Raw genomic sequence first — 53,679 nt, 5'->3', positions numbered from 1 at the left:
GCCGGCACCCACCGAGGAGCACCGATGACCGACACCACCGAGACCGCCCGCCTTCACGACGAGATCCTCGGCCTGCGAGCCGAACTGGCGACAGCGCGCGATCTGCTCCGTTCGGAGAACCAGCGCGCGAACGCGGCGATTACCCGTGAGGAGACCGCCGAGGAGGCCGCGCTCGAAGCGCACGAGCAGGTACGGCGGTTGAGCCTGATGGTCGACGAGTACGGCGCCGGGGCCTCGGCGCTGACCGACAAGCTGCGGCGGGTGCGGGAGCTGCACCGCAAGGCGTGCTTGGTCGCTCAGTGCAAGGTGCCGCCGACTGCGTTCACGTGCGGGCTGTGTGACGTGCTGGACGCGCCCGCTTCGGCTGTTGTGCCTGCCGCAGACCGGGCCGCTCCCGAGCTGACCGCCGAGGAAGCCCGCGACCTTGCCGAAGACCTCGGCTACCAGCTGTACCGCGCCCAGGACGCGTTGGCGTTCGTCGGGGAGTGCTGCGACATCGCCGACCGGGAGCAGCGTCCGGTGACGACGGCGGATGTGCGGGAGTGGCTGAAGGGCGCGCGCTGCGGGCGGCAGCTGCTCGCCGAGTCTGCCGTCGTGGATCGGGTGGCCGCCGAGACGGAGGCGCACCCGGCCGAGCACACCTGGGCCGCCGAGCTGCACGACCCGCTCGCCGACGAGTGGGTGCCCGGCACCCGGTACCCCGTGCGTGACCGCGCCGTGAACGCCCTGAACCACGCCAAGCGCCTCGGTCCCACGTGGAAGGACGGCACGCTGACCGAGCGCCGTCTCGTCCGGGCGACCACCACGTACACCGTCGAGGAGCCCGGCCCGGTTGTTGAGGCGCAGCCCGGCAAGGACACCGAGACGCCCCAGCCGAAGGAGGCCTGACCGTGGCGACCTTCGTCATCCGCGCCGAGATCGAGATCGACGGGGTCCGGTACACGCACCACTACGGCATCCCCGCCCGCTCGTGGGAGGTCGCCGACGACGTGATGCGCGCCGCGTTCCGGGAGGGCGCCCGCGACGGTCTCGCCCAGCATCTCGCCGAGACGCTGCCCATCAAGATCACCGAGGTGGGTGTTCCCGACCGCCCGTCGTGACGCTCGTGTTCGTGGCCGCCGTGACCGTGCGGCGGCCCGTGCACCCACAACAGGCCCGCCCCGCGCCCACAGTCGTCGCTGTGGCGCCTCGGAAGTGCCCGATGGGGGAATTCCTCTGCCGGGCTCTCCCGTCGCCTCCTAGGCCCCTTCTAGCCCTTCGAGTTGACCGGAGACCCGCATGACCGCCCTCCCCGACGACGGCACCCCCAACGAGATCTGCATCTGGTGCCCCGGCCATCCCCGGATTCCCGCCGCCCAGTTCGACGAGCACCTCGACCGCGTACACCCATCCGTCTCCGACCCCCGCACGTCCACGTCCTGCTGGTCCCGCGCCGAGGTGTGCACCCCCGACGCCGTGATCCACGAGATCGCCTGCGGCCGAGGACGCCACCGCTGGGGCAAGCACCGCAACGACGACGTCCGATGGGCCTGCCCGCCCCGCTGCGGCTGCATCCGGCACACGAACCCGATCAAGGAGAACCAGTGAAGCCCACCGAATCCCTGCCCGACGGCATCGTCGGCGACATCACGATCTACTCCGTCGGCCTCCTCCACGACCTCACGCTGTTCATCCACAACCCCGACCGGCCCACCGCCCGCCGCACCCTGCGCGCATCCCTGCACCGCGAGTGGGACCGGATCAAGGCCCGCAAGTGGCGAGCAGCGAAGAACTACTTCAACGGCTACCTCGCCGAACACGCCACGCTCGGCACCCGCTGCGGCACCGGATGGACACGCGGCCGGGCCTACCGGGACCTCGCCCGCCACCTCCACCGCGATCCGCGCGACGGCGCCTGACGGCCCCGCAGCACCCCGACCCACCCCAACCCAACCACCCGGCCCGACAGGCGCCACACGGGCCTCACACGCCCACGAAGGAGCAACACATGACCGACCCGTACCGCGTCCTCGTCACCGGCAGCCGCGACTGGAACAACGACGTAGCCGTCCAGCGTGCGCTCCAAGACATCGCCGCCGAGCACCCCGAGGACGGTGAACTCGTCCTCGTTCACGGCGCCTGCCGCACCGGCGCCGACTTCATCGCCCACGAATGGGCCGTCAAGTACGGCTGCCTCATCGAGGCGCACCCTGCCGCCTGGTGGAAGTACGGCCGCGTCGCCGGGCCCCGCCGCAACAAGGAGATGATCGATGCAGGGGCGGACGTCTGCCTGGCGTTCATCCGCAACAGCAGCCGGGGCGCAACGCACTGCGCAGACCTCGCCGAGCGCGCGGGCATTCCCGTCAGGCGGTTCACCGCATGACCAGCCTTGTCCGGGCCGACTGCCCCGGCTGCGGTCAGCCCCGGCAAGTCACCGTCGCCGGGACCATCCGCCGCCACCGCCAAGGCGGCACCACCTGCCCCGGCGCCGGACAACACCCCGCCCAACCCGTCACCCCACCCAAATCCCGGCGAGGAGCATCCGGCCTCACCGGACCCCCACCACCCGACGAACCCGCCGACGGCCGATCCTGCGACGCCGGACACTGCGACCGCCCCTCGATCGGCTGGCGCCTGTTCCGAGGCCAGCGCGAATGGCTGCCCGTCTGCGGCCTCCACATGGACGGACCCGCCGGACGAACCCGCATCCACGACCCCGCCCCGCCCGTGCAGTGCCCGGCACCCGAGAAGCAGCCGTGACCGCGCCCGTCTGCCAGTGGTGCCACCACCCCACCCCTGACCCCGGCTGGTGGGACGGACAACCCCAATGCCGCGACCCGCACGCGTGTGCACGCCGCATCCCCAAGACCCGCCGTCAGGAGCAGCAGTGAGCATCTACGCCAGCATCGAAGGCATCGGCGGCGACGGCGACCCCGAACACCTCGGCCAACCCTGGACCTACCGCGGCAGCCACCTCACCCCCGCCGAAGACGACCCCCGCGACGGCGCCGTCGGCCTCGCGCTCATCCCGTCCCACATCACCGCCGACGCCCGCGACGACCAGCCCGCAGACGGCCCGCCGTGGCCGTGGCTACGCCTCGACCTCACCGTGGACGGCGACGACCCGTGCGTTCTGATCAACCCCGCGCAAGCCCGACACCTCGCCGAGCAGCAGCACGCGTGGGCCGACCAAGCCGACCCGCCCGAGTTCGCCGGCGGCCACCACTGGTGGATCCACGCCCGGTTCCCCGACGGCGGCAGTCTGTGCGGGCCCGGCAGCAGCGACCGCGACGCCGTCGTCACCCAGCTGGCCGAACTCCGGGCCGCGCACCCCGACACCGTGTACCGGCTCGTCTGCGAAACCACCCGCAGCACCGTGGAGGACGTGTGACCGACCAGCCCAAGGAGCGGGACGTCGTGCGCGCCGCACGCCTCGACAGCCTCAGCGTCCTCCTCACCCGCATCGCCAACGGCCGAACGCTCACCCCGGAAGAGGCCCGGCTCCTGGTCGAGCACGTGGGCACCGAAGTCAGCGAGTCCACGACCGCACGAGCCGCTGCCGCCGACCTCGCCCAGCGTCTCGACATCGACGACGCACAAGCCTGGTGCAAGTACTGCCGCCGCGCCTGGAACAGCCCCGCACACCGCTGCGAGTCGGACGCCGAGCAGCGGGTGCAGCGGATCGCTGAACTCCGCGACCAGTGGCTGATGGCATGGCCGCCGGTCGGGCAACCGATCAGCCGGTGGGTGGATGCCCGGCTCGCCGAACTCACCGCCGTCCTCAACGAGGAGCAGCCATGACCGTCCGACTCCAGCGGAAGATCCGCCGCATCACCAACACCCTCGACCTCACCGGCCGGCCCGTCACCGCCCTCGACCTGCAACGCGTCACCTGCTACGGGCCCGCCACGATCTACCCCGCGCTGCACCGGCTCCTCGCGGCCGGCTGGATCGACTGCGTGGGCGGGCCGCGCGGGGTGGCCGCCTACGAGCTGACGGCGCGCGGGCGCGCGGCGGCAGGGCTTGGCCGGGCGGGCGTCAGATCGACGAGTTGAACTCGCCGGCCCGCCGCTTCCTCGTCTGCGCGAGGAGTCGGGCGAGTGTCGGCGACGGGCGTCGTGCGGCGAGTTGGGCGAGCGGGATGCGGGGCGGTTGGCTGGTCATCGGAGTCTCGCTCTCGGTCGTACCGGTACTGCGCTGACGGTAGCGGGCGCGGCGTGGCATCCTGGCCCAACGGCATGACGCGAACGCCGGAGCCGCTTGACGGCCAAGGTCTCTTGGGACCCGCGTAGGAAGTTGCTGGCAACAGGGACGACCGAAGGCGGTGCGCGCCGCCCGTGCCGGAAGGCCAAGGGTCACAGACTCCGCGCCCTGGGCGTCCGTTCACCCCGAGCGGACGCCCACTGTCGTACACGCGCGCTACCCTGAGCGTGTTGGCCCGTCGTCCTCTGCTCCGGCAGGCCAGCCTGCTACACAACACGACGCCCCCTCCCGACAGGTGCGGAAGGGGGCGTTGCTGTTCGAGGGGTTCAGCCCCACGCGGTGTCGCTCACGGCCGCCACTCCTCTCGGTAGCCGGGCCGGTCAGCGTACGGGACCGCAAGCAGGCGGAGAACGCCATCCACGCCTGCGAACGGATCGTCTACCTGACCAAGTAGATGCTCGATCGCTCCGAGCACCCGCCTCTTGCTGTCGACCTCCCGCAGCACCCGCGCCGGATCCCACGCCGCAATGTGGGCGGCGTCCTCATCCGACTCAAACACGGACGCCTCACCGCCCCACCGGCCGCCCGCCACAACGTCCGTGCCGCTGGCCGAACGGATTGCCTCAGCGTGCGACTCGCTGTCCACCGTCCACGGGCCGGGCGTCGCCGCCCGCGCCTTCTCCGCGTCGGTGTCGAGCTGGGTGTTGAGCCAGCGCACAAGATCCTCCACCACTACCCCTCCTCAGGACGCTCGGCCGACTGCCGCAGTGCTGTGGCGATCGCCTTCACCGCCGCGTTCCACGTCTGGTCCTGGTCCGAGTCGGTGATCCCGTCGAGGAACTCCTGCTCGACTGCCTCGGCAGCCAGGCGTAGCACCTTGGCCCGGTAGGCGGCGAGCATCTTCACCGCGTCGTCCCACGGCACGCAGCGCGTCTCGGTCACCTCGTTGTACGGCGGATCGGACAGGTCGGACAGGATCGCGATACGCGGATCAACGGTGGTACTCACGCTGGCTCCTCAGGCTCAGGCTTCTTACGGGGCCGCTTCGGCGGCGGCGGGTTCTTCTGCGTCCTCGGGTTCGTCACTCCGGTCATGATCTGTCCGACGCGCGCGACGCTGATGCCGAACTCGGCAGCGATCTGCCGATAGGTCATCCCATCGTTATTGAGCTCCTCGAACGCGGTCTTCCGCATCGCCCTGATCCGGGCGTGCTGGTCGGGCCACTGGTCCAGAAGCTCCGACAGATCGTGAGCCCTCTGCTTCGGGTCCGGGATCTCTCCGAGTGCGTCGATGGCGTCGGTCACCCGCTCGACCTCCTCACTCGACACGGCAGCTCCCTCTCTGCGGAGCGCCTTTCCATCCTTGCGTGTTCAGAGTACTCTGAACAACGCGATGGAGGAAGCAGCTCCGCCGTCGCACCAACAGAAGTGCCCCGGTCGGAAGGTCAGAGCTCCGGCCGGGGCAAGCCATCCACCTGCTGCGAACAGGAAGGACAGCCGTGCAAGAGCGTAACGGCCAACCCCAAGACCGGCCCACCCCCGCGCTGGATGCCTACGCCCAAGCCGCCCAGAACTGCCGCGACATCGCGCAAGAGGTCGGCATCCGCAACTGCGACGACGACCTCAACTGGCGCGCCGCCGAACTCGTCGCCAACACCCGCTACGACGAAGCCATCGCCGCCGGACACAGCGCCGACGAGGCACTGAAGGCGGGGCGGAAGAAGTGACACAGCAGCCCAACCTCTCCAAGCTCGCCGACCAAGCACAGACCGCAGTCCGCCTCGGCGACGCCCTCGGCAAGACCGACGACGAAATCCGCGCCGACGTCAACGCCATCGTCGGCCACCTCCCCGAACCCCAACTCGAAGCCGTCAGCCGGATCGTCGCCGCTGACACCGAGGCCCCGCAATGAGCCGCCCGCCCAGCCGGGCCACCATGCGCACCCTCAGCGTCCTCGCACTCCTCGCCACCTGCACCGCACTCGCCGTCGCCCTCAACATCCGCTGAACCCACAGACCGCCGCCTCCGCGTACAACCCCCGGCGCGGAGGCGGCACCCCTGGCCGCACCACCCCAACCCCTCACAGGAAGGCACCCCCCCATGAAGTTCAAGGTCACCGCCACCGCCACCGAAGTCCGCGCCAACACCCGACACGAAATCACCGGAACCATCCACGCCGCATCGGCGAGGGCAGCCCGGATCGAAACCATGAACGAATGCGCCCGCCACGGCTACGAAATCAACGGCATACCCGAGGTCGAAGAACAGCACTGACCGGCTGACCGGTAGCCCACGGCCCACATCCCCACCGGATGCGGGCCCTGGAAATCCACCAGCCACCCACACCGCCCCGAAAGGAGCACCCGCCGTGGCCACCCCCACCCGCCAGCCCTGCCCCACCTGCAAACGCCGCCGCCAACGCCTCCGCGCCCGATCCCCCCTCGCCAACACCCTCTGCGCACCCATCTCCCGCTGGGGCTTCACGCTCCTCACCATCGCCGCCCTGTACGCCGAACTCACCACGCCCGCCCTCATCGCCGGCGGATTCGCCGCCCTCGCCTGGCGCTACCGCTAGCCACCCCCACGGAGCCGTCACCGTGAACAAGAAGCTGAGCTGGGGACAGAAGACCGTCCTCGTCCTCGCCACACTCCCGATGATCGCCGTCGGTGCCGTCGGCGGCTGGGGCACCTACACCAACATCGTCGCCGAGTTCGGCCGCGCCGCCACCGCAGCCGGAGCCGTCGCCGCCGGCGAAGGCGTCACCCTCGTCGCAGCCCTGGTGATGCTCGTCCTCACCATGCTCGGCCAGTCCTCGCCCGCCGTCGTACGCGTCTTCCTGTGGCTCGGCCCGCTCGCCGCCTCCACCATGGGCGTAGCGGTCGCCGACACCCCCACCGAGCGGATCCTGTACGCGCTCATGCCACTCGGTATGTGCGGGGCTGCGGAAGGCGTCGGTCTCCTCGCGCGCCGTGTCGTCGTGTTCCGCACCGATGTCGACGTGGAGGCGCAGCGCCGTAACGCCGCCACGCTACGGCGGATCGCTTTCCACCGGGCGCGCGCCGAGCGCCATCCGTGGCCGTGGGTTCAGAAGGTGTCGGAGCTCGTGGCGTGGCGGCTCATGGGCCAGCTCGGCCACGGCGACGCCACCCTCGGTAGCGCCCTCACCGACGTGCAGAACATTCGCGTCGTCGAAGGCGCCAACACCGCTCTGGCCGCCATGCTCCACACCGGCCACGAACTCCCGCCCGCCACCCCCCGCCACCCGGTAGCGGCCGCGACCGCCACCCCCAGGGCGCCGCGCGCCACCGTCACCGCGAAGACCGTCACGCCACCCGAGGCCGAAGCCACGCCCGCGCCGACCGCCGCCCCCGAGCAGCCAGTCGTCTGCTACGAGCCCGGCACCCCCCAGTACGTCGTCCGCGAACTCTGGCTCCGCCTCAACCACCAGCCCATCCAGTCCGACATCGTCACCGCCCTCGGCGCCGCCGGCCTTGCGAACAGCGAGCAGCAGGCCCGGAAGATCCGCTCCCAGGTCCGTAAGGAGAACCCCGGCCTGCCCGGCCCGCGTGCCGCCTGACCGTGACCGCGGCTGCAGCCGTACTGCAGTCACACCCCGAACCGCCCCCTGAACAGCACGAACCACCCCGCCCCGCCGCCGGAACGACTGCAGTCACAGTTCCAGTCACAGTGAGGAAGACCCCCGTGGCCCGCACCAAGACACCCGCCCCCGCACCAGCCCCGACCACCCCCGACGCGCCGCCCGATCCGCCGACACAGGAGCAGGCCCGCCCGTCCCCGGTCCTCGCCTGGCCCGCCGAGTGGCCCGTCCCCGAACCCCCCGCCGTGGAGAAGCAGCGCCGCACGCGAGGTCTCCCCATGGGCCCCGTGATCGCGGGCGCCGGAAACGTCACCACCCTCAGCGCGACCGCCGCCTACAGCGCGGGCGGGCCGGTCGCGCTGGCCGCCACAGGCGTGGTCGTGGCGGCGGGAGCTACGGCCGCGGTGCTCCGCCGACGGGCCGCCGTCCGTCGTGGCGTGGCAGCCCGTGCCGGTGGCGCCAGTACGCCCCGGGGGTCGCGTGGCGGTGGCGGTGGCGGCCTGCGTAGCGGCTCCCCGGGAGGGCTACGGAAGGGTGGTAGCGGCCTTCTCCGTAGCGCCAGTGGCGGCCGTAGCGCGGCCGGTAGCGGGTCCCGTAGCGGCCTCGCCCGTAGCGGCAGCAAGCCGCCCGTCGGCCCGTCGGGTAGCGGATCTGGCAGCCCGCTCGGTGGCGGGAAGCCCGGCTTGCGTGGCGGACTGTTCGGCCCGAGCACCGGACGCCACACTCCGCCGGGCCGCCACCGCCCCGGCTCCGACAAGGTCTCCCGGCGCCAGCAGAAGAAGGCGGCCGCCGCTACGGAGAAGGCCGCGAAGAAAGCCCTGAAGCGCGCGGCGAAAGACCTCGCCACCAAGACCAGCCAGGGCAGTGGCGGAAAGCCCGGCGGGAAGGCGCAGACCCTCAAGGCCGCCGCCGGCCGCCTGGCGCGCGCCGTACAGAAAGCCGCCCGCCCCTACACCGCCGCCGTCCGCCAGGCGGTAGCCCGCGAGGCGAAACGGGCTCGCGGCGCCCTCTGGGACGGGGTATGCGCGCTCGCCGCCGGGGCGTGGGCGCTCATGACCCGTGGCCGTCACGGTGCTCTCGACCGGCTGAAGAACGTGTGGAAGCGCCGCCGCAAGACCCGCACCGAGACCGACGACACGCCAGCCGCCCCGTCGGTCGCCGACACCGTGCGCCGCCCCACCAACACCAACCCGACCCGCCCCAACACAGGAGGACCCGCCATGCCCGGTGGAGGACACCACTTCATCGCCGCCGCAACCGAGATGGCCCGCGCCGCCGCCGCCTACCAGCCCACCGGCATGCTCCAAGTCGGCGCCGACTTCGCCGGGCTGGAGGAAGCGCTGCGCCTGCACGCCGAGGCGATGAAGACCACCGTCGAGAACGCCGACGCCAACCAGCCGCTGCACCCCAACATCATCGAGATCATGCGGCAGGTCCACATCCTGCAACTCAAGGCCGCTGAACTCGCCGCCGAACTGACGCCCGCGTTCCGTCAGCTCCACGACGTCGACATCGCCCGCCTGGAGAACCCCCGCACAGGCGAGCGCATGTGGGACGTCTCCACCAACCTCTGATCAGGAGCACGCTCGTGAAGCTCGACTGGGACGCCAAGCACGGCCCCGTCACCGGCCCCATCAACACCGGCATCGCCGCACTCGCCGTCGGCTACGCCGGCCACGCCTTCGGCATGCCGTGGGAATGGGCCGCCCTCACCGCCGGCGCCGGTCTGCTTGGCACGCACGTTGCCGGGCGCCGCCGTAAGGTCACCCCGGCCACCCTCGCGCTGAGGGCGGCCGGGTGGCTGGGTGCGGGCGGCTGGTGCTCGTGGGCCATCGCGACCGGGCCGTGGTCGCAGACCATGCTCGGCAGCCTCACTGCGGGAGCACTCGGTCTGGGCGCGGCGATGGCTGGCGCGCACCACGTCGAAGCGAAGGCCGAGGAGAAGCGGGCCGAGCAGGAAGCCGCAGCCCGGCGGGCGACCTTGGACGGGAAGCGGCAGAAGATCGCCGACGAATGGGAGGACCGCATCGTCCGCGTGTGCGCTGGCGCCGTCGTCCAGATCGTCGGCGTCGAAATGTGGGAGTCCGGCGGCGGGTTCAGCCTCGACGGGGAATGCGGGGCCGGCGGCACCCGCTGGAAAGACATCGGCGTCTACAAGGAGCAACTCGCCTCCGACGCCCGCCTCCCCGAAGGCTGCGGCGTCGAGGTCGGGCCCGGCGCGCACCGCGGCGCGGTTCTCCTCCACGTGTCCACCGTGAACCGGCTCGTCGACGACGTCGACTACCCCGAGGACTACTCGCCCCTCACCGTCAACGCGCCGGCCCCGATCGGTGTGCTCCCGGACGGGACGGCGGAGGGGCCGGTGAACCGGCAGACGTCGATGCTCCTCGTCGGCAGGCGTGGTTCCGGTAAGACGAACCTGATGAACGTCATGATCTGCAACCAGTGCCGCATGACTGACTCGATCACTTTCGTCATCGACCTCAACGGCGGTGGGCTCGCCCTGAAGTGGATGCGGGCCTGGCATGCGGCAGGCAGGCCCGGCCGTCCGCCGATCGACTGGGTTGCCGACACCCCGCAGAAGGCGCTTGCTATGGCGCTCGCACTGGTGCGGATTGCGAAGGCCCGCAAGGTCGGCTATCAGGACCGGGAGATCGCCGCGAACGACGACAAGCTGCCCGTCGACCATGAGGTGCCGGAGATCCGGGTGTTCAACGACGAGGGCGCGGAGATCTTCTCGACCCGCTCGCGGCGCGACGAGACTCTCCGGGGCATCGCCGACAATCTGGTGCAGACCCTGGAGATCGCCCGCGCGGCCGCAGTGAACGAGACCACGTCCGGGCTGCGGGCCACCCAGGATGTGATCTCCGATCCGCAGATCCTCAAGCAGTCGGTGTTCAAGGCTGCGATGAAGGTCGCCGACGATGCGGAGCTGAACTACTTCTTCGGCTACAACCACAACGCCTCCGCTGAGGACGCCCCTTACCCGGGGTGCGCGCTGGTGCGGGACGACGAAGGCCAGGTCCACCCGATCAAGGTGTATCGGGTGAAGCCTGCGCAGCTCATCGACATTGTCAAGGCGACCGCCGACCGGCGCCCGGAACTCGACGGGCTGTCGCGGCGTGCGGCCGGGGAGGCGTACGAGCAGCGGTGGATGAACACCGACCACCTCTTCGGCGGCCCGATGCCAGCGCCTGCGGAGGAGGAGCCGCCGTCCACCCCCGTGACGGAGAGGAAAGGCCGCGGGGTGACCGCAAACTGGGGCACGACCCCGGCCGGCGGGGACGCTCAGGCCGCGATTGACCAGGCGGAGGCGGCGCGGCGTCGGCTGCACGAGGCGATGAACGAGACCGGCCAGCGCGATGGTGATCTGGACGCGCAGTTCATGGACATCCTCGCGGGCGGCGGCGTCACTTGGAAGGCGCCGACCGCAGACGCCCCGCCCCCGGCGGGCCAGCAGGGCGAGGATGGTGACCCGCGGCGGGAGTTGGTGTTTGAGATCGTCGCCAAGTCCGGCCCGGATGGGATCGGCCCCGAGGCGATCCGTGACGCGATTGGCCGCCTGTACCCCGGTGTTGAGGTTCCCCATGCGGCGACGATCGGCCGCTGGCTCGGCGCCGACCCCCGTATTCACAAGCCCAAGTTCGGCCGCTACGCCGTTCGCCCTGACCAGCCCTGAGGAAGCCGCCATGTCCGTACCTGAGCGGTACCAGAGTTACGCCCAGACCGGGCGCTTTGTGCAGCCGTCCGAGGTCGAGTTGTACGACGAGGCCGATCCCGTCGTGTGGATCCCCGGCGCGTACAAGGAGATGGTGCCCGTCCGGAAGTCTCAACTGCCCGCGCCGGTCCCGGCCGCCTCCGCCCGCGATCTGTCCCCGCAGCCGTTGTTCGATCCGCTTGCGCAGCGCCTGGCCGGCGCGGGTATCGGGGCCGGCGTGGCGGGGGCCGGTATCGGCTGGGGTGTCGGTCAGGCCGCGGCCGGGATTGCGGCGGTCGGGGGGTCGACGGCGGTGGTGGTGATGCTGGCGTTGTGGCTGCTGGCCAGGGCGGGCCGGCCGTCTGTGCATGTCCGGCAGGAGGTTCACAATCACTCGTCCTGGTTCGGGAGGAACACGACGAACCTGTGAGCCGCCTGCCACACTGAGAGTTGAAGGCCCTGCCGCGTCCCCCCGTCGCGGCGGGGTCTTCACTCGTTCGGGTGACTGGCGCCGAGTCTGGTGTGGGTCTACGGTCGGAGGCCGGGTCGACTGCGGGGGCACAACTGCGTGTTCGCAGCACGCAGCGGGCTGGCCGAGCTGCGACGGCTTCCCCGCCGGCGGTCGATCCAGCGGCGGCGCCCCTGTCTTCGGATGGGGGCGCCGCGTTGCGTGGGCCCCGCCGTTTCCGGGCGGGGCCTTCGTCATGCGGTGGGCTTCCGGTCTTGCAGCATGAACACGATCGCCACCCCAGCGGCGGCGGCCGGGAGTTCGGCGACGATCAGCGCCCAGCCGACCCATGAGTCCGGACCGACGATGATCGCGGTGAGGGCGCAGATGAGGGCGGGGACGGTGAGCCCGATCAGGAATCTGTAGCGCATCTGGCGCTCGGTGGCTGCGTGTTCCTGCTGGCGGGCTTGGGCGCGGGCGCGCGGGCTGGGGTAGTGGTCGCTCATGGTGTGGGCTCCTCGTCCTGGCTCTGCCACTCGGGTGGGTTGTCCACGCAGTCCTTGGTGTGCTTCATCGCGACAGGCTTGCCGTCCGGGCCGGGGGCGATGATGCGGACGTCCAGGTTGTCGAACGTGGCGTGGCAGTGTGGGCAGTCGACGTCGCTCATTGGTTACGCTCCTCGTCCGGGCGCACCGGGCCCGCGTCCAGTGGCAGGCCGGGGAACGGGCGTCCAACGGGCAGTACCCGCGCCTTCGGTTCCAGTGACGGACCGGCTTCGACTGTGAGCGCGAAGTGCTCGGCGTCGAGGTAGAGGGTGTCGACGGTGCTGGGCTGCTGCTCGCTCATGTGGTGGTCTCCTCGCCGCCCACCGGGCGCTCCCGACGCTTCCGGTTGATGCGGTCGTGCATCAGCTCGATCAGCACGTCGGACCGCGAGCGCCCCTCCTCGATGGTGGCGTCGAACTCTTTGAGCAGTTGCTGCGGCGGTCGGAACGAGATCGGTGGTGTCTGGCCGGTCTTGGGCCGCGCCATGGGTCCTCCTTGGATTCCGTATTACAGGAACCACTATCTATCTGCGCAAGCCTGTTGACAACCCTGCCGGTCCGGGTGCATTCTTGTATTACAGAAACGGGCGGCGAGCAGGGAGCGGGCATGAACACCACCTCCGGAGCAGGCGAGGTCTACGAGCGCACCGAGGATGGATCCATCACCCACGTGAGCATCCGCGAGGGCCTGGACGAGATCAACCACGCGCAGATGACCGGCAAGCGTGACGTGAAGACCATGTCCTCCATCACCCGCACGGACTTTGCCATCGAGTACAAGGACGGCCGCAAGGTCCGCCTGGTCCGGGTCGACGCGCCGGCTCCGGAGGGATACGCGCAGGGTCAGGCGGTCGTCGTTCGTCGCCCTGGCCAGGCCCCGGTCATGGGCACCGTGGCCCACATCCACACCGCACCGGGGTACGTGGCCGTGATGGACGACCGGCACCGGGCCGTGTCCAGCTACCCCGCGCGTTTCGTGTCCGCAGTCGAGACGGCCGAGGAAGCGCGCGCCGAGCGCACTGCACTGATCCAGCGTCACGCCGACGGTAACCACTCCAGGGGCCGTGTGATCACTGTCCGGGGCAAGGACTACGTGGTGACCCCGGTTGTTCCCGCCGAGTCGCAGAGCACCAAGCACGCGCCGAAGGGCTGGGTCCCGAAGGCCTACGTCACGTACTGGTCGGTGCGCAACGGGGAGCGCTTCGGCTCCACCCGGACCGCCGGACCTGACGACAAGCCGGGCACCGTCGGCTGCGCTGTCTGGGATGCGGTGAACGCCCCCTCCGTCTGACGCCGCTCACCCTGCCGGCCCCACCTGTCACAGGTGGGGCCCTCTCTGTGCGCGCGAGACGTATTACAGAAACCCGGACTGAAGTGGGCGAGAGTCTTGACAGGCGTGCATCGCTGGGCCATTCTTGTAATACAGAAACCGCGCAAGACCAGGGGGACCCCGAGATGACCGCCGCCACCCGCACCCGCCGCAACACCCTCCGCACCGCCACCACCACCAGCCGCGCCCTCGCCTACCGCACCCTCTCCGGCCACATCGCCGCAGCCGTCGAAGCCGGCCGACTCATCCGCACCGGAGACTTCCTCCAGCGGGTCGGCGGCAGCAACCTCCCCGACGGCCAGCAGTCCTGGTACGGCCGCCACGTCGCCAAGGCCTACCGCAAGGCCACCGGCACCGAGCCCCTGCGGGTATGGGCGCAGCACCGCACGACGGGCCGCTGGATCCACGTGTTCGTCTACGGGCCCATCGACGACGCCCTGTACGAGGGTCTCCACAGCTACAAGGCCACACGCAACCTGCTCGCCGCCAACTTCACGGAGGCCGCCTGAGACCAGCTCCACGACGCAGCAGACGACCCCGACCACCCCGCCCCGACAGGAGCCCCGCGCATGCTCGGCATCATCCCCACCGCGACCGTCCTCGACATGCTCACCGTCGACGACGACGACACCCCCGACGCTCTGTACGTGCGGGACGTCCTCGACCACAAGCGCCGCTCCGAGCACTACCCGCACTTGCTGGAGGAGATCCGCCAGGACGGCCTCGCCCTCCCCATCATGATCCGCACCTACAACGGTCGCCCCTGGCTCGTCGACGGACACCACCGTGTCGCCGCCGCCATCGACCTCGGCATCACCAGCCTGGTCTGGTCCGACCTGCCGGTCGAACTGGAAGACCGCCCGCACAACCCGATGATGCGGGGAGGCTGGGGGCCATACCGGCCCGCCGCCTGACCGCCCGACCCACGCTCAACCCATCACCACCGAAAGGAACCCGCCGTGGCGAACCGCACCCACTTCGGCATCGTGATCGCCCGCTCCACAGAGTTCACCTACATGGCCGCCCTCGCCGCCTCAAGAGACTGCCGATTCCGCTGCACCGCATGCCAGGCAAAACTCTGGGCCATCCAACGCCCCCACGGCCACACCGCGTGGCTCTGCTCGCGCTGCACCGACCTGAAACAGAGCGGCCAGGAGCCCGGACCCAGGCCCTTCAACACGCAACCGCCTCGGCAACTTGCGATCGGTGAACGTCTCCGCGGCCCGAACGGCATGTGGACCGTCACCACCTCGCAGCGCATCGACCGCTTCGAGAACGGCGTCCGGGAGCAGGGGGCCGAGTACGTCCTCACGCGGGACGACGGTCATGAGGAGAAGTTGCGGGGCCGCGACATGCTCGACTTTCATCTCATCCCGCCTGCCGAGCAGACCACGATCGCCTGACCCAGCCGACCAGGGAGACACCACATGCCCTTTCATATCGGACAGCGAGTACGAACGACCGTCGACGCCCCTGCCGCGTGGGAAGGCGCCCTCGGGGCGCCCGCCGGAACGCTTGGCACCATCACCGGCGCGCCCGGCCGGTACGGCGGGTATGGCGTCCTCCTCGACGGCGACCCGGACCGGCTCCCCGCCGACTTTGGCGAGGCTGAACTCGCCCCCGCCTGACCGCCCGACCCGACAGGAGCAACCACATGCGCTTGCGTCAAGCCCACGCCATCCTCGAAGCCGCCACCGCCCTCGAAGCCACCGGGCTCGGCTTCGAACTGTGGCCCCTCCACCACGACTTCCCCGGCAACACGGTCCGCAGCGCCCGTGACCGGATGAGCGGCGGCACCGAATTCTCCGACCCGGACATGAACGGACGCGAAGCCCGCGTCTACAACATCGACATCCTGCCCGGCCCCGACGACGACCACATCGAAGCCCACCTCACCCTTGGCGTCGGACCCGACCCGGAGCCGCTCCTGTACTCCAAGTACAGCGTCGCCATGGACGCCAGCGAGGCCGAACGCTTCCGGGGGCTGGTCGGCGCGACCCTCGCGGAGAAGATCGCCGACAAGGTCCGCGAGCACGAGCAGCCATACCGCGCCGCCTACGAGCGCCGCCGCAACGCCTGACCCCGCCCGCGTGTCTGAGGCTCTCCTCCCCGCCACCAGGGGAAGAGAGCCTCACCCGTTTCCACCCAGATCGGTAACAGAACGGAACAACACCTTCACACCCCGCCCACATTCGCTAACGTCCCCCATCTCACGAAACACCATCCCAGGGGGGACCATGCGCCACACCCGCACGACCACACTCGCCGCACTCACCGCCGCCACCCTGCTCGCCCTCGCCGCCTGCACCCCAGAAGAGAGCGTCAACACCACGCCCAAGGCCGGCACCTCCAAGTCCGCGAAGAAGACCACCGAGGACAAGACCGAGGAACCGCCCGCCAAGAAGACAGCGGCCGTCGGCGACACCCTCACCCTGAAGGGCATCGAGGACGGTCAGCAGCTCGACGTCACGCTGAAGAAGTGGCTGCCGACCGCCGAGGGCGCCTCCGAGTTCGACACCCCGCAGGACGGGAAGCGGTGGGCGGCCGCGCAGTTCGAGCTGGTGAACACCGGGTCGAAGGTGTACGCGGACAGCCCGCAGAACGGGGCGAAGGCCGCCGACTCGCAGGGGCAGCGGTTCGACTCCTGGTTCGGGGAGATCAAAGCCGGGCCCGGGATGTCGTCGGACGTGAGCTTGCCGAAGGGTGAGAAGGCGCTGGGCTGGATCGTGTTCGAGGTCCCGAAGGACTCGAAGATCGTCAGCGTTCAGTTCGCGATGAACTCCGGGTTCTCCGACCAGACCGGGCAGTGGTCCGTGAAGTAGCTGACTGGCGTGACATCCTGATTGCGCGGGACCGTGTCTGCTGCTCTGGCGCGGCGCCTGGTGGGGAGCCCTCGCGGCGTAAGTCCCATCGCGCGGCGTTGAGACTCCGGCGGTCCCGCGCTCAGTGCCCCGGAAGATCATCGAGCGGTGGCGCGCCACACTAGCCCTCATGAGCAGCTACCCGGCGCGCTGCCCCGCCCGCAACCTCAACGGCCGCCCCTGCGCCAACCCCGCCGGACACGGCACCCGCCACCCAGGCCTAGGCACCTGCATCTGGCATCGGGGCGGACAACAACACGCCGAGGAGGCATGGGCCATGGCACAAGAACTCGCCGCCGAACGCGACATCACCCCACACGAAGCACTCCTCAGCCTCGTCCGCACCGCCGCCACCCGCGCAGCCTGGACCGACAGCGTCATCGTCAACGCCATGCGCGAACACGTCGACAACGGCGGCGACCCACTCAAGCCGCCAACCGAACTCGCGCCATGGCTGAAGCAGTCCCGCGAAGAACGCAAACTCGCCGCCGCCACCGCGAAGCAAGCCGTCGACGCCGGCGTCATGGCAGCGTTGGAACGCCGCCTCGACCTCGAAGGTGAACTCGTCGCGACCGTCCTCGGCGGAGTCCTCGACTCCCTCAACCTGGACCAGGAGCAGCGCATCGCCGCGCTCGGCACGGCGCAGCAGCTCCTGCTGGAAGCAGGCGCTCCAGCTGCGGGCTGACCGCCCCGGAATGATCATCAGGGAGGCGCTGGCACCCTCCCGCGCATGCGCATCCTCCTCACCGGGGCAGCAGGGTTCGTGGGCTCCCACGTCCTCGCTCACCTCCTCGCCCACACCGACGCCCACATCGTGGCCCCGTGGACGCTCCGCCACCACGGCAACAGCCAACGCCTCGCCGCAGCCATCGACCAGGCGCCCGAGCCCGGAGCCTGGAACGACCGCGTCACCACCGTCATGCACGACCTCGCCACCCCGATGCCAGCCACGCTCATCGACGAGATCGGGCCCGTCGACTACATCCTCAACATCGCCTCCGAGTCCGGGGTCGAGGAATCCATCGCCGACCCCACCCGCTTCACCCGCAACAACGTCGAACTGATGCTCAACATCCTCGACGTCACCCAGCAGATGAAGCCGAAGATGCTCCTCCACATGGGCACCGACGAGGAATACGGGCCAGCCCCCGCAGGCCACGCCCACCGAGAGTGGGAGACCGTCCTCCCCTCCAACCCCTACAGCGCATCGAAAGCGGCACAGTCCGCGCTCGCGACCGCATGGTGGCGCACCTACAGCCTGCCCGTCGTCCTCACCCGGACCATGAACCTGATCGGCCCAGGACAGACCGGCATCAAGCTCGTGCCCACCGTCATCCGCAAGGTGCTCGCCGGGGAAACCGTCCCCATCTACGCCAGCGCCGACGGCGAGCCCGGCTCCCGGCACTGGATCGACGCCCGTGAGTTCGGCGCAGCGTGGCTGCACCTGATGCACACCCACGCACCCGCGATGTACCCGGACGCCGACCGGCCCAGCATGTTCCACATCGTCGGCGAGGAACGCTCCAACCTCGAAGTCGCCCACATCATCGCCGACCTCATCGGCAAGCCACTCAAATACGAGCTGGTCAACTTCCACGCCTCCCGGCCCGGCCACGACCTGAGGTACGCCCTCGACGGCACGAAGCTCGCCGAAGCCGGGTGGCGCCCGGCGCGGAAGCTGGAGGAAACCCTCGCCGACATCGTCGCCTGGTACCTCGACCACCCGGCGTGGCTGGAACCCAAGCAGGACACGGCATGAGGGGCGTCATCCTCGCCGGCGGCCGCGGCACCCGGCTCGGCGACAGCACGCGGGTGGTGAACAAGCATCTGCTGCCGGTGTACGACGAGCCGATGATCTACCGGCCCATCGCGACGCTGCGCGGCATGGGAGTGACGGACATCCTTGTCGTCACCGGTGGCGAGAACGTGGGCGGCTTCGCGCAGCTGCTGGGTTCCGGTTTCACGTACCGGGTGCAGGAGCAGCCGGACGGTATCGCCGGGGCGCTGGCTCTGGCCGAGGGCTATGTCGATGGGCTGTTCCCGGTGGTTCTCGGGGACAACTACTTCTCGGCGACGATCACCATGCCTCACCGGCCTTCGATCTTTACGGCGCGCACCGAGCGGCCGGAAGCGTTCGGGATCTACGACCCGAGTGCGGGCCGGATCGTGGAGAAGCCGAAGGACCCGGTGTCGGATCTCGCGGTGACGGGGCTGTACGTGTTCGACGATCGGGTCTTCGACTGCGTTCGCGGGCTGGTCCCGTCGGCGCGCGGCGAGCTGGAGGTCACGGACGTCAACAACTGGTATCTGCAGCACGGCCTCATGGACGTGCACAAGGTGCCGGGGGTGTGGTCCGACATGGGGACACCGGATTCGCTGCTGCGCGCGGCCATGCACGCGCAGGCCGCAGCGTGAGCGCGGGAACGCCCAGCCGCGGCGTGTACGGACAGCACGCCAAACGGGCCCTCGATGCGGCTGAGACGGAGATCCGATCGATCCCCGTCGGGGAGATCCGTGCCGATGTACTGGCGGCGCACTCAGCCAAGGCTCAGGTCTTCACGAATGCAGCCATTGCGCACGCGCTTCTGGAGATCGGTGACGTTCTACGCGGCGCCCTTACTGGCATCAACCCAGAGGAAGGCGGGCAGCCGTGACCGTCAAACCGACGCCGTTCATCAGCGCCGCATTGATCGTCGCGGTTTCCTTCGCGCAGGTCGCGGCCATGCGTCTCGTCATTGGGGCGTGGCCGCCGCTGTGGGCCATGCTCGCCGCAGCTGGCTTTACTGTCACTGCTGCGGCTGGCGGCACGGCAGTAGCGCAGCACCGGGCGGGCCGATGAGCGCCCCGTTCCGCACAGTCGTGATCCCGGCCCGGGACCGGCACGACCTCCTCGCCGACTGCATCAACTCCGTCGTGGACCAAGTCGACAGCGTCCTCGTCGTCGACAACCTCTCCACCCCGCCGATCGATCCCGGGCCGTGGCACGGAAAGGTCGGCGTCGTATCGGTGCCCATCGACCCGCCGAACATCAGCACCCTGTGGAACGTCGGCATCTCCCTTGCCGACGCGCAGGCCCATCGAGCCGACGCCGGGCAGTGGGACATTGCCGTGCTCAACTCCGACACCGTCATCCCCACCGGATGGATGGGCCACCTGTCGACGGCGATGCGATCGACCCCTGCGGTCCTCGCCTACCCCGACCAGAACGGCGGACAGCAGCAGATCCTCCACACCCGCGCCGAGCCGATCGACCTCCGGCAGCGGATCACCGGCTACGCGTACATGCTCCGCGGCGAAACGGGGCTGCGCCTCGACGAGTCCCTCGCGTGGTGGTACGGCGACGACGACCTCGACTGGACTGCCCGCGAACGCGGCGGCGCGCTCCTCGTGCCCGGTATCCCGGTTGAGCACCGTTGTCCGAACGTGTCCACGAACGAACGCCCCGAACTGGCCGAACAAACCGGCCGCGACCGGGAGACCTTCCGCAAGAAGTGGGGGCGGACCCCATGGTGAGGAGCCACATGAAGATCGCAATCACCGGGGGCAACGGCTTCCTCGGCCAAGCCGCCCTCGCCGCCGCAGAGAAAGCCGGGCACGCCGCATGGTCCTTCGACCGCGCGCACGGCGACGACATCCTCGGATCCCTCGACGGCCTCCACGAAGCCGACGTGGTCATCCACCTCGCCGGAATGCTCGGCACATCCGAGCTGTTCGACGCGCCCGAAGGCGCCGTCCACGCCAACGTCATCGGCACCCTCCGCATCCTGCGCTGGTGCCACGACAACAACGCCGGATACGTCGGCATCGGCATGCCCGACGTCTTCCCGTCCGTGTACACGGCGACGAAGATGTGCGCCGCACGCCTCGCCACCGCCTGGCACCAGGCCTACGGACTCCGCGTCGCCCACGTCCGGGCGTTCAACGCCTACGGCGCCGGCCAGAAGTACGGCCCCGGGCACCCGCAGAAGATCCTCCCGACGTTCGCGCGCGCCGCGTGGGCCGGTCAACCGTTGCCGGTGTGGGGTGACGGCGAGCAGACGATGGACCTGGTGCACGCCGACGACGTGGGCCGCATGCTCGTCGACGCCGCCCAGCACGGGGACGACGTCACGTTCGACGCCGGCACCGGTGTGGCCGTGACGGTGAACGAGTTCGCGCAGATGGTGCTGGACATCACCGGGTCTCGGGCGGGTGTGGAGCATCTGCCGATGCGGACGGGTGAGACGCCGACGCGGATTGTCGCGGAGGGCGATGGCTGGGATCGGCTGGATTGGAAGCCGGAACACGATTGGGCGCGCGTGGCGCAGGCGGTGGAGTGGTATCGGTCCACGGTATGAGCGATGTTGCGCTGATCACGGCGATCTACGACTCCTACGATGAGCTGAAGCCAGCCATGCCGCAACGCGGCGTGAGCGTGGACTGGGTTCTCGTCACCGACGACGAGACCCTCAAGGACGAGGGCAGCGTGCGGGGCTGGCGGGTGGTGTTCGGGCCGCGTCCGGGGGTGCATCCGAATCGGGCGGCGAAGCATCCGAAGTACGAGCCGTGGAAGTACACCGAGGCTGAGGCTTCGGTGTGGGTGGATGCGTCGTTCCGCATCGTGTCCGAGAAGCTCGCCGTGGAGGCTCTGGCGTTCGCGGATCCGATCGCGCAGTTCGCGCACCCGTGGCGGGACTGCATCTACGCGGAGGCCAAGGAGTCGGCTGGGCTGCCGAAGTACGCGGGCGAGCCGGTGCTGGAGCAGGCCGACCACTACAGCGAGCTGGGCCACCCCGAGAACTGGGGGCTGTGGGCAACCGGGGTTATCGCACGCCGTCACACGGACGCGGTTCGGGAGCTGGGTGCGCGCTGGCTGGCGGAGACGTACGAGTGGTCGTTCCAGGATCAGATCTCGCAGCCGTTCGCGCTGCGGGAGACAGGGCTGCGCCCGATGGCGTTGCCGGGGAACCATCTGGCCACGCCGTGGCTGGCTTATGAGGGGAGTGCGAGGCACGGATGAGTGAGCAGATACCGAGCGTGGGCAGGATCGTCCACTACGTGGGCCACGACGACAAGGAGTGTCGGGCAGCGATCGTCACGGAGCTGACCGGCGATCCCGAACACCCGGAGCAGGTGGGACTTGCCGTGCTCAATCCGACCGGCGCCGACTTCCACCGCACGGTCCCGCATCACGGCGGTGCCGAAACTGCGGGCGCGCCTGACTGTCCGGACGCCGAGGCGCACGGTGCCCCCTTCCGTTACTGCGCCTGCGGGTGGGTCGAGGCGTCGCCCGTCGTCGGCACCTGGCACTGGCCGGAGCGTGTGTGATGACGAGCATCGAGATAGGCGGCGGCCACCTGGTCCAGGCCGGGTGGACCAACCTCGACCCGACCCACGGCGTCGGCGACTGGAAGCGGCCCGCGCAGGTCGTGCCGTGGCCTGCCGCTGATGGCAGCGTGCACGCGATCCGCGCGTCGCACGTGATGGAGCACATTCCGGCCGGGCAGCCCCGCATCGACGTGATGAACGAAGCGCACCGCGTCCTCAAGCCGGGCGGCGTGTTCGAGATCCGGGTGCCGAACGCCCTGTCGGGGACGTGGCACGCCTTCGCCGACCCGACGCACGTCAGCTTCTGGTGCATCCCGTCGTTCCACTACTTCGACGGCAGCTTCGCGGCGAACGCCGACTACGGGATCAAGTACTGGACCACGCACGAGCTGCTGATCCAGGGCGACAACGAGATCCTCTGGAAGGGCACACCGCGATGAGCGCCCGCAACAGGCTGTTCGACGACATCTGGGACATGCGCTCGGCGAAGGAGAAGAACGCCCTCATCGACGCCCACCGTGATGAGGTCACGCTGGAGATCGGCCGCGACGCGTTGAGGGACGGCTTGGTCCCAACTCTTGTCCGGCTGGTCGGAGAGGCGAACGCCGCAAAGCTGCTGGCCGACTACCGCGACACCATCGCGGGCGACCCCAAGACGACGGACGACGCGTGACACCGGGCGTCACTGTCGTCACCCCGTTCCACGAGCAGCGGCGCGCGAACGGGATGCTGGAGCGCGCCGCCCGCTCAGTCCGCGCCCAGACCGTCCCCGTTGAGCACATCCTCGCCGAGGACATCCACCACCTCGGCGCCGCCATCACCCGCGCCCACGGCCTCGCGCTCGTCGAGACGGAGTGGACCGCATTCCTCGACTCAGACGACGAGATGGACCCCGACCACATCGAGCAGCTGCTCGCCTGCGCCGAGGACACGAAGGCCGACTACGTGTACCCGTGGTTCCGCGTCGTCGGCGGCACCGACCCCTTCCCCATGTTCTTCGGCCGCCCCTTCGACCCGACGTGCCCGAACTCCACCACCATCACGATCCTCGTACGCACCGAACTCGCGAAGCAGGTCGGATTCGCCGCCGACCCCACAGTCCAAGTCGCGGGCGAAGACTTCCTCTTCACAAAGGGCTGCATCGCCGCCGGAGCAAAGATCGTGCACCTACCCCGCCGCTCCTGGACCTGGCACCACGGCCCGCAAAACACCTCCGGACTCCCAACCCGCGGCGACGCCCGCCGCTGACCACCGGAACCCGACAGCCGTCCAACAGCCGACAATCCGGCCATGGGAACCGACGACCGGGCAACAGTGGCAGCACGCGCTGCCGCCCTCCTCGGCGCCCAGTTGGAGCCCCGCTGGCAGCCCCAGCCCCACCAGATCCCACCCGACGGGAACTGGACCGGATGGCTCCTCATGGCCGGACGAGGCGCCGGAAAATCCAAAGCCTGCGCCGAATACGTACGGCAGCACGTCAACGGACCGCCCTGCCTCCCCGGGCCGGTGCCGCACTGGATTGCGATCATCGCTCCAACCCTCGGTGACGGCGTCACCTCCATGTACGAAGGCCCCGGCGGCATCCGCAACGCCGACCCCGGTGCCCGCCTCGTCCAAGCGCCCGGCGGTACGGTCATCCGCTGGCCCAACGGCTCACAGGCCAAACTGTTCGGATCGCACACGCCTGAAGATGTCGAGCGGCTCCGGGCCGGTGGCAACTCGTGCGTCCGGGAAGGCACGCTCGTCCGCACCGAGCACGGGCCGCGCCCCATCGAGGACATCCTTCCCGGCGACCGAGTCTGGACGCGCAACGGGCTACGGCGTGTGCTGCACGTCTGGGACAACGGCGTGAAGCCAGTGCAGAGATTCGACCACTCAGCAGGGCACGTATGGCTGACACCGGACCATGAGGTGTGGACCACAAGGGGATGGACGGAAGCACGTCTCGTTAAGTACAGCGATACAATCGCTACATGGGATCACCAGCAAAGTTCGTCATCTATGACGGCGTCAGATGGCACGAGCGCAAGAGCGGCTACTACTCGAACGGCCAGAGAGGCCTGCTGCACCGATGGGTGTGGAGACTGGAACGGGGAGACATCCCGGACGGGATGCAGGTCCACCACATCAACCATGATCGTGGAGACAACCGGGTCGAAAACCTGGAGCTCGTCACCCAGGCCAATCACCTACGCATCCACTCGCGAGACGCCGAGTGGCATCGCAAGGGAGCTGAAGCCGCTTGGAAGAACGCAAAGTGGCGCGACATCACATGCGAGCTCTGCGGAGGAACGGGAAGAACGAGGGTCCCTTGGAAGGTCAAGTACTGCTCTGACCAATGCCGTAACGCTGCGCCACGAACGAAGGAGCGGCGGCTGTGCTGCGTGTGCGGCTCTGAGTTCGAGTGCGTCCCCTCAGCCGCTACCCGCACCTGTTCGCGCCGGTGCACTGCAACCTACGCCTACACGCGACGTGGCAAGGGTGTACGACCTGACGGTGGAGCATGACCACGAGTTCTTCGCTGGCGATCTCCTTGTAGCGAACTGCCTCGCCGTCTTGGAGGAGTTCGCGACGTGGCGGTACATGGAGCAGACCTACGACCAGCTACGGTTCGGTCTTCGCTCCGGGCCGCGCCCGCACTGGATCGCCGCCACCACCCCCAAGCCGCGGCCTCTCCTGAAGCGCATGCTGGCCGGTGAGATCGCTGGCATCGTGCACACGCACGCCACGATGTACGACAACCCGCACTTGGAGCAGTCCGTCAAGGACGCCCTGGAGGACACGTACGCGGGCACCGACATCGGCGCGCAGGAACTCCACGGGCGCCTGATCGATGAGGTTTCCGAGGCGCTGTGGAAGCGCGCCACGCTGGAGGAGACCCGCGTACGCCCCGACGAGGTTCCGGAACTGAAACGGATTTCGGTCGGTGTTGACCCGTCCGGTGGTGCGGGCGAGCAGGGCATCGTCGTCGTCGGGAAGTCCGGCCTTGTACTGCCCGGAGACGGCGGCCGGCCGCAGCATCACGGCTACGTCCTCGACGACCGGTCGTGCAAGCTGTCGCCGGACGAGTGGGGGCGCCGTGCGGTGCAGGCCGCGATCGACTGGGACGCCGACGAGATCGTGGCCGAGACGAACTACGGCGGGGCCATGTGTGTGGCGACGCTGCGCACGGCGGCCGAAGCGCTCGGCGTGGACATCCCGATCCGCACGGTCACGGCGACGCGCGGCAAGGTGGTTCGGGCCCAGCCGGTTGCGGCGCTCGCAGCACAGAACCGGTGGCACATGGCTGGGGTGTTCGAGGAGTTGGAGGATCAGCTGGCCACCTGGTATCCGGAGTTGGGTTGGTCGCCGGACCGGTTGGACGCGATGGTGTGGCCGGCCTGGCAGATGAAGCTGGTGGGGACGGCTCCCCGTGGGCAGGGCTCGTTGGGCGGCGGGTTGGCCAGAAAGCAGATCGTTGGCGGGCGGCTACGGTGACGGGCATGGACCTGTGGCTGCTGCTGATCGTGATGTCGCTGGCGACCTACCGTGTGACTCGGCTCGTCGTGGCCGACACCTTTCCGCCAGTGCTGTGGCTGAGGGACAGGCTCGTCGGCGGGTGGCGTGAGCCGACGATGAAGGAGCAGCACCATGAGCTGTTTCCGACCGGCGAGGTTGAGGAGCACACGCTCAAGTCGGTGCCGGGCCTGGGGATGTTCCAGTTGGTCGATGATGAGTTGTTCATCTATGCCCGTCGGTGGAAGCGGTCGCCGTTCTGGTTGGCGGAGTTGCTGTCGTGCCCGTGGTGTGCGTCCGGCTGGATTGCGCTCGCGGTGACGGCTGGGGTGTGGGCGGTGGCGGGTTTGGCGATGCCGGCGCTGGTGTGGTTGGCGGTTTGGGCGGCCGGGGCGTTGCTGGCCGGACAGGAGTGGGCGTGAGAGCCCGTAGCATCGGCGGGTGGTGAGCGGAGCCTTCGGGCTCCGGGGTGGCAGAGGGCCGTTCGCAGTGGGCGCCGCGGACGGCCCTTCCCCTTGCCCGGAATGATCTTCGTGAGGCTGCTCCTACCGTCACCCGCACACCCACCCCACGGGAGCAGCGGGAGACACGATGGCCTGGTGGAGCGCCTTCACCCGACGCGGCATGCCCACACCCAAGCCGCTCCCGACGCAACCCGAACCCAACGCCCTCACCGCCGCAGCCGCCCCCGTCACCAGCCCTCGCACCGAACTACTCCGCACCCCCGACACCTGGCAAAACGAAGCCTGGGAGTACTACGACACCCTCGGCGAATTCCGGTACGCCGCCGACTGGGAAGCCAACATGCTCTCCCGCATCCGCTTCTACGCCGCCAAACTCGAACCCGGCACCGACGAACCCGTACGCCAAGACGCCGGAACCGCCGTCGAGCTGATGACCACCTTCGCCGGAGGCGTCGCCGGACAAGCCCAAATCATGTCCGGCCTCGGCACCCAGCTAGCCGTCCCCGGCGAGGGCTACGTCATCGTCGAGAACGTGGACGGCATCGAGAAGTGGGCCGTCCGGTCCATCGACGAAGTCCGCGCCGCACGCGGCCACTACGAAGTCATCGACGAGAACAATCCCCGCGACGGCAACCAGTGGCGGCCCCTCGCCTCCGACTCCATGGCGCCGATCCGGGTGTGGCGGCCGAACAAGCGCTACCACCATGTTGCCGACAGCCCCGCCCGCGCGGCGCGTTCGACGATGCGCGAGTTGGAGTTGGTGAACCGGCACATCCAAGCCCAGTACCTGTCCCGGCTCGCGTCTGCGGGTGTGGTCATCTTCCCCGACGAGGTCACCTTCCCCGTACGCGAGGAGTTCGCCGATGCGGCCGATCCGTTCGTGGAGGAGTGGATCGAGAACGCCCGGACCGCGATCGGCACGCCGGGTACGGCGGCTGCGGTGGTGCCGATGCCGATCAAGGTTCCTGCCGAGTACGTCGACAAAATCGCGCACATCGACTTCACGTTGAAGATCGACGACAAGATCATTGAGAAGCGCGACTCGGCGATCAAACGCCTCGCCTCCCAACTCAACGTCCCGCCGGAAGTCCTCCTCGGCATGGGCGACCTCAACCACTGGAACGCCTGGGCCGTCGACGAAACCAGCCTCAAAGTCAACGTCGCTCCGGACGCCGAACTCATCGCCGCCGCCCTCACCACCGGCTACCTCCAGCCCCGCCTGAAAGCCTCCCGCGTCGAAGACTGGGCACAGTGGGTCGTCTGGTACGACATGTCCGAACTCACGCTGCGCCCCGACCGCAGCGACGACGCCGTCCTCCTCTACGACCGGCTAGAGATCAACGGTGCCGCGCTCCGCCGCGAAACCGGCTTCAACGAAGACGACAAGCCCACCGACGAGGAACTCAAGGAGCAGGCCCTCAAGGTCATCATCAAGACACTCCCCTCCGGCGCCGGATCGGCCCTGTCCGAACTCACCGGCGACCAAGTCACCATCACCCCCGTCGCCGCCGCACCGCCAGGCGAGACCCCGCAGACCGACACGACCCTGGAACCGCCACCCGAGGACAGGTCCCCACCGGACGAGGCCGCCGCGCGCGAAGCCGCCACCGCAGCCCGCTCGGCACGCCTCATTCAGCAGTCCCAGGCCATGCACGCCGTCCGCTGGGGCGCCGGCAGGGAGCCCGAGCTGCTGCACCCGGCGCTGTGCTCGCAGCACGCCTACTCCTGCCCGTTCACCCATGCCGCGATGAAGCTGGCGACGTTGCCTCGGCCGGGGATGTCCGGGACGTACGAGGCGCGGCTGAGCCCGTTCGGGCAACTGGTGATCGGCCAGCGGTCGCCCCACCTGGATACGACCAGCTTCCTGACCACCGCCTCTCCTCGGAGTTCGAATGGCTACGCTCACGGCCGCCGCTGACGGCTCGCACATGCAGGGCGCGATGATTGCGTTGATGCCGACCGTGGAGGATGCGGAGCGGCTGGCGATCGAGGGCGGGGAGGACGCGGAGCAGCTGCACCTGACGCTGTACTACCTCGGCAAAGGCGCGGACTTCAGCGAGGAGCAGCGCACCGCGCTGATCGACGCCCTGCGCCAGTCCTTCGCCGACGACGGAGTGGCGCCGATGCGCGGCCGGGTGTTCGGCGCGAACCACTGGAACGGCAACAGCGACGAACCGTGCTGGGTGTACGCCGTTGGTGATCTGCCGATCGAGGAGCGCGAGGATGGCGAGTGGCCGCTGGACTACGTCCGTGCCTCGGTGACCACGGCTCTCCATGACAGCGGGTTCCTCGCCACGATCCCGGCGCCGCATTCGCCATGGGTGCCCCACGTATGTGCTGCATATTCGAGTGAGCTAGACCTGGTCATCGCGTTGGAGGAACGCCTCGGCAAGGTGACCTTCGACCGGATCAGGGTGGCGTTCGCCGGGGACCACACCGACATCCCCCTCAGCGAGACCGTCACTGCGGCGGCCGGGCGGCTGCGCCGCAAGCCCACCGAGCTGGAGATCCGTAGCCGCGTCGACTTCGCGGAGATGGACAAGGCCTGGCACGACGCCGTCGACGCCACCGTCGAAGCGTGGGCCGACATCCAGACCGCCCAACGCGAGAAGATCACCGCCGCCGTGCAGGCCGCAGCCGAAGCCGACGATCTCGACCGCCTGAACACTCTTGCCGTCGACAGCAGCGACGGCGCCCGGCTCCTCATCGCCCGCATGATCGCCTACGCGCGGGAGGCAGGCGAGCAGCAGCAGGCCGAAGCCGAGGCGCAGGGCGTCAGCGTTCCTGAGTGGTCGCTGGACGACGAGGCGCTCACCGCCGCAGCGATCCGCGACCGGCTACGCCAGATCGGCAGGACAGCCGCTCGGGTCCTCGGTGTCGGGCTGGTGCAGTCCGCGGTCCGGCAGGCGATGCGGGTGTGGGGCTCCGGCTCGGCGGCACAGGTGGCCGCACAGGTTGACGAGCACCTCGCCTCCCTGTCGGGTGCGGCGGTGGAGGAGCAGGTGGGGGCGGCGATGACGGCCGCTCAGAATGAGGGCCGCATGGCTGTCCTGGCGGTCGCTCCGCCAGCCGAGTATGTGGCGAGCGAGGCGCTCGACAAGAACAGCTGCAAGCCGTGCCGGGACATCGATGGCACCCGCTACACCACGCTGCCCGACGCCCGCCAGGCATACCCGACCGGCGGCTACACCGGATGCCTCGGCGGCGCGCGCTGCAGGGGCACGCTCGTGACGGTGTGGCCGCAGGCAGACGAGCAGGCAGCAGCCGCCGGAATGATCTTGGCTGCGAGCGCGGACACAATGCCGCCGCAGACCACCGAACTGGAGGACCCGATGCCGTATCGCGTCGAGCAGGATCACCCGGACTGCGGCGCCGATACGCCGTGGGCCGTAGTGAAGGAAGGCACCAACGAACTCATGGGCTGCCACGAGTCCGAAGCCGCCGCCCTTGAGCAGCAAGCCGCCCTGTACGCCGAGGAGAACGACGAAGCCGCCGACGACGGCGACGAGAGCATGGACTACGCAGGGGCGACCGCTCCCTGGCGCGGCCCCCTCGCCATCGAAGGCCAGGTCACTGGCGACGGCCGCGAGTTCGCCCCCGATGCGCTCACGTGGGCCGAACTGCCCGTGCCGCTACGGTGGAACAAGGAAGACTCCCACGGCGGCGAACCGAAGACCGTCGCTGTCAACGTCGGCCGCATCGACAAGATCTGGCGCGACGGCAGCCTCATCATGGGCGAAGGCGTCCTCGACCTCTCCGACGACGACGGCCAGCGCGTTCACGCGAAGATCGAAGGGAAGTTCCTCCGCGGCGTGTCCATCGACGCCGACTCCATCAGCGACGCCGACGTCGAGTTCGTGTGGCCCGAAGACGCCAACGCCGGCACCGAAGACGGCGGCGAGGACGACCTGTTCGAGATGCTGTTCGCGCAGCCGGAGAAGGTCATCTTCCACGGCGGCCGCATCCGCGCCGCGACGTTGGTCGACATCCCCGCGTTCGCTGAGGCCTACATCGCACTCCTCGACGAAGCCGGCGCGGTCGTGGCCGGCGGGCAGCCGGTCGGCGCCGAGGTGATCGAGGCAGCGGTGGTACGGGAGCCGGCCCGGCCGCGGGCGGTCACCGCGTCCGTGACGGAGCTGTGGCGGCCGCCCGCACAGTGGTTCTCGGACCCGAAGCTCAGCCTGCCGACCCCGATCACCATCACCGACGAGGGCCGCATCTACGGGCACGCCGCACAGTGGGGCACCTGCCACATCGGGCAGGAAGGCACGTGCATCCAGCCGCCGCGCGAGGACGAGCACCCGTACTACCGCACCGGCGAGCTCGTCTGTGAGGGAGGCGAGCGGATGGCGGTCGGTCAGATCACCGTCGGCACCGGGCACGCGCCGCTCAACCTGGGTGCGTCTCCGGCGGCCGAGCACTACGACAACACCGGGGCTGCGGTCGCGGATGTCGCGGTCGGCAACGACCAGCACGGCATCTGGATCGCGGGCAGTGTCCGGCCCGGCGCGGATCCGCTGAAGGTGTACGAGTTGCAGGCGGCCGGGCAGGTGTCGGGTGACTGGCGTCGGATCGGTGGCCAGTTGCGGCTGGTGGGTCTGCTGGCGGTGAATGTGCCTGGTTTCCCGGTGCCGAAGATGCGCGCGAGGGTGGCGTCGGGGCAGCCTCAGGCGCTGGTGGCGGCGGGTCGTCCGCAGGTGGCGTGGAGTCGGCCGCAGGCGGATGTGGAGCAGGAAGCGGTTCGGGTCGTGATGCGGATGCTGTCGCGTCGTGTCCACCCCGGAGGGAGGTGACAGGGAATGTGCAGTTGCAATAAGCGGCGCCGTCCGCCGCCCCCTCCTCCGCCGCCTTCGGGTGCTTGACCTTTAGGTTTACCGCACCAGTCAACCAAATTGACACATTGTCGGACCGTGTGCTATGCGCTAACCTCCGTGATCAAAGGGCGTTGAAGAGCCCGAACCCAACCCTTCGATCACGGAGGAAATCGTGGCCGACGAGCTGTTCAACGCCCCGTCCGACCTCACCCTCTCCAGCGACACTGAACTCGCCGACCTCGAAGCACGAGGCGTCGCCGAGTTCGAACGCGTCCGCGCCCTCGACGGCGTCGACCCCGAGAACCTCCAGTACGCGATGCGCCTCGCCGACGACCTCGACCGCATCCGCGCCGAACTCAAGGTGCGCGAGGTCCGAGCCCAGGCCAACGCCGACCTCCAGCGCACCCGCGTCGGCGAGCAACTCGCCGCCCTGGAAGAGCGCGTCAACGGCACGACCGCCGACCCGACCGCCACCGCCACCGCCGTTGTCGACACCGGCGCGATCGCCGAGGCCACCGCGCAGGGCGTCACCGCCGCGCTCGCCACCTTCATGCTCGACCGCAAGGGCAACGGAGCAGCCCGCCCCGCCGAGATCGCCCGCCGCGCCACCGCCTCCCTCGCCGAGACCGCCCGCCACGCACCCGCGCCGAAGGTCCCCGAGAAGCGCCTCGCCGTCACCGCCTCCGTCGACATCCCCGGCGTCGCCCACGGCAGCAACCTCACCGGCCTCGACGCCCTCACCGACGTGGTCACCCGCAAGGCCAAGAGCATGCCGGTCACCCGCGGCAACCCCAACAACCAGCTCGTCGCGAGCGTCCGCAACGACTTCGAGCACACCCTCGACGAGCGCTCCAGCCCGGCGCAGGTCAAGGAGTTGTTCGACTACCTCACCGGCCCGGACAAGCAGGCCGCGCTCGTGGCCGGCGGTGGCTGGTGCGCGCCGTCCGAGATCCGCTACGACTTCTTCAACATCGCCTGCTCGTCCGGGCTGATCGACCTGCCGACCGTCGGTGTTACCCGCGGTGGGATCCAGTTCCCTGTGTCGCCGTCGCTGGCGGACACGGTCAACTCGATCGCGTTCGGCGGGTTCGCCGTCACGTTCAACGGCGATTCGGTGCCGTGGCTGTGGACCGAGGACGACGACATCGCCGCCGCCACCGGCTCCCCCACCAAGCCGTGCGTCCGCGTGCCGTGCCCGACGTTCGACGAGGAAAGGCTGGAGCTGTACGGCATCTGCCTCACCGCGGGCAACCTCGCCGACTCCGCGTACCCCGAGGCGACGCAGCACATGATCCGGCTGCTCATGGCCGCGCACGACCACGCCATGAACGCCCGCCTCATCCAGCTCATGGTCGCCGCATCCTCGGCGGTCACCTCCATCACCGGAGGCGCGTCCACCGACGCCGCAGCCCCGCGCATCTACAACGCCGTCGGCCTGGCAGCCACGGACTACCGCGAGCGGTTCGGGATGTGCCTCGACGACGTCCTCGAAGTCGTCCTCCCCGCCTGGGTCCGCGAGGTCATCCGCGCCGACCTCGCCTGGAAGGCCGGCGTCGAACTGCAGGCCGTGCCCAACTCGGAGATCGACTCCTACTTCACCGCCCGGAACGTGCGCGTGCAGTGGGTCGACGACTGGCAGGTCCGCGGCTCCAGCCAGTTCGGCAACGCCACCGCGATGACCGCCTGGCCGACCACCGTGGACTTCCTCATCTATGCGGCGGGGACGTTCGTCCACGGCAACGGCATGAGCCTCGACCTCGGCGTGGTCCGCGACTCGGTCCTGAACGAGACCAACGACCACACCGCCCTGTGGTCCGAGGAGGCGCACCTCATCGCCCGCGTCGGCCACGAGTCCCGCCAGTATCGCGTCGGCTTCAACGTCAACGGCTCCACGTCGGCGCTGCTGTCCGGCACCGTCCGCGCCTGACCCCGACCAGCAAGCGAGTGAGAAAGGGGTGAGCGCCGGTGGCCGGAGCACGCCAGATCGTCGACCCGCCGGCGTTCAGCCTGTTGCCCTACGGGCTCTGGGACGCCACCCAGACCCGGGGCGCGGACAGCCCGCACTGGCAGAACGGCGTCACCTGGCAGGAACGCTGCCCGGACGGCGGCACCACCTACGACGAATGCCTTTCCGTCACCGGCACCGGCGGGCCCCCGCCCGAACCCCCGGCCAAGTCGGACAACGTCGACCAGACGTTTCGGGGTGCCACCCCGTTCACGGTGGTCGCCGAGTTCGACTGTTCGCCGGTCGGCCTACGCGACGCCGAGACGGTCGCCTCGGATGCGCTGGCCCGGATCGAGCAGCAGCAGGTCGAGGCAGCGTTCTGGACGGGCGTCTCCGGCGGCCAGGAAGTAGTGTTCCCGCATCTTGCCGCTGACGCGGAGGTAGTGGACGCGCAGGACATTGTTCTGCAGACCACCGCCACCCCTTGCGTCACTGGCGCTGACGCGGCCCAGGCTTTGGGTGAGCTGGAGGACTGCCTGGCGGACTGCTACGCCGGGCAGGGCCTCATCCACATCCCCCGCAGTGTGCTGCCCACGCTGGCCGCCTGGAACCTCGTCACCGAACGGGACGGCCGCCTGTACACCACGGCCGGAAACCTGGTCGTTGTCGGCGGCGGCTACACCGGCAGCGGCCCCGACGGCACGGACCCCGCCGACGGCACCGCTTGGATCTATGCGACCGGGGCCGTGTTCGGCTACCGCGGCGACGTGCAGGTCCGATCCCCGCGGGAGTCCATCGACCGGTCGGCGAACACGATGCGAATGATCGCCGAACGCACCTATGTGATCGGTTTCGAGTGCTGCCTGCTGGCTGCGCACATCGTCCTGGGCGTGCCCACCGAATAGGAGTATCACCATGGCAGCTACGTCGACGTGCGCGACTCCCATCAAGGGCACGCACATGCGGATCATCGCTCTCGACGCGTGCGGCGTGCCGGTCACCGGCGCGTCCGGTCTCGTCGCCGTCTCGTCCGGGTTCGTGCAGGTCGAGATGGAGCCCGACTATGAGGACGGCGAGGAGTTCTTCGAGCGCACTGCCAGCGGGCAGCCGTGCGTGAACCAGAAGGACGACCCCACCCTGAAGCGCCTGGGCCTCACGGTCCAGATGTGCGAGGTGAACGTCAGCATGCTCGCGTTCATTCTCAGCGCCCGCGAGCTGACCACCGGCACACCGACGACCGGCACCGGCTTCGCGGTCGCGGAGGGCAACCCTACGAACCGGTTCAGCCTGGAGGTGTGGCAGGAGGTCGCCGGTTCGGGTGCGTGTGACGCGTCCGGTAACCAGCGGTACATCTACAACGCGTGGCCCAACGTCGGTGCGACGCAGCTCGGCTCCTACACGATCGAGAACGCGCGCTCCACGCTGGAGTTCACGTCCGAGACACGCGGCGCTGGGCCTACGTGGGACACGCTCGTCGGCGACGACTTCCTGCCGTCCGGTGAGTCGGTGGAGACGGATGAGCACTGGGTGTGGAACGTGACCACGACCGCGCCGCCGACGGTAGCGTGCGACCCGACCACACTCGCCGTCTAGGCCCGTAGGTGGTCGCGCAGTTCGGTCCCTGCTCGGATTGGCCGGTTCAGTGGACGTGCGACGTGGACACCCTCAACCCCGCAGTCACGGGGCTGGCGGTGTCCATGGCCACGGAGACGCTATGGGCATTGACCGGCCAGCGGTTCGGGCTGTGCGAGGTGACGCTGCGCCCGTGCCGCCGTGACTGCGGGACCGGCTCCTTCTTCGACGACTTCGGTCCGCCGTGGAGCGGTGGCCGGTCGTATCCGCAGCCTGCTTTGATCGGCGGGCAGTGGTTCAACCTGACGTGCGGCGGCTGCGCCGGGGACTGCTCCTGCTCGTCGGTGGCGGAGGTACTGCTGCCGGCGCCGGTACTGCGGGTCGTGGAGGTGAAAGTCGACGGGACGCCGCTGGTGACGGGCGCGTACCGGGTCGACAACAACCGGCTGCTGGTGCGGACGGACGGCGGGGACTGGCCACGCTGCAACGACCTCTCTCTGGCAGACAGCGAGGTCGGCACGTGGTCGGTGACGGCTGTCTACGGGGAGGAACTTCCCGACGGAGCCGAGCTGGCCATGGGGCAACTCGCCTGCGAGATCGCGAAGGCCGCTGCGGGCGGGGACTGCAAGCTGCCAGCCGGTCTTCAGCAGTTGGTGCGGCAGGGTGTGACCATCAGCTATCCGGACGTCGGGGAGTTGTTCCGGCAGGGGCGTACGGGGCTGTATCTGGTGGACATGTTCGTCAGCACGTGGAATCCGTACGGGCTGCGGCAACGCTCGCGGGTGTACAACGTGGACCGGCCGTCGGTGCGTAGAGCGGGGACCTGACATGCCGATGATCACGGGCCCGCTGAAGTGGCACACCGTCGCCTCCACGATCGAGCAGGCGGTGTACGCCGAGCTGACCACGAAGCCCGACCGGCACTCCGTGGTGCCGGGTGCGATCGCGTGGGATGAGTGCGACTGCGGGCTGTTGGCCGTCAGCGTCGCCCGGATCTTCCTGACCGAGACGTTCCCCGACGAACTGTCCCGCCGTATCGGCAACGCCTGCGACGCCCCGTACGAGGTGGGCGAGGTCGTCATTCAAGTCGTGCGGTGCGCGCCGAACCCGGACGACCCGCTGACCGCGCCCACGACCGCCGAACTGGACGCGTCCGCGCGCGAAGTGCTGCGGGACGCGTACGAGATACTGAAGGGCACCTCGGTGAAGCTGTGCGAGATGAACCGGGACCGAGAGATCGCCGATTTCATGCTGCGCCCGCTGACTGCGCAGGGCCCGACGGGTGGCTGCGTCGGCAACGAGTTGCGGGCGTACGTCGCCCTCGGCCGGAACTGACCGGGAGCGCCGATGTTCACGGTGTCCACCAGCTTCTCCCTCGACCGGGGCCGCATCGAACGGATGCTGCGCCTGCCCGGAGGTCTCGTCTACCGCAACATGGAACGCCGCGCACGGCGGGTAGAGGCCGAGGCAATCAACCGCGCTCCGGGCAGCGTGGGGCAGGGCATCCGCGTGTCGATCCTGCGCGGACCCGGCGGCGAGTTCCGTGGGGTCATCCGCTCCACCCACCCAGCGAGCATCTACCTCGTGAACGGCACACGCCCGCACATGATCTTCCCTCGCAGGCCGGGCGGGGTGCTCCGGTTCACGGTGGGTGGACGCGTCGTGTTCGCGCGGTACGTCAGCCATCCCGGCACGCAGCCGAACAACTGGCTCAGGGATGCGCTCCGCGCTGCTCTCTAACCCGCCGGAATGATCTTCGCGTGGCGGTACCTACCGTCCACACCATGACCCAGCCCATCCCCACCGAAGCCGCACCGGTCAAGGACTTCAGCCGCAAACGCGAACGGCTCCTCTTCCGCATCGACGACGACGTCTTCGAAGCCGCCACCGCGCTGCCCGGTAAGACCCTCGCCCGGTTCGCCACACGTTTCACCGACATCGAGAAGACCCCCATCGGCGAGCAGCTGAACGTCTTCGCCGACGCCCTCGGGATGGTCCTGCTGCCCGAGTCGAACAGCCTCTTCCAGAAGCGCCTGGACGACCTCGCCAAGCCCATCGAGCTGGAGCAGGCGTCCGACGTCATCCAGTGGCTGCTGGAGGCCTACGGGCTCCGCCCTACCGAGCCGTCCTCGGACTCGTCCACTGGGCCTTCCAGCCCGGCATCTGGCACGAACTCGACGGACGCGCAGCCGCAACCGGCATCGATCCCGGCGACCTTCCAGCCGACCGGTTCCTGAACTGGATCTACGCCGAGATGCTCACCCGGCTCCCCGTCCGGGACAACGAGAACCCCGACCGGGCCCGACAGCGGTTCGACGGGCAACTCGGCGTGCGCAACTGGCCCCTCCCCGGAAGCGAACCCAAACCGGCGGACACCAACCGTGACCCCAAAGCGCCCTGGTGGTGGGACAACGCCGAAGACGCCAGCCAGTCCTTCCTCCAGTCCATGGGGGTGAACCTCACATGAGCACCCCCGCAGGCGACGACCTCGTCGGCAATGCAACCATCCGCGTCGACGGCGACACCGACCCGGCAACGCGTGCCCTCGCCCGCTTCTCGCGCGACGCCCAAGGACGCCTGCGTGACGTGCGCGGCCGGTTCGTCTCCGAATCCGCTCTCATCAACCGGACCGTCACCAACAACACGCCCACCCTCACCATCAACACCGGGCCCGCCACCAACGCCCTCAACCAGTTCACCCGGGACGTCAACGGCCGACTCCGCGACGTCAACGGCCGCTTCGTCGCCAGCGGCAACACCATCAACCAGACCCTCACCCGCACAGCCGTCAACGGCAACCGCTTCACCCTCAGCCTGAGAGGAATTGCCAACGCAGCAGGCACCGCCGCCGGAATTCTCGGGAAAGTAGGCATCGGCGTCGGCGCCATCGGCGCGGCAGCCGGAACCGCCGCGCCGCTCCTGGCGGGAATCGTCACCACGCTGGAGAACGTCGCGCCGGCCGGGGCTGTGGCCGTCACCAGCATGCTCGCGATCACGCAGGCGCAAGCCGCGATCCGGCTCGGCATGGTCGGCGTGGAGGACGCTGTCACGGCCGCGTTCGACAGCAGTGCGGCCGGGGCGAAGAAGTTCGACGAGGCTCTGAAGAAGCTGTCGCCGTCGGCGCGCGCGTTCGCTACCGAAGTCCGGTCGATGGCTCCGGGCCTGCGGGAGTTCCAGCAGTCCATTCAGGAGCGGCTCTTCACCGGCCTAGACGACGTCCTGAAGCAGCTCGCTGCCTCCGCCGGGCCGACGCTGCAGAAGAACCTGAAGACCACCGCGACGACGCTGCGGACGATGGCGGTAGAGGCCGCCGGGTCGGCTGGCGCACTGGCAGAGGACGGCACTCTCGGCAAGGCCATGAAGGGCGCCAACAAGGGCCTGCTCAACCTGGCGACCGCACCCGCCCGTATCGTCACCTCGCTCGGCCAGTTGGCCGCAGCCGGAGCGCCTGCCTTCGACCGCTTCACCTCTGCGATCACCCGCACGGTCGACCGGATCAGCGAGAAAATCTCGACGTCGTTCCAGAGCGGGAAACTGACCGGCGAGGTCAACGCGGCGGCCGATGTGCTGGCCGATCTGGGCCAGGTCGCCGAGAACGTGTTCGGGATCCTCGGCAACGTCATGCGCCCGGTGCAGGCGGCCGGCGGTGGCCTGGTCGGCACGCTGAAGGAGATCACGGGGACGCTTCGGGCCGCGACGGCGACGGAGGGTTTCCAGTCTGCGATCAGCGCCGTCTCCCAGGTGATGGCCACCTTGGCGCGGACTGCGGGGCCGCTACTCAGTCAGGCGCTGGCCGCGATCGGCCCGATTTTCACGACTTTGCAGGGGCCGGCCACGACCTTGATCAAGTCTTTGGGTGCTGGGCTTTCACCGATCATCGTCGGGCTCGGTCCTGTGCTTCAGTCGGCGGCTGCCGCCGTCGGGGTACTTGTCAAGGCTGCGTCACCTTTGCTGCCCGTCGTTGGGAAACTAGCGGCGAGTCTCCTGCCTGCCTTGATCCCGATCCTGGACGCCGCGCAGACCGTTTTCGCTGCACTTGCCCCAGTTGTCCAGACTTTGAGCAAGACCCTTCAGGCGACGCTCGCCCCGATCCTCGCTCAACTGCCCGCGATCATCGGCCCGTTGGCAGACATGCTGGCCGGGCAGCTCGTCATGGGGATCCAGCTCCTCGGCGGCATGCTTGTCAAACTTGCCCCAACTTTTGTCAGTTTGGGCACTTCTGTCGGTCAACTCATGGCGCAAGCCGCCCCGTTGATCAGCATGGTCGCCGGGCTCAGCACCCAACTCATGGGCGCCTTGCTTCCCGCCATACAGCCCGTGATCAACGTCGTCGTCGCACTGGCGTCCGCACTCGCCGGGCAACTCGCCTCCACCCTGACCAACCTGGTCATGCCCACGCTGCGGCTCGTGACGGACCTGCTGCGCGGCGACTTCTCCGCAGCCTGGACCTCGCTGAAAGCGCTGGTCAGCGGCGTCGTCGCCCACTTCACCGGCACCCTGTCGCGGATCGGCAGCGTCGTCTGGTCCATCGTCCAAGGCGTCGTCGACCGCTTCACCTGGCTCTACAACATCCTCATCGGCAACAGCATCATCCCCGACATGATCAACGGGATCGTCAGCTGGTTCACCCGCCTGCCCAGCATGGCCTTCTCCGCCCTCGCCTCCCTCGCCGGAGGCATCGCCCGTATCGCCACCACCGCCCTCTCCCGCTTCCGCGCCGCGATCGTCTCCGGCGCCAGCACCGCCATCGGATTCGTACGCGGCATCCCCGGACGGGCCCGTGCCGCCCTGTCCGCACTCGGCGGGATGATCGCCTCCGTCGCCACCGCAGCTTTCAACCGCTTCCGCTCCGCGGTCACCTCCGGAGCGAGCCGCGTCGTGAGCACGGCCCGCACCATCCCCGGCCGGATCAAGGGCGCCCTCGGCAACGCGGGCAGCATCCTCTACAGCGTCGGCCGCAACGTCATCCAAGGCATGATCAACGGCGTCAAGTCCATGGCCGGATCCCTCGTCTCCGCAGCCAAGGGAGTCGTCGACGGAGCCGTCGAAGGAGCCAAGTCCCTCCTCGGCATCTCCTCCCCATCGAAGGTGTTCGCGGAGATCGGACGTGACACCGGCCGCGGTTTCATCAAGGGCCTCACCGGCACCGAAGCACAGATCAAATCCACAGCCGAAAAGATGGCCGCCTCCATCACCAAGGCTTTCCGAGGGCGGCGCACCCGCGTCGACGACCGGCTCGTCACCCTGGTGCAGTCAGGCAACCGGCGCCTACAGTCCCTGGCCGGGCAGCGGGACTCGATCGCCAAGCGGATCGCCGACGCGCAGAAGTTCGCAACGGACCTCACGTCGAAAGCCCGCGCCACCGGCAGCCTCTCGTCGATCATCTCGGAGGACTTCTTCGCACCGCGCTCGGTCGAGAAGCAGATGAAAGCGTCTCTCGCTCAGATCAAAGCCTTCACCACAAACATCACCAAGCTGCAGAAGAAGGGCCTGTCGAAGGATCTGCTGCGGCAGATCCTGGAGATGGGACCGGAGGCCGGATCCCAGTTCGCGGCGTCGCTGGCCGGGGCGGACCAGGCCACCATCAAGCGGTTCAACAAGCTGCAGTCCCAGATCGGCTCCGCTTCCAGCAAGCTGGGCAAGCAGGGCGCCGACCTGCTGTACGACTCCGGAAAGAAGGCCGGGCAAGGCTTCCTCACCGGCCTGAAAGCCCAGCAGAAGAACATCGAGAAGCTCATGCTGTCCATAGCGAAGGGCATGCAGAAAGCGATCCGCAAAGCGCTCGGCATCAAGTCCCCGAGCCGAGTGATGGCATCCGTCGGCCGCATGACCGTCCTCGGACTCGAAGGCGGCATCACCCGCATGGTGCCCGCCGTCGACCAGGCCATGGCCCGTGTCGCCCAGGCCGTCACCGCAGGCGCGCCCACCATGCTGCCGACCGGACTCGGCGGCACCGGCATGCCGGCCCTGGGAGTTGGGGCGGTCCGCACTGCAGGCGTGCCGGCTGCAGGCGCCACGCTGAACGTCACGGTGAACCTGACCAACCACGGGGTGATCGGCTCCCGGATGGAGGCGGAGAACTTCCTCGCCCGCGCCCTCGTCAACCTCGACCGAACCGGCCGCCTCCCCAAGTCACTGAGGGCGGCCTGAGATGCCGCTGACCGGGGAACTCCGCGACTCCTTCAACGACAACACCGTCGACACCGTCAAGTGGCCCAACAACTACAACACCGGCGCCTCCGGGCTGCCCACCGAAACCGGGGGCCGCGCCCGCGTCCCCTGCGACACCGGCTTCGCCGCCTACTCCTCCGACACCATCTACACCCTTCAAGACAGCACGGCCCGCGTCCGTATCTTCCCGCCCGCCGACGGCGGCGCAGCCTCCGAGGCATGGGCGCAACTCCTGGTCGCCTCCAGCACCTCCGGCACCGACGCCGTCATCGAAGTGAACGCCGCCACCGGCACCATCACCTTCGCCAGCCGCACCGGCTTCGCCGACGCAGGCGCCGTCACCCTCATCTACAGCACCACCAACCACGCCTGGGTGCGCATCCGCGAGGGCGGCGGAACGCTGTTCTTCGACACGTCCGCCGACGGCATCAACTGGACCAACCAGCGCACCACCGCAGCCCCCGCCTGGGTGTCGGACACCGATATCCAAATCCAGTTGCTCGCTCACCGCGACGCAGGCGTGGTGGACTTCGCCGAGTTCGAGAGCTTCAACATCACCCCGTCCACGGCCGTGTTCGCGGACCTGACGGACGACTTCGACGACAACATCGTCGACTCGGTGAAGTGGCCCGACAACTACAACACCGGGCCCGGCGGACTGCCCACGGAGACCGGCGGCCGCGCGCGCGTACCCGCCGACACCGGGCTCGCCGCGTACGCGTCTGAGCCCATCTACCGCCTCGAAGCCTCCTACGCGTTCGTGCAGGCGTTCCCACCCCCGGGCACCGGCATGATCGAGGCGTACTGCCAGCTCCTCATCGTGTCCAACGTCGACGGCACACAGATCGTGTTCCAGATCGACGCCGTCACCAGCCTCGTCCTCATGACCGTCCACGTCGACTTCGTCGACGAAGGCGGCGCCACCATCCCCTACGACCCCACCCAGCACGCCTGGATCCGCATCCGCGAGGACGCCGGCACCCTGCACTGGGAGACCGCGCCAGACGGCCGCACGTGGACAAGCCGGCACTCCGATTCTGCTCCGTCGTGGGTGTCGGACAACGACCTTCAGGTGCAGCTCCTGGCGCACGCCAGCCCTGTCGTGACCGGCTCACCGACGGGCGCGTACGCCGAGTTCGACAACTTCAACATCGCACCCACGCTGCCCGACGGGTACACCGTCGCCGTCGACTGGAACAACGACGGCGACTACGACGACACCGCCGAGAACGTCACCGAAGACGTCCTCGCCTCCGGGCCCGTCACCTTCCAGTACGGCCGCGACCAAGCCCGCGCCCTGTCCCCGCCCGCCGTCGGAACGCTGGGCTTCACTCTGTGCAACGCAGACCGGATCTACTCACCCGAAAACCCCGACAGCCCCATCGCCGACGACATCGCACCCGCCGCACCCATTAAGGTCGAAGAGGTCATCGACAACGTCCTCTACCCGCTGATGACAGGCCGCGTCGATCTCTTCGACATCCGCACCGACCGCGGCGATCGCTCTGCCGTCATCACCGGCCTCGACGGACTCGCCCTCCTACGGGGCGCGAAAATCAGCACCGAACTGTACGAAGCGCAGCGCACCGGCACCCTCGTCGGCGTCATCCTCGACGCGATCGGCTGGACCGCGCCCCGAGACCTCGACCTCGGCGCCACGCACGTGCCGTGGTGGTGGGCCAGCCAGCAGGACGCCTTCGACCTCCTCGCCGAACTCCTCGCCTCCGAAGGACCGCCATCGATCGCGTACGTCGCCCCCGACGGCACCTTCGTCTACCGCGACCGCCACCACCGGCTGCTCCGCGCAGCCTCCCTGACCTCACAAGCCATGTTCAGTCAGACCCGCACCCCTGAAGAGTGCTGCGACACCGACGGCTTCGGCCAAGGCGGCTACGGCGACTGCGGATACGGAGGATAGACCGTGACGTTCACCCCCATCACTGCCGGAACCCGCGACTGGGACGTGCCACTGAACGCCGCCCTGCAAGACCTACAGGACCAGATCGAGTCCTACGCCCTGTTCCGCCCGGCCGATCACAACCTGCTCACCTGGACGATGGACCCGGCCCTCACCCAAGGCGGCACCATCCTCACCGCCGGGGTGCTGTACCTCTCGCGGATCAAACTCCCCGAGGACAGCACCGTCACCAACCTCATCACCAGCGTCACCACCGGCGGCGCCACCCTCACCGCAGGCCAGAACTTCGGCGCCCTCTACACCTCCACCGGCACCAGGATCGCAATCACCGCAGACCAGTCAGCCTCATGGACCGGCGCCGGAGCCAAGACGATGGCTCTCGCCTCAGGGCCGTACGCGCTGACCGCCGGAACCTATTACGCCGCCCTGCTGGCCAACGGCACCACGCCCCCGCAGTTCCTGCGCGGCCACGGCGTATCCACCTCCACCCTCAACATCGGCGTCACCGCCGCCGCGGGCGGACGCTCCCTCACGTCCGGCACCAGCCAGACCACACCACCGGCATCGGTCACCCTCTCCTCCGCCAGCCTGGACTTCAAGGCCTGGTGGTTCGCCCTCTCCTAGGAGACCCCTGTGGCCTTCGACTTCATCGAGCCGTTCGAGTACAGCCACGGCTGGCGCGACATCGTCAACGACGTCGTCTTCCCCGTCGAGGAACGCCACCCCGACGCCGCCCTGTCCGCCGTCTGGGAATCAACCGCCACGATCTCCCTGGCCATCGGCCAGTCCATCACCGTCGACGTCCAAGCCAGCGACCCCTTCCTCGACGCCCAAGACATTGCTGACGGCACCGACATCATCTACAGCGGCGCCGGCATCCCCTCCGTGCTGCTGTCCCGCCGCTCAGGCCAGTCCACCGCGATCACGATCACCGCCGCGGGCGGTTCCCTCACCATCACCTACCTGCGGCTGCGTGCCCGCTCCGTGCCCGTCGTCCGTACCGTGCAGGTCGGTGCCACGGATTCCACGTCGATCGCCCGGCACGGCCAGCGCACCTACCCCGAGGAAGCGCCGTGGGCGGGGACGAACGACGCCTTGGCCGTAGCGCAGCTGCTGCTCGCCGCCTACTCAGAGCGCAGACCGACGGTGTCGCTGCGGATCGTGTCCTCGGACCTGGCACATCATCTGCAGATCGTGGAACGGCAGATCTCCGACCTGATCACGATCCGCCACGGCGAGCTCGGCCTGTACAGCGACTTCTACATCGAGAACATCAGCCACACGCTGGCCCGGATGGCGCCCGAGGACGACTGTCCGGGCCCGGTGCACTATGCGACGTTCGGCTGCGAGCGGTCCGGTGTGGTCGTGCCCGACAACCCGTTCACGTTCGACGTGGCGGGCGCCGGGTTCGATGACGGCGTGTTCGACCCGACAGCAGCCGACAACCCCGAGAACGTGTTCATCTTCGACCACGCCACCCAGGGCCAGTTCGACTTCGGACGGTTCGGCACCTGACCCCGGAATGATCTTCGGGCGTGGGTGCCTACCGTCCCCCTCATGGCCCCACTCCTCGCCGCCCGCGCCCGCGCCCGGGTCAACCACGGCCGCTGGATCGCCGACTGCCCCCGCCGCTACTGCGCCAACGCCGTACGCCTCACCCCCCGGCAGGGCACCTTCCACTGCGCCGGCGAAGGCGGCTGCCAGATGGTCGCCCCCATCGACTGGCCGACGGACGCGGACGAGATCTGGGCCGTGCTCCTGGAGCGGCCGGTTCCGGGCACGCGGAACTGGTATCCCGACGGGCATATGGAGGCCGTCCGCTTGGGTCTGCCGCACGGGCAGACACCGGCCGACCTGCTGGAAGAGGCGCGCCGCTACGAGGCCGAGGAGGCGATGTAGGTGGCCTGGTCAGCGCCGATGACAGCGGTCGCCAACTCCACCTTCACGGCCGCCCAGTTCAACCAGTACGTCCGCGACAACCTCAACGAAACCGCGCCCGCGAAAGCCACCTCGGCCGGCTCCTACTTCGTGGCCGACGGCGTCAACAGCATCGCTGAACGCACCCCGAACGGTGTCGGTGTCCTCACCTCGGAGACGACCACGTCAACGTCATTCACCGATCTGGCCACCATCGGACCGTCTGTCACCGTTGACACCGGCCCGTACGCCCTCGTCCTCACCCACTGCCAGGTAGGAAACTCCGGCGCCGGATCCGCCTACGCGGGGGTGGAAGTCACCGGCGCCTCCAGCATTGCCCCCGCCTTGAACCGGTCGATCAACGTGATCGGTGCCGCGGGCGCCACTGTCGGCGCGGGCACCTCCGTGCTGCATGTGGGAGGTCTGGCCCTCACCCCCGGCTCCAACACGTTCACGATGAAGTACCGGGTGTCCTCGGGGACCGGCACGTTCGCAGACCGCCGCATCAGCGTGATGCCGCTCTAAAGGGGGAACGACATGGCCTGGACGGCACCCATGACCGCGGTCTCCGGATCGGTGTTCACCGCAGCCCAGTTCAACCAGTTCGTGCGGGACAACCTGAACGAGACCGGACCGGCGAAGGCCGCAACGGCGGGCGGCTACTTCGCTGTGGACGGCGCCAACAGCATCATCGAACGCAACCCCATCGGCCTGCTCGACACGGGATCCGGAACCACCACCTCCACCAGCTTCACAGACCTCGACGCCCCCGCACTCGTCGGCCCGTCGGTGACCGTGACTACCGGGGTGGCCGCTGTCGTCGTCGTGCACGCCACCCTCTCCAACTCCGGTACGGGCTCATCCCGGATGGCCTACGACATCTCCGGGGCCGGGGCTGTCGCTGCGGCGGACAACCGGGGCATCGGCATCTTCGGTGTCGCGGGCACTGGGCTGGTGGCGGGCACAACGGTGCTGCACATGTCGGGTTCTCTGACGCCGGGTGTCAACACGTTCACGGCGAAGTACCGGGTGAGCTCGGGCACGGGCACGTTCTCCTCCCGACGCATCGCCGTCTTCCCCCTCTGACTAGGAGATCTACATGGGTGTGCGCATCTGCTCGCTGATCTGCCCCGAGTCTCAGACCATCCCGGCCGGGAACGATTACCACCTGCTGAAGTTCCCGTTCGGCGGTGGCGAGTCGTACGACGCGTGGGGCATGCACCAGATGGCGCAGCCCGACGGCTACCAGATCACCGACTGGCGCACCGATGACCGGGCCGGGTTGATCTGGCCCTCGAAGAACGGATGGGGCACCGTGCATGGCCTCGTCTACTGGGGGGCTGGCGGCTACACCGAGGTCCGGTCGCGAGTCGTACGCGATCCGCTGGGGGTAGCCACGGGCTACGACTCCACGTGCACCGAGGACCACGTCGCCAACCCAGGCGGCCAGTACCGGGCGAAGACGTGGGGGCTCTTTGTGAAGCCCACCACCCCGCTCGGCTTGATGGTGCGCCACAACGCCTCGTCTGCGCAGACGGTCACGCTCGCCGAGTTCAAGGTCATCATCGCTGACGTCGAACACCCCGTAGAAGGGACATGACCATGGCCGTTCCCCCAAGACCGTCCGTGTTCGCCCAGATCCTCCGCGACGAGGGTGTGACCGTCGTCGAGGTCGGCGACTGGGAGGACCACAACCGCAACCACATCGGCCCGTGGGGGCCCGTGCACGGCGTGATGATCCACCACACCGTCACCTCCGGCTCGGCCCGCACAGTCGCGATCTGCCGCAACGGATACGAGGGCTTGCCCGGGCCGCTGTGCCACGGCGTCATCACCAAGGACGGCCGCGTCCACCTGATCGGCTACGGCCGCGCCAACCACGCCGGCCTCGGCGACGACGACGTCCTGAAGGCCGTCATCGACGAGAAGGCGCTGCCCGCCGACAACGAGGCGAACACCGACGGCAACCGCCACTTCTACGGCTTCGAGTGCGAGAACCTCGGTGACGGCGAGGACCCCTGGCCCGAGGCCCAGCTCGAAGCGATCGAGAAGGTGTCGGCCGCGATCTGCCGCCACCACGGCTGGAACGAACGCTCGGTGATCGGCCACCTCGAATGGCAGCCCGGCAAGGTCGACCCCCGCGGGTTCACCATGGCCAGCATGCGGGCCCGGGTCCACGACCGGCTCACCCCGACGGTCACGTACACCGTGCGTGCGGGCGACACCCTCTGGTCGATCGCGGCCAGCGCGCTCGGCGACGGAAATCGGTGGCGGGACATCGCGGCTCTCAACTCTCTGGCCGACCCGGACGAGATCACGCCGGGCCAGACCCTCAAGCTCCCGAAGAAGTGAGGACCCTCATGAAGATCTCGAAGTACGCCAAGGCCGTCGTCGCCGCGCTCGCCGCCGGAGCGGGGTCCCTGGGCGCCGCCGTCACCGACGATGTCGTGACCGCTGCCGAGGGATGGACCGCGCTGACCGCGGTCCTGGTGGCGCTCGGCTTCACCTGGGCGATCCCCAACAAGCCGAAGGAGCCGACCGTATGAGCGCCCTCGATGGACGCATCCGCCACCTCGCCCGCGAGGAAGCCGCAGCCCTCCTTGACAGCATCAAGTCGCCCAGCGTCGAGATGGCGGCGGCAGGCGGCACGGACAGGGTGGCCGAGCTGGAGAAGCAGGTCGCCGACCTCACCGCACGCCTGGCCAAACTGGAGAACGGGACGGAGACCGCCTCTGCGGAGGCACCGAGGACGCGCCGCTCCCCGCGCAAGACGGCGGAGACCAGCGAGTGAAGGTCATCGTGTACCCGGCCGACGCCTTCGGCTGCGGCTCCTTCCGCATGCGCTGGCCCGGCGAAGCCTGCGCCGCGGCCGGGCACGACGTACAGGTGGTCGAGCCCAAGGACCGCAGGATTCGGGTCGTCATGGAGGGCCACACGGTCCGCGACGTCCTGGACGTCGACGCAGACGTCGTCGTCCTCCAACGCGTCACCCACGCCTACATGGCCCAGGCCGTGGGGGTGATGCGCGCCAAGGGCATTACGGTCGTGGTCGACGTCGACGACGACCTGTCCTCCATCCACCCGTCCAACCCAGCATGGGCCGTTCACCGTCCCGGCGCCGGACTGCACTCCTGGCACAACGTCGCGCTGGCATGCCGCACCGCCAGCCTCGTGACCGTCTCGACGCCGGCACTGCTGGACGTGTACGCCCGGCACGGGCGCGGACACGTCCTGCCGAACTACCTGCCCGACATGTACTACGGGCTGCCGCGGGTGGACTCGGACACGATCGGCTGGCCCGGCTCCTACCACTCCCACCCCAACGACCCCGAGTCCGTCGGCGGGGCGGTCGCTCGGCTCGTCGACGAGGGCGCGTCGTTTGTGATGCGCGGCGACAGCACGGGCGCCGGGCGGGCGTTCGGCCTGGCGGCGGACCCGCCGGGCGGGGCGGTGCCGATCGAGGAGTGGCCGCGCGCGGTCGCGTCGCTGGGGATCGGGATCGCGCCGCTGGCCGACACGAAGTTCAACCGGGCCAAGTCCTGGTTGAAGCCGCTGGAGATGAGCGCGACGGGCGTCCCGTGGGTCGCGTCACCGCGCGCCGAGTATCAGCGGCTGCACAACCTCGGCGCCGGCGTGCTGGCCGACCGTCCCCGCGCCTGGTACCGGGAGTTGAAGCGGCTGCGGGAGTCGGCCGCGCTGCGGCAGGAGTTGAGCAACACGGGCCGGGCGGTCGCCGGGCAGCTGCGTCTGCGGGACAACGCGTGGCGTTGGCAGGAGGCTTGGGCCAGGGCGTACGAGATGCAGCGGGCTACGCCGCGCACGGCGGTCCCGGCTTAGCTGGCGTCAGTCTCGGGGCTCACACCGGATGCCTCCGCACAAGGCCAGGTAGACGCGGACCTGGTCCATGAAGCGCGTGACGTCGTGCCATTCGTCGTGGTGTTTGTGTAGGCACCAAGGGAACATGCTGGGCTCCTTTCTACGCCGCTGTCTGCGGTAGCGGTGTAGCGACGATCGGTTCCTCACGGACATCGCGGATCCAGGAGATCCCGCAGGCCAGGCAAAGTTCGTGCGGGTCGTCGTAGACGAGCGCGGTGGACAGGCAGAGCGGGCACTTGGCGCGGGTGCGCACGCGGATCAGCTGCTTGCGCTGGTAGGTGGTGGTGCCACCCCAGTAGCCTTCGGCGCCGTGGAGCATGGCCCACGCAAGACATTGGGTGCGGACGTCGCAGGTGCGGCACCAGCGCTGCGCCTCGTTCACGCCCTCCTCGGTTTCGACGTCGGGGATGAAGTCGAAGTCTGCGGTGGCGCACGGCGCGCCGGTCTGCCACGCGGTGCCTTCGGCACTGACAGCGTCGAGGATGCGCTTCTCGATGTCCCCGACCGGCCACCCGGTCACGGGCAGGGGGTGTTGTCGGCGACGGACCAGACGATCGCCCCACGGTCGAGGCACTGCCGGATACGTCCGGCCTTCTTCAGTCGCTGCACGGACAGGGCGATGGTGGGCCGGTCGAGGCCGGTGGCGGTGGCGAGTGCGCTGCGGGATGCGGTGCCGTCAGCGATGAGCTGGTAGATGCGTTCGTCGCGGGCGATGACTTCCGGGCTGCGGGGGCGTCCGGGGCGGCGTGCGGTTTGCTGCATGGCGGATGTCCATTCAGTTGGCCGGTCGGCTGAAATTCATTATGCAGTCAGGTGTCAAACGGCATCCGGGACGGAACGGCCGCGCGGTCTCGGATGCCAGACTGCCCGTTGGCGGGGCACGGTGATCGGAGGGGCGGATGCCAGACGAGCCGACCCTCGGCGAGGTCGTACGGCGTCTTGAGGCCGTGCACCAGGACCTCAAGGACGACTTCCGTGACGTCGCCGGGCGGCTCGACAGCAAGGTCTCCATCGAGCGCTACCAGTACGAGAAGGAAGCCGCCGCCGAACGCGAGCGGCTGATGACGGAGCGGATCAGGGCGATTGAGGACGCGCGGGACAGGGAGGCGCGGGAGAAGCAGGAGGCGGAGCAGAAGGCCGCTGACCGGCGGGCCTCTGACCGCAGGCTGATCTTTTCGGCGCTGATCGCTCCGGTGCTGATGCTGCTGCTGACGCTGTATCTCACCAGCCAGGGGGCCGGGTCATGACGGCGGGGCATGCGAGTCAGGTGCAGCGGCATCGGCGGGAGGACGCGAAGTTCGCGGTGTTCGCGGTGTTGGTGTTGGCGGGGTTTGTGCTGGTTGCGTTGTGGGTGCAGGGCTTGGCGCAGGATCGGGATGCTCTGGCGCGGCAGGTGCAGGAGTTGGGCGGTACGCCGGTGGCTGGTCCGCCTGGGTTGCGGGGGGAGCCTGGCGAGCCTGGTGTGGGGGCGACGGGTCCGCCTGGTCCTCAGGGCGTGCCGGGGGTTGATGGTGAGCCGGGTGATCCGGGCCCGTCGGGGAGTCCCGGGAAGACCGGTAGAGACGGCGTCGATGGGACTGACGGATCGGCTGGGGAGCCCGGTCCTGTCGGCGCTTCGGGTCCGGCTGGTCCTGCTGGTCCACCAGGTCCCCAGGGTGAGCCGGGTCCGGCTGGGCCTCAGGGTGAGCGGGGTGAGCCGGGCGCGGATGGTGCCGACGGCGTGGATGGGCAGTCGTGTCCGGAGGGGTACTCCTTGCAGGCGCCGTCGTGGGATGCGGATGCGCTCGTCTGTCGGAAGGACGGGGCGCCGGAGCCTGAGGAGCCGTCTGGTCCGCAGGCGGAGGGTGCGTTGGATCCGCACCGCAGGGTGTACGCGTAGGCGCGGGTCAGTCTGCGGGCTCGTCGAGCGCGCCCCGTTCGCGGCGGCGTCGGTTCACGTAACGGTGCAGGTCGCTGACGATGACGTCGGTGAGCGTGCGCCCTTCCGCCTTCGCCTCTTCCATGGCTGCGGCCCAGAGCTCGTCGGGCACGCGGATGTTCCGCAGCTTTGTCTTTCCGGTGGCTGGCCTTGCCATGATTCCCCCTCGGGTCTGTAGGTACAGAAACTAGCATCCATCTGCGCGACTCGCTTGACAAGGGGTCCGCGTGCCGTCATTCTGTAGGTACAGAAACAAGCGCCGAACAGGGAGATCAAGTGAGCGTGATGACCGAGAACCAGGAATCGGCCAAGCTGCCCGTCGCCTTCCAGGACGTCCACGAGGGTGACGCCCTCAGCTTCTCCCGGCGGGACAACGGCTTCGGCGGCAGCGGCGACATCTTGCACCTCTCCGGCACGGTCACCAAGGTCACCGACAAGACGGTCACCGTCGAGATCACGGGCCACAACCCGTTCGCCGAAGACGTCTTCGTGGGTGGCAAGTCCCGCAGGCTGGGCCGCACCGCCTGCCTGCGCCGGGCCAACTGGCACGAGCGCGACGTCCACCGGATCGCGAAGGCGACCCGCCGCCCGTTCAACGCCGAGAACGTGCAGTACGTCGACGAGGGCAACTTCGTCACCGCCGTGTGGTGCTCCGACCCGGCCATCGACCCGAAGACCGCTCTGGACAACATCCTCCGCTCCTTCGCGGAGGAGGTGCCCTACGAGGTCGTTCAGATCGCCGAGGCCACCCGGCACTACAAGCGCGAGGGCGCCGACTTCTCCGGCTGGATCATCAGCCGGGGCAACGACTACAGCACCGAGGCGATCGCCCAGAAGCGCGACGCGGTCAAGGAACTGCGCGGCTGGGTCGAGGGTTACTTCACCCGTTGACCGGACCGAACGTGGTGGTGCCCCGGCTGAGGAAAGCAGCCGGGGCACCACCGCTACACTCTACGCAGGCGCTCGCGCCGAAGGACTCCCACATAAATAGCAGGGGCGTCCAGGGATGGGAGCCGGTCCGACCCTACGGGGCGAGATCCGGCGAGGCTGCCGCACTACGGCCTGAACGCGGACCCTGCCGCCCCGCCCGCAGGAAACCGAAGCCCCGCCACCACGCGGGGCTTCGGCGCATCTACGCCGCCTCCACGACCTCGGCCCGTCGCGCGTCCGCCCACTCCACGCACAGCCGCTCATACTCCCGCCGCTGCTCATCCGTCAGCCGCACAGCAGGGTCCCGCCACAACGCCCGAATCTCGGCGTTCACGGCCGCAGCAGAGCGCACGCCACCAGAGGCGGAAGGGTTGGGGGACATGCTGTCAGCCTATCGAGCGAGCCCGCGAAACACGCATGGCCGCCCACGAAAAAGGCCCCGCCCCATACCCTGACAGTGACGAAGCTGTTCAGAGAGGGGCGAGACCGTGCCTACCGATGCTACCCCCGACCCGTACGCTGACCCGCTGCGCTTCGGCCAACGGGTGCAGATCCTCCGCGAGCGCCGGGGAATGACCCAAGCGCAACTCGCCGACCTCATCGGCGTCTCACCCCACACCCTCCGCAAAATCGAGAACGGGCAGCAGAAAGCCCCCGACCTCGAACGGGTGATGCTGATCGCCGAGGCCCTACGGGTCCGTGACCTCGCCGACCTGACAGGCCACCCCGACATGCACGTTGATCTATTCATCGGCCCCGGCCACCCCCGCCTCGCAGAGGTGAAAGCCGCGATCGACTCGTTCCAACTGTCCTCCAGCGTCGAACCACCACCCGTCGCCCACCTTGAGGCCCGACTGCACGCCGCATGGAAGGCCCGGCACGCGGCGAAAAACCACCGCGAAGCCATCGGGAAGCTGCTGCCCGACCTCGTCCGTGACGCCCAAGCCCTCGTCCGGCACGCCGACACCAGCAACGAACGCCGGCGCGCTCAGGCCCTCCTCGCGCAGACGTACAGCCTGAGCCAGTTCTTCATCGCCTACCAGCCCGACAGTGCACTGCTGTGGCGCGTCGCTGAGCGCGGCATGGTCGCAGCCCAGGACTCCGCGGACCCGCACGCCATCGGCGTAGCCGCCTGGCTGCTGGCACAGGCGCACCGCGACTCCGGCCGCCACCACTTCGACGCCGCCGACGCCATCAACCTGGAAGCGCTCCGCTTCCTGGAGCCGCTCCTGCCCGAAGCCGACGATGACGTGCTGGCGATCGCCGGCGCGCTGCAGTTCGAGCTCGGGTACACCGCGGCTCGGCGCCGCGATACGGGCGTGGCGTGGGGACATTGGGACAAGGCCAGGGCCATGGCGGCCCGCCTGCCTGCGGACTACTACCACCCGATCACGAGCTTCTCGCGGGCCATCATGGGCGCTCACGCCGTGACCGTGGCGGTGGAACTCCACCAGGGCGGGGAGTCTGTACGGCAGGCGGCCCGCGCGGACGAGGCCACGATCCCGTCCCGGCCGCGCCGGGCCCGCCACCGCATCGAGGAGGCGCGCGGCTACCAGCTGGACGGGCAGCCCGACGTCGCGATTGCGACGCTGGAGAAGGCGCACCGGGCGGCCCCGGACACGATCCGCTACAACGGCTACGCCCGCGCCATCATCCTCGAAGAGGTGGAGTCGACGCAGGCCGAACGGCGGCGACGGGCTTCGGACTTGGCGGTGGAGATGGGGCTGCTGGCGGCTTGAGGGTGCGACCGGATTCCGGTCGGCGGTCGGGTGGGGCCCGCCTTACGGTCCTCGTGTGAGACAGATCACCGGGACCGTGGAGCGTGATGTCAGCGATGGATAAGGACGTGCTCGACCGCTACATCACCACGTGGCTCGCCCGCGCCCATGACCACCCCGAAACCGCCCACAACGAGTGGACCAAACACGGCGTCGCCCTCCTCCCCCTCGGCCGCCGCTACTCCGCCGTACGCCTCCCCGGCAGCCTCGTCACCGCCGCCGTCGGCACCACAGACATGAAGGCCATCACCGCCGAGCTGGAGTTCCGCCTCGACGGGCCCGTCATCCACGACAGCCTCGCCATCGGACGCCCGTACTACGCGCTCATCCAGTGGCACGCAGGCGTCGTATGGGACGGCGGCGAGGACACGCCCTGTCTCGGCGACGGCGTACACCTCGGCGTGCCCCGGATCCAGCGCGTCCAGCCGCCCGGCACGTACTGGATCGTCCGGCCTCGGCGCGAGGGCGACCTGTGCCGGCCGGAGGCTGTGCAGCGGCTGATACGGGACGGGCGGGCCGCGCTGGCAGTCGAGCAGGCGGAGGTGACCGCATGACCGCCCGAGGTCCGGCGGAACGCGCGAGCCAGGCGGCACGGTCAGCAGGCAGGGCAGCAGGCTACTGCTGGCGGGAACACCCCGCTGGGAACGCGTTCTGCACCCGGCAGCCTCACGCCGACGCCGAGCACGTCGACTACTACACCGGCCGCCAGACGGTGACGGCCACCGCGGGCGTCACGTGGCGGGAGTAGCCCCCTGAGCCCCTGCCGGTGGGCGCCACGGACATCGGCCCGCCCGCAGGTGTCGCCCCGTGCCGTGGGGGCGACAGGTGACCCGCAGTCCGGCCACCCCCGAGCCGACTGCGGGTCACCGCACCAGATCCGCCAGCGGCACGCCGAGAGCGTCGGAGATACGGAT

General features: G+C 69.2%; 78 protein-coding genes and 1 pseudogene (1 of these 79 running past the window's edge). 66 read left to right on the top strand and 13 right to left on the bottom strand.

What is annotated here, in order from left to right; all coding sequences use genetic code 11:
• Positions 1-24 precede the first annotated feature (24 nt).
• The 9 genes from HW837_RS27685 (at position 25) to HW837_RS27645 (ending at position 4,034) form a co-directional block, all read left to right on the top strand.
• On the top strand, positions 25-888 hold the full coding sequence (locus HW837_RS27685) for a hypothetical protein (RefSeq protein WP_193383504.1): 864 nt from the start codon (positions 25-27) through the stop codon (positions 886-888).
• 2 nt (positions 889-890) lie between these two features.
• Entirely contained in the window at positions 891-1,100 is a 210-nt protein-coding gene (locus HW837_RS27680) for a hypothetical protein (protein ID WP_193383503.1), read from the top strand.
• Positions 1,101-1,278: 178 nt separating this feature from the next.
• Entirely contained in the window at positions 1,279-1,587 is a 309-nt protein-coding gene (locus tag HW837_RS27675; RefSeq protein WP_193383502.1) for a hypothetical protein, read from the top strand.
• Positions 1,584-1,898 (top strand): hypothetical protein, encoded by a 315-nt coding sequence (locus HW837_RS27670; protein WP_193383501.1) that lies wholly within the window; start codon positions 1,584-1,586, stop codon positions 1,896-1,898. The genes HW837_RS27675 and HW837_RS27670 overlap by 4 nt, the downstream gene beginning before the upstream one ends.
• Positions 1,899-1,987: 89 nt before the next feature.
• On the top strand, positions 1,988-2,362 hold the full coding sequence (locus HW837_RS27665; protein ID WP_193383500.1) for an SLOG family protein: 375 nt from the start codon (positions 1,988-1,990) through the stop codon (positions 2,360-2,362).
• Positions 2,359-2,739, top strand: a complete 381-nt coding sequence (locus tag HW837_RS27660) for a hypothetical protein (RefSeq protein ID WP_193383499.1) — start codon at positions 2,359-2,361, stop codon at positions 2,737-2,739. The genes HW837_RS27665 and HW837_RS27660 overlap by 4 nt, the downstream gene beginning before the upstream one ends.
• 127 nt (positions 2,740-2,866) lie before the next feature.
• On the top strand, positions 2,867-3,370 hold the full coding sequence (locus tag HW837_RS27655) for a hypothetical protein (protein ID WP_193383498.1): 504 nt from the start codon (positions 2,867-2,869) through the stop codon (positions 3,368-3,370).
• Positions 3,367-3,780 carry a hypothetical protein gene (locus HW837_RS27650; protein WP_193383497.1) on the top strand — a complete coding sequence of 138 codons (414 nt, stop codon included), beginning with the start codon at positions 3,367-3,369 and terminating at the stop codon, positions 3,778-3,780. Before HW837_RS27655 ends, HW837_RS27650 begins: the two co-directional genes overlap by 4 nt.
• Entirely contained in the window at positions 3,777-4,034 is a 258-nt protein-coding gene (locus HW837_RS27645) for a PadR family transcriptional regulator (protein ID WP_193383496.1), read from the top strand. Before HW837_RS27650 ends, HW837_RS27645 begins: the two co-directional genes overlap by 4 nt.
• On the opposite strand, the gene HW837_RS49680 is transcribed toward HW837_RS27645, so the two are convergent.
• The 4 genes from HW837_RS49680 to HW837_RS48915 form a co-directional block, all read right to left on the bottom strand.
• Positions 4,018-4,143, bottom strand: a complete 126-nt coding sequence (locus HW837_RS49680) for a hypothetical protein (protein ID WP_272875584.1) — start codon at positions 4,141-4,143, stop codon at positions 4,018-4,020. The two genes, HW837_RS27645 and HW837_RS49680, sit on opposite strands and share 17 nt — an antisense overlap.
• A gap of 385 nt (positions 4,144-4,528) precedes the next feature.
• Positions 4,529-4,912 (bottom strand): DUF6221 family protein, encoded by a 384-nt coding sequence (locus HW837_RS27640; RefSeq protein ID WP_193383495.1) that lies wholly within the window; start codon positions 4,910-4,912, stop codon positions 4,529-4,531.
• Positions 4,913-4,914: 2 nt separating this feature from the next.
• Positions 4,915-5,190, bottom strand: coding sequence for a hypothetical protein (locus HW837_RS48920; RefSeq protein ID WP_237270399.1), 276 nt, complete (start codon positions 5,188-5,190; stop codon positions 4,915-4,917).
• Positions 5,187-5,486, bottom strand: a complete 300-nt coding sequence (locus HW837_RS48915) for an RNA polymerase sigma factor sigma-70 region 4 domain-containing protein (RefSeq protein WP_237270398.1) — start codon at positions 5,484-5,486, stop codon at positions 5,187-5,189. The genes HW837_RS48920 and HW837_RS48915 overlap by 4 nt, the downstream gene beginning before the upstream one ends.
• 194 nt (positions 5,487-5,680) lie before the next feature.
• Here HW837_RS48915 and HW837_RS27630 point away from each other — a divergent pair, with 194 nt between their 5' ends.
• From HW837_RS27630 to HW837_RS27595, 8 genes are all read left to right on the top strand, one after another.
• Positions 5,681-5,908, top strand: coding sequence for a hypothetical protein (locus HW837_RS27630; protein WP_193383494.1), 228 nt, complete (start codon positions 5,681-5,683; stop codon positions 5,906-5,908).
• Positions 5,905-6,093: a hypothetical protein gene (locus HW837_RS27625; RefSeq protein ID WP_193383493.1), complete on the top strand. Its 189-nt coding sequence runs from the start codon at positions 5,905-5,907 to the stop codon at positions 6,091-6,093. The genes HW837_RS27630 and HW837_RS27625 overlap by 4 nt, the downstream gene beginning before the upstream one ends.
• A gap of 188 nt (positions 6,094-6,281) precedes the next feature.
• Complete coding sequence (locus HW837_RS27620; RefSeq protein WP_193383492.1) at positions 6,282-6,455, top strand: hypothetical protein; 174 nt, start codon at positions 6,282-6,284, stop codon at positions 6,453-6,455.
• 94 nt (positions 6,456-6,549) lie between these two features.
• Entirely contained in the window at positions 6,550-6,756 is a 207-nt protein-coding gene (locus tag HW837_RS27615; RefSeq protein ID WP_193383491.1) for a hypothetical protein, read from the top strand.
• A gap of 22 nt (positions 6,757-6,778) precedes the next feature.
• Positions 6,779-7,759, top strand: coding sequence for a hypothetical protein (locus HW837_RS27610; protein WP_193383490.1), 981 nt, complete (start codon positions 6,779-6,781; stop codon positions 7,757-7,759).
• Between the two features lie 125 nt (positions 7,760-7,884).
• A complete protein-coding gene (locus HW837_RS27605; protein WP_193383489.1) occupies positions 7,885-9,354 on the top strand; it encodes a hypothetical protein in 1,470 nt (489 codons plus the stop codon).
• A 14-nt stretch (positions 9,355-9,368) separates the two neighbouring features.
• Positions 9,369-11,459 carry a hypothetical protein gene (locus HW837_RS27600; protein ID WP_193383488.1) on the top strand — a complete coding sequence of 697 codons (2,091 nt, stop codon included), beginning with the start codon at positions 9,369-9,371 and terminating at the stop codon, positions 11,457-11,459.
• A gap of 10 nt (positions 11,460-11,469) precedes the next feature.
• Positions 11,470-11,907, top strand: a complete 438-nt coding sequence (locus tag HW837_RS27595; RefSeq protein WP_193383487.1) for a hypothetical protein — start codon at positions 11,470-11,472, stop codon at positions 11,905-11,907.
• A 272-nt stretch (positions 11,908-12,179) separates the two neighbouring features.
• Here the strand turns inward: HW837_RS27595 and HW837_RS27590 are convergent, their stop codons facing one another.
• From HW837_RS27590 to HW837_RS27575, 4 genes are read right to left on the bottom strand one after another with little or no spacing between them, the layout of a single operon-like run.
• The gene (locus HW837_RS27590) at positions 12,180-12,431 is read right to left on the bottom strand and encodes a DUF3099 domain-containing protein (RefSeq protein WP_193383486.1); all 252 of its coding nucleotides are present in this window, start codon (positions 12,429-12,431) and stop codon (positions 12,180-12,182) included.
• Entirely contained in the window at positions 12,428-12,592 is a 165-nt protein-coding gene (locus HW837_RS27585; RefSeq protein WP_193383485.1) for a hypothetical protein, read from the bottom strand. Before HW837_RS27585 ends, HW837_RS27590 begins: the two co-directional genes overlap by 4 nt.
• Positions 12,589-12,771 (bottom strand): hypothetical protein, encoded by a 183-nt coding sequence (locus HW837_RS27580; protein WP_193383484.1) that lies wholly within the window; start codon positions 12,769-12,771, stop codon positions 12,589-12,591. Before HW837_RS27580 ends, HW837_RS27585 begins: the two co-directional genes overlap by 4 nt.
• Positions 12,768-12,956, bottom strand: a complete 189-nt coding sequence (locus tag HW837_RS27575; RefSeq protein WP_193383483.1) for a ribbon-helix-helix domain-containing protein — start codon at positions 12,954-12,956, stop codon at positions 12,768-12,770. The genes HW837_RS27580 and HW837_RS27575 overlap by 4 nt, the downstream gene beginning before the upstream one ends.
• A 120-nt stretch (positions 12,957-13,076) precedes the next feature.
• On the opposite strand from HW837_RS27575, the gene HW837_RS27570 reads away from it, so the two are divergent.
• From HW837_RS27570 to HW837_RS27365, 44 genes and pseudogenes are all read left to right on the top strand, one after another.
• Positions 13,077-13,760: a hypothetical protein gene (locus HW837_RS27570; RefSeq protein ID WP_193383482.1), complete on the top strand. Its 684-nt coding sequence runs from the start codon at positions 13,077-13,079 to the stop codon at positions 13,758-13,760.
• 164 nt (positions 13,761-13,924) lie between these two features.
• Complete coding sequence (locus HW837_RS27565; protein WP_193383481.1) at positions 13,925-14,308, top strand: hypothetical protein; 384 nt, start codon at positions 13,925-13,927, stop codon at positions 14,306-14,308.
• Between the two features lie 60 nt (positions 14,309-14,368).
• Positions 14,369-14,713, top strand: coding sequence for a ParB/Srx family N-terminal domain-containing protein (locus HW837_RS27560; RefSeq protein ID WP_193382591.1), 345 nt, complete (start codon positions 14,369-14,371; stop codon positions 14,711-14,713).
• 45 nt (positions 14,714-14,758) lie between these two features.
• Positions 14,759-15,202 carry a hypothetical protein gene (locus tag HW837_RS27555; protein WP_193382590.1) on the top strand — a complete coding sequence of 148 codons (444 nt, stop codon included), beginning with the start codon at positions 14,759-14,761 and terminating at the stop codon, positions 15,200-15,202.
• Between the two features lie 24 nt (positions 15,203-15,226).
• A complete protein-coding gene (locus HW837_RS27550) occupies positions 15,227-15,427 on the top strand; it encodes a hypothetical protein (protein ID WP_193382589.1) in 201 nt (66 codons plus the stop codon).
• A 26-nt stretch (positions 15,428-15,453) separates the two neighbouring features.
• Positions 15,454-15,879 (top strand): hypothetical protein, encoded by a 426-nt coding sequence (locus HW837_RS27545; RefSeq protein ID WP_193383480.1) that lies wholly within the window; start codon positions 15,454-15,456, stop codon positions 15,877-15,879.
• 157 nt (positions 15,880-16,036) lie between these two features.
• Positions 16,037-16,621 carry a DUF4352 domain-containing protein gene (locus HW837_RS27540; RefSeq protein ID WP_193383120.1) on the top strand — a complete coding sequence of 195 codons (585 nt, stop codon included), beginning with the start codon at positions 16,037-16,039 and terminating at the stop codon, positions 16,619-16,621.
• Positions 16,622-16,790: 169 nt separating this feature from the next.
• On the top strand, positions 16,791-17,345 hold the full coding sequence (locus HW837_RS27535) for a hypothetical protein (RefSeq protein ID WP_193383479.1): 555 nt from the start codon (positions 16,791-16,793) through the stop codon (positions 17,343-17,345).
• Positions 17,346-17,390: 45 nt separating this feature from the next.
• On the top strand, positions 17,391-18,419 hold the full coding sequence (locus tag HW837_RS27530; protein ID WP_193383478.1) for a dTDP-glucose 4,6-dehydratase: 1,029 nt from the start codon (positions 17,391-17,393) through the stop codon (positions 18,417-18,419).
• Positions 18,416-19,075 (top strand): sugar phosphate nucleotidyltransferase, encoded by a 660-nt coding sequence (locus tag HW837_RS27525; protein ID WP_193383477.1) that lies wholly within the window; start codon positions 18,416-18,418, stop codon positions 19,073-19,075. Before HW837_RS27530 ends, HW837_RS27525 begins: the two co-directional genes overlap by 4 nt.
• Before the next feature lie 235 nt (positions 19,076-19,310).
• Positions 19,311-19,499, top strand: a complete 189-nt coding sequence (locus tag HW837_RS27520) for a hypothetical protein (protein ID WP_193383476.1) — start codon at positions 19,311-19,313, stop codon at positions 19,497-19,499.
• Positions 19,496-20,173 carry a glycosyltransferase family 2 protein gene (locus HW837_RS27515; protein ID WP_193383475.1) on the top strand — a complete coding sequence of 226 codons (678 nt, stop codon included), beginning with the start codon at positions 19,496-19,498 and terminating at the stop codon, positions 20,171-20,173. The genes HW837_RS27520 and HW837_RS27515 overlap by 4 nt, the downstream gene beginning before the upstream one ends.
• 8 nt (positions 20,174-20,181) lie before the next feature.
• Positions 20,182-20,997 (top strand): NAD-dependent epimerase/dehydratase family protein, encoded by an 816-nt coding sequence (locus HW837_RS27510; RefSeq protein ID WP_196791495.1) that lies wholly within the window; start codon positions 20,182-20,184, stop codon positions 20,995-20,997.
• Positions 20,994-21,659, top strand: a complete 666-nt coding sequence (locus tag HW837_RS27505) for a glycosyltransferase domain-containing protein (protein WP_193383473.1) — start codon at positions 20,994-20,996, stop codon at positions 21,657-21,659. The genes HW837_RS27510 and HW837_RS27505 overlap by 4 nt, the downstream gene beginning before the upstream one ends.
• Positions 21,656-21,967, top strand: a complete 312-nt coding sequence (locus HW837_RS27500; protein ID WP_193383113.1) for a hypothetical protein — start codon at positions 21,656-21,658, stop codon at positions 21,965-21,967. Before HW837_RS27505 ends, HW837_RS27500 begins: the two co-directional genes overlap by 4 nt.
• Positions 21,967-22,407 carry a methyltransferase domain-containing protein gene (locus HW837_RS27495; RefSeq protein WP_193383472.1) on the top strand — a complete coding sequence of 147 codons (441 nt, stop codon included), beginning with the start codon at positions 21,967-21,969 and terminating at the stop codon, positions 22,405-22,407. Before HW837_RS27500 ends, HW837_RS27495 begins: the two co-directional genes overlap by 1 nt.
• On the top strand, positions 22,404-22,640 hold the full coding sequence (locus tag HW837_RS27490; RefSeq protein ID WP_193383471.1) for a hypothetical protein: 237 nt from the start codon (positions 22,404-22,406) through the stop codon (positions 22,638-22,640). Before HW837_RS27495 ends, HW837_RS27490 begins: the two co-directional genes overlap by 4 nt.
• On the top strand, positions 22,637-23,215 hold the full coding sequence (locus HW837_RS27485; protein ID WP_193383470.1) for a glycosyltransferase family 2 protein: 579 nt from the start codon (positions 22,637-22,639) through the stop codon (positions 23,213-23,215). Before HW837_RS27490 ends, HW837_RS27485 begins: the two co-directional genes overlap by 4 nt.
• 42 nt (positions 23,216-23,257) lie before the next feature.
• Positions 23,258-23,806 (top strand): annotated as a pseudogene (locus tag HW837_RS50420) (Hint domain-containing protein); the annotation flags it as partial.
• Between the two features lie 134 nt (positions 23,807-23,940).
• Positions 23,941-24,474 (top strand): HNH endonuclease signature motif containing protein, encoded by a 534-nt coding sequence (locus HW837_RS50415; protein ID WP_390623563.1) that lies wholly within the window; start codon positions 23,941-23,943, stop codon positions 24,472-24,474.
• Positions 24,449-25,444 carry a terminase large subunit domain-containing protein gene (locus tag HW837_RS48910; protein WP_319686852.1) on the top strand — a complete coding sequence of 332 codons (996 nt, stop codon included), beginning with the start codon at positions 24,449-24,451 and terminating at the stop codon, positions 25,442-25,444. Before HW837_RS50415 ends, HW837_RS48910 begins: the two co-directional genes overlap by 26 nt.
• Before the next feature lie 5 nt (positions 25,445-25,449).
• On the top strand, positions 25,450-25,884 hold the full coding sequence (locus HW837_RS27475) for a DUF1360 domain-containing protein (protein WP_193382575.1): 435 nt from the start codon (positions 25,450-25,452) through the stop codon (positions 25,882-25,884).
• Positions 25,885-26,086: 202 nt separating this feature from the next.
• Entirely contained in the window at positions 26,087-27,844 is a 1,758-nt protein-coding gene (locus tag HW837_RS27470; RefSeq protein WP_193383468.1) for a phage portal family protein, read from the top strand.
• Positions 27,819-30,719, top strand: a complete 2,901-nt coding sequence (locus HW837_RS27465) for a 2'-5' RNA ligase family protein (RefSeq protein WP_193383467.1) — start codon at positions 27,819-27,821, stop codon at positions 30,717-30,719. Before HW837_RS27470 ends, HW837_RS27465 begins: the two co-directional genes overlap by 26 nt.
• Before the next feature lie 193 nt (positions 30,720-30,912).
• Positions 30,913-32,667, top strand: a complete 1,755-nt coding sequence (locus tag HW837_RS27460; protein ID WP_193383466.1) for a major capsid protein — start codon at positions 30,913-30,915, stop codon at positions 32,665-32,667.
• A gap of 38 nt (positions 32,668-32,705) precedes the next feature.
• Positions 32,706-33,590: a hypothetical protein gene (locus HW837_RS27455; protein ID WP_193383465.1), complete on the top strand. Its 885-nt coding sequence runs from the start codon at positions 32,706-32,708 to the stop codon at positions 33,588-33,590.
• A gap of 10 nt (positions 33,591-33,600) precedes the next feature.
• Entirely contained in the window at positions 33,601-34,278 is a 678-nt protein-coding gene (locus HW837_RS27450; protein ID WP_193383464.1) for a hypothetical protein, read from the top strand.
• Positions 34,279-34,340: 62 nt separating this feature from the next.
• Positions 34,341-35,084, top strand: coding sequence for a hypothetical protein (locus HW837_RS27445; protein ID WP_193382569.1), 744 nt, complete (start codon positions 34,341-34,343; stop codon positions 35,082-35,084).
• A gap of 1 nt (position 35,085) precedes the next feature.
• Positions 35,086-35,592: a hypothetical protein gene (locus HW837_RS27440; RefSeq protein WP_193383463.1), complete on the top strand. Its 507-nt coding sequence runs from the start codon at positions 35,086-35,088 to the stop codon at positions 35,590-35,592.
• 12 nt (positions 35,593-35,604) lie between these two features.
• Positions 35,605-35,997, top strand: coding sequence for a hypothetical protein (locus tag HW837_RS27435; protein ID WP_193382567.1), 393 nt, complete (start codon positions 35,605-35,607; stop codon positions 35,995-35,997).
• 44 nt (positions 35,998-36,041) lie between these two features.
• Positions 36,042-36,494 carry a hypothetical protein gene (locus tag HW837_RS27430; protein ID WP_193382566.1) on the top strand — a complete coding sequence of 151 codons (453 nt, stop codon included), beginning with the start codon at positions 36,042-36,044 and terminating at the stop codon, positions 36,492-36,494.
• A 17-nt stretch (positions 36,495-36,511) separates the two neighbouring features.
• Entirely contained in the window at positions 36,512-36,724 is a 213-nt protein-coding gene (locus tag HW837_RS27425; RefSeq protein ID WP_193382565.1) for a hypothetical protein, read from the top strand.
• Complete coding sequence (locus HW837_RS27420; RefSeq protein WP_193383462.1) at positions 36,721-40,407, top strand: phage tail protein; 3,687 nt, start codon at positions 36,721-36,723, stop codon at positions 40,405-40,407. The genes HW837_RS27425 and HW837_RS27420 overlap by 4 nt, the downstream gene beginning before the upstream one ends.
• A 1-nt stretch (position 40,408) precedes the next feature.
• Positions 40,409-42,346, top strand: coding sequence for a hypothetical protein (locus HW837_RS27415; protein ID WP_193382563.1), 1,938 nt, complete (start codon positions 40,409-40,411; stop codon positions 42,344-42,346).
• A gap of 3 nt (positions 42,347-42,349) precedes the next feature.
• Positions 42,350-42,970, top strand: a complete 621-nt coding sequence (locus HW837_RS27410; protein ID WP_193382562.1) for a hypothetical protein — start codon at positions 42,350-42,352, stop codon at positions 42,968-42,970.
• A gap of 9 nt (positions 42,971-42,979) precedes the next feature.
• Complete coding sequence (locus tag HW837_RS27405; RefSeq protein WP_193382561.1) at positions 42,980-43,861, top strand: hypothetical protein; 882 nt, start codon at positions 42,980-42,982, stop codon at positions 43,859-43,861.
• A 42-nt stretch (positions 43,862-43,903) separates the two neighbouring features.
• Positions 43,904-44,245 carry a hypothetical protein gene (locus HW837_RS27400; RefSeq protein ID WP_193382560.1) on the top strand — a complete coding sequence of 114 codons (342 nt, stop codon included), beginning with the start codon at positions 43,904-43,906 and terminating at the stop codon, positions 44,243-44,245.
• Positions 44,246-44,788 (top strand): hypothetical protein, encoded by a 543-nt coding sequence (locus tag HW837_RS27395; protein WP_193382559.1) that lies wholly within the window; start codon positions 44,246-44,248, stop codon positions 44,786-44,788.
• A 12-nt stretch (positions 44,789-44,800) separates the two neighbouring features.
• Positions 44,801-45,349, top strand: a complete 549-nt coding sequence (locus HW837_RS27390; protein WP_193382558.1) for a hypothetical protein — start codon at positions 44,801-44,803, stop codon at positions 45,347-45,349.
• A gap of 13 nt (positions 45,350-45,362) precedes the next feature.
• Positions 45,363-45,863: a hypothetical protein gene (locus tag HW837_RS27385; RefSeq protein WP_193382557.1), complete on the top strand. Its 501-nt coding sequence runs from the start codon at positions 45,363-45,365 to the stop codon at positions 45,861-45,863.
• A gap of 2 nt (positions 45,864-45,865) precedes the next feature.
• Positions 45,866-46,615 (top strand): LysM peptidoglycan-binding domain-containing protein, encoded by a 750-nt coding sequence (locus tag HW837_RS27380; protein ID WP_193382556.1) that lies wholly within the window; start codon positions 45,866-45,868, stop codon positions 46,613-46,615.
• Between the two features lie 8 nt (positions 46,616-46,623).
• Entirely contained in the window at positions 46,624-46,809 is a 186-nt protein-coding gene (locus tag HW837_RS27375; RefSeq protein WP_193382555.1) for a hypothetical protein, read from the top strand.
• Positions 46,806-47,054, top strand: coding sequence for a hypothetical protein (locus HW837_RS27370; RefSeq protein WP_193382554.1), 249 nt, complete (start codon positions 46,806-46,808; stop codon positions 47,052-47,054). The genes HW837_RS27375 and HW837_RS27370 overlap by 4 nt, the downstream gene beginning before the upstream one ends.
• On the top strand, positions 47,051-48,100 hold the full coding sequence (locus HW837_RS27365; RefSeq protein WP_193382553.1) for a glycosyltransferase family protein: 1,050 nt from the start codon (positions 47,051-47,053) through the stop codon (positions 48,098-48,100). Before HW837_RS27370 ends, HW837_RS27365 begins: the two co-directional genes overlap by 4 nt.
• Positions 48,101-48,239: 139 nt before the next feature.
• Here the strand turns inward: HW837_RS27365 and HW837_RS27360 are convergent, their stop codons facing one another.
• Both HW837_RS27360 and HW837_RS27355 read right to left on the bottom strand, forming a co-directional pair.
• Complete coding sequence (locus HW837_RS27360) at positions 48,240-48,659, bottom strand: WhiB family transcriptional regulator (RefSeq protein WP_193382552.1); 420 nt, start codon at positions 48,657-48,659, stop codon at positions 48,240-48,242.
• On the bottom strand, positions 48,656-48,901 hold the full coding sequence (locus tag HW837_RS27355; RefSeq protein WP_193382551.1) for a winged helix-turn-helix transcriptional regulator: 246 nt from the start codon (positions 48,899-48,901) through the stop codon (positions 48,656-48,658). Before HW837_RS27355 ends, HW837_RS27360 begins: the two co-directional genes overlap by 4 nt.
• 137 nt (positions 48,902-49,038) lie before the next feature.
• On the opposite strand from HW837_RS27355, the gene HW837_RS27350 reads away from it, so the two are divergent.
• Entirely contained in the window at positions 49,039-49,386 is a 348-nt protein-coding gene (locus tag HW837_RS27350; protein WP_193382550.1) for a hypothetical protein, read from the top strand.
• 639 nt (positions 49,387-50,025) lie between these two features.
• On the opposite strand, the gene HW837_RS27340 is transcribed toward HW837_RS27350, so the two are convergent.
• Positions 50,026-50,214, bottom strand: coding sequence for a hypothetical protein (locus HW837_RS27340; protein WP_193382548.1), 189 nt, complete (start codon positions 50,212-50,214; stop codon positions 50,026-50,028).
• 119 nt (positions 50,215-50,333) lie between these two features.
• Between HW837_RS27340 and HW837_RS27335 the strand changes: the two genes are divergently transcribed.
• Positions 50,334-50,948 carry a hypothetical protein gene (locus HW837_RS27335; protein ID WP_193382547.1) on the top strand — a complete coding sequence of 205 codons (615 nt, stop codon included), beginning with the start codon at positions 50,334-50,336 and terminating at the stop codon, positions 50,946-50,948.
• Positions 50,949-51,189: 241 nt separating this feature from the next.
• Here the strand turns inward: HW837_RS27335 and HW837_RS27330 are convergent, their stop codons facing one another.
• Positions 51,190-51,321 (bottom strand): hypothetical protein, encoded by a 132-nt coding sequence (locus tag HW837_RS27330; protein ID WP_313895542.1) that lies wholly within the window; start codon positions 51,319-51,321, stop codon positions 51,190-51,192.
• 154 nt (positions 51,322-51,475) lie between these two features.
• Between HW837_RS27330 and HW837_RS27325 the strand changes: the two genes are divergently transcribed.
• The 3 genes from HW837_RS27325 to HW837_RS27315 all read left to right on the top strand — a co-directional run bounded on the left by HW837_RS27325 (position 51,476) and on the right by HW837_RS27315 (position 53,513).
• The gene (locus HW837_RS27325) at positions 51,476-52,726 is read left to right on the top strand and encodes a helix-turn-helix domain-containing protein (protein ID WP_193382545.1); all 1,251 of its coding nucleotides are present in this window, start codon (positions 51,476-51,478) and stop codon (positions 52,724-52,726) included.
• A gap of 86 nt (positions 52,727-52,812) precedes the next feature.
• Positions 52,813-53,319, top strand: coding sequence for a hypothetical protein (locus HW837_RS27320; protein WP_193382544.1), 507 nt, complete (start codon positions 52,813-52,815; stop codon positions 53,317-53,319).
• The gene (locus HW837_RS27315) at positions 53,316-53,513 is read left to right on the top strand and encodes a hypothetical protein (protein WP_193382543.1); all 198 of its coding nucleotides are present in this window, start codon (positions 53,316-53,318) and stop codon (positions 53,511-53,513) included. The genes HW837_RS27320 and HW837_RS27315 overlap by 4 nt, the downstream gene beginning before the upstream one ends.
• Before the next feature lie 115 nt (positions 53,514-53,628).
• On the opposite strand, the gene HW837_RS27310 is transcribed toward HW837_RS27315, so the two are convergent.
• Positions 53,629-53,679 carry the 3' portion of a helix-turn-helix domain-containing protein gene (locus HW837_RS27310; RefSeq protein WP_193382542.1) on the bottom strand. It continues 183 nt past the right edge of the window, so the window shows 51 of its 234 coding nt (coding positions 184-234); its start codon lies off the right edge, out of view; it ends in the stop codon at positions 53,629-53,631.

This window comes from Streptomyces caniscabiei, assembly GCF_014930365.1.
Lineage (GTDB): Bacteria > Actinomycetota > Actinomycetes > Streptomycetales > Streptomycetaceae > Streptomyces > Streptomyces caniscabiei.
The sequence above is the reverse complement of the archived record's forward strand: the minus strand, read 5'-3'. Positions and strand labels throughout refer to the sequence as shown.

Coding starts and splice junctions, on each gene's coding strand:
- HW837_RS27620 (WP_193383492.1), top strand. CDS start 6,282: ATGAAGTTCAAGGTCACCGCCACCGCCACCGAAGTCCGCGCCAACACC.
- HW837_RS27390 (WP_193382558.1), top strand. CDS start 44,801: ATGGCCTGGACGGCACCCATGACCGCGGTCTCCGGATCGGTGTTCACC.
- HW837_RS27425 (WP_193382565.1), top strand. CDS start 36,512: ATGCTCACCCGGCTCCCCGTCCGGGACAACGAGAACCCCGACCGGGCC.
- HW837_RS27475 (WP_193382575.1), top strand. CDS start 25,450: ATGGACCTGTGGCTGCTGCTGATCGTGATGTCGCTGGCGACCTACCGT.
- HW837_RS27500 (WP_193383113.1), top strand. CDS start 21,656: ATGAGTGAGCAGATACCGAGCGTGGGCAGGATCGTCCACTACGTGGGC.
- HW837_RS27525 (WP_193383477.1), top strand. CDS start 18,416: ATGAGGGGCGTCATCCTCGCCGGCGGCCGCGGCACCCGGCTCGGCGAC.
- HW837_RS27685 (WP_193383504.1), top strand. CDS start 25: ATGACCGACACCACCGAGACCGCCCGCCTTCACGACGAGATCCTCGGC.
- HW837_RS27470 (WP_193383468.1), top strand. CDS start 26,087: ATGCCCACACCCAAGCCGCTCCCGACGCAACCCGAACCCAACGCCCTC.
- HW837_RS27420 (WP_193383462.1), top strand. CDS start 36,721: ATGAGCACCCCCGCAGGCGACGACCTCGTCGGCAATGCAACCATCCGC.
- HW837_RS27585 (WP_193383485.1), bottom strand. CDS start 12,592: ATGAGCGACGTCGACTGCCCACACTGCCACGCCACGTTCGACAACCTG.
- HW837_RS27430 (WP_193382566.1), top strand. CDS start 36,042: ATGACCCAGCCCATCCCCACCGAAGCCGCACCGGTCAAGGACTTCAGC.
- HW837_RS27315 (WP_193382543.1), top strand. CDS start 53,316: ATGACCGCCCGAGGTCCGGCGGAACGCGCGAGCCAGGCGGCACGGTCA.
- HW837_RS27515 (WP_193383475.1), top strand. CDS start 19,496: ATGAGCGCCCCGTTCCGCACAGTCGTGATCCCGGCCCGGGACCGGCAC.
- HW837_RS27490 (WP_193383471.1), top strand. CDS start 22,404: ATGAGCGCCCGCAACAGGCTGTTCGACGACATCTGGGACATGCGCTCG.
- HW837_RS50415 (WP_390623563.1), top strand. CDS start 23,941: ATGGGATCACCAGCAAAGTTCGTCATCTATGACGGCGTCAGATGGCAC.
- HW837_RS27415 (WP_193382563.1), top strand. CDS start 40,409: ATGCCGCTGACCGGGGAACTCCGCGACTCCTTCAACGACAACACCGTC.
- HW837_RS27535 (WP_193383479.1), top strand. CDS start 16,791: ATGAGCAGCTACCCGGCGCGCTGCCCCGCCCGCAACCTCAACGGCCGC.
- HW837_RS27540 (WP_193383120.1), top strand. CDS start 16,037: ATGCGCCACACCCGCACGACCACACTCGCCGCACTCACCGCCGCCACC.
- HW837_RS27645 (WP_193383496.1), top strand. CDS start 3,777: ATGACCGTCCGACTCCAGCGGAAGATCCGCCGCATCACCAACACCCTC.
- HW837_RS27380 (WP_193382556.1), top strand. CDS start 45,866: ATGGCCGTTCCCCCAAGACCGTCCGTGTTCGCCCAGATCCTCCGCGAC.
- HW837_RS27375 (WP_193382555.1), top strand. CDS start 46,624: ATGAAGATCTCGAAGTACGCCAAGGCCGTCGTCGCCGCGCTCGCCGCC.
- HW837_RS27575 (WP_193383483.1), bottom strand. CDS start 12,956: ATGGCGCGGCCCAAGACCGGCCAGACACCACCGATCTCGTTCCGACCG.
- HW837_RS27570 (WP_193383482.1), top strand. CDS start 13,077: ATGAACACCACCTCCGGAGCAGGCGAGGTCTACGAGCGCACCGAGGAT.
- HW837_RS27450 (WP_193383464.1), top strand. CDS start 33,601: ATGGCAGCTACGTCGACGTGCGCGACTCCCATCAAGGGCACGCACATG.
- HW837_RS27350 (WP_193382550.1), top strand. CDS start 49,039: ATGCCAGACGAGCCGACCCTCGGCGAGGTCGTACGGCGTCTTGAGGCC.
- HW837_RS27320 (WP_193382544.1), top strand. CDS start 52,813: ATGTCAGCGATGGATAAGGACGTGCTCGACCGCTACATCACCACGTGG.
- HW837_RS27595 (WP_193383487.1), top strand. CDS start 11,470: ATGTCCGTACCTGAGCGGTACCAGAGTTACGCCCAGACCGGGCGCTTT.
- HW837_RS27495 (WP_193383472.1), top strand. CDS start 21,967: ATGACGAGCATCGAGATAGGCGGCGGCCACCTGGTCCAGGCCGGGTGG.
- HW837_RS27355 (WP_193382551.1), bottom strand. CDS start 48,901: ATGCAGCAAACCGCACGCCGCCCCGGACGCCCCCGCAGCCCGGAAGTC.
- HW837_RS27545 (WP_193383480.1), top strand. CDS start 15,454: ATGCGCTTGCGTCAAGCCCACGCCATCCTCGAAGCCGCCACCGCCCTC.
- HW837_RS27400 (WP_193382560.1), top strand. CDS start 43,904: ATGGCCCCACTCCTCGCCGCCCGCGCCCGCGCCCGGGTCAACCACGGC.
- HW837_RS27340 (WP_193382548.1), bottom strand. CDS start 50,214: ATGGCAAGGCCAGCCACCGGAAAGACAAAGCTGCGGAACATCCGCGTG.
- HW837_RS27505 (WP_193383473.1), top strand. CDS start 20,994: ATGAGCGATGTTGCGCTGATCACGGCGATCTACGACTCCTACGATGAG.
- HW837_RS27530 (WP_193383478.1), top strand. CDS start 17,391: ATGCGCATCCTCCTCACCGGGGCAGCAGGGTTCGTGGGCTCCCACGTC.
- HW837_RS27665 (WP_193383500.1), top strand. CDS start 1,988: ATGACCGACCCGTACCGCGTCCTCGTCACCGGCAGCCGCGACTGGAAC.
- HW837_RS27510 (WP_196791495.1), top strand. CDS start 20,182: ATGAAGATCGCAATCACCGGGGGCAACGGCTTCCTCGGCCAAGCCGCC.
- HW837_RS27660 (WP_193383499.1), top strand. CDS start 2,359: ATGACCAGCCTTGTCCGGGCCGACTGCCCCGGCTGCGGTCAGCCCCGG.
- HW837_RS27370 (WP_193382554.1), top strand. CDS start 46,806: ATGAGCGCCCTCGATGGACGCATCCGCCACCTCGCCCGCGAGGAAGCC.
- HW837_RS27385 (WP_193382557.1), top strand. CDS start 45,363: ATGGGTGTGCGCATCTGCTCGCTGATCTGCCCCGAGTCTCAGACCATC.
- HW837_RS27465 (WP_193383467.1), top strand. CDS start 27,819: ATGGCTACGCTCACGGCCGCCGCTGACGGCTCGCACATGCAGGGCGCG.
- HW837_RS27580 (WP_193383484.1), bottom strand. CDS start 12,771: ATGAGCGAGCAGCAGCCCAGCACCGTCGACACCCTCTACCTCGACGCC.
- HW837_RS27590 (WP_193383486.1), bottom strand. CDS start 12,431: ATGAGCGACCACTACCCCAGCCCGCGCGCCCGCGCCCAAGCCCGCCAG.
- HW837_RS27675 (WP_193383502.1), top strand. CDS start 1,279: ATGACCGCCCTCCCCGACGACGGCACCCCCAACGAGATCTGCATCTGG.
- HW837_RS27560 (WP_193382591.1), top strand. CDS start 14,369: ATGCTCGGCATCATCCCCACCGCGACCGTCCTCGACATGCTCACCGTC.
- HW837_RS27440 (WP_193383463.1), top strand. CDS start 35,086: ATGCCGATGATCACGGGCCCGCTGAAGTGGCACACCGTCGCCTCCACG.
- HW837_RS27435 (WP_193382567.1), top strand. CDS start 35,605: ATGTTCACGGTGTCCACCAGCTTCTCCCTCGACCGGGGCCGCATCGAA.
- HW837_RS49680 (WP_272875584.1), bottom strand. CDS start 4,143: ATGACCAGCCAACCGCCCCGCATCCCGCTCGCCCAACTCGCCGCACGA.
- HW837_RS27550 (WP_193382589.1), top strand. CDS start 15,227: ATGCCCTTTCATATCGGACAGCGAGTACGAACGACCGTCGACGCCCCT.
- HW837_RS27565 (WP_193383481.1), top strand. CDS start 13,925: ATGACCGCCGCCACCCGCACCCGCCGCAACACCCTCCGCACCGCCACC.